Source organism: Streptomyces sp. NPDC030991, from assembly GCF_055571235.1.
Genome location: NZ_JBVIFR010000010.1, coordinates 17,924 through 75,594, shown reverse-complemented (window position 1 = coordinate 75,594; position 57,671 = coordinate 17,924). Strand labels below are relative to the sequence as shown.

The 57,671-nt window shown below is 72.5% G+C and carries 36 protein-coding genes and 1 pseudogene (1 of these 37 cut by a window edge); 29 read left to right on the top strand and 8 right to left on the bottom strand.

The window, feature by feature from the left end:
* The 8 genes from ACZ45E_RS20350 to rfbB all read left to right on the top strand — a co-directional run.
* A protein-coding gene (locus ACZ45E_RS20350; protein WP_468222419.1) for an activator-dependent family glycosyltransferase crosses the window boundary here: on the top strand, positions 1–804 show its 3' portion. The gene continues 465 nt to the left of window position 1, outside the view; only the last 804 of its 1,269 coding nucleotides appear in the window; the start codon falls outside the window, past its left edge; the stop codon is at positions 802–804.
* Between the two features lie 132 nt (positions 805–936).
* Positions 937–3,390, top strand: coding sequence for a beta-glucosidase (locus ACZ45E_RS20345; protein ID WP_468222417.1), 2,454 nt, complete (start codon positions 937–939; stop codon positions 3,388–3,390).
* A complete protein-coding gene (locus tag ACZ45E_RS20340; RefSeq protein ID WP_468222416.1) occupies positions 3,387–4,400 on the top strand; it encodes an aldo/keto reductase in 1,014 nt (337 codons plus the stop codon). The genes ACZ45E_RS20345 and ACZ45E_RS20340 overlap by 4 nt, the downstream gene beginning before the upstream one ends.
* A 62-nt stretch (positions 4,401–4,462) precedes the next feature.
* A complete protein-coding gene (locus ACZ45E_RS20335; RefSeq protein ID WP_468222414.1) occupies positions 4,463–5,287 on the top strand; it encodes a methyltransferase domain-containing protein in 825 nt (274 codons plus the stop codon).
* 12 nt (positions 5,288–5,299) lie between these two features.
* Positions 5,300–6,535, top strand: coding sequence for a class I SAM-dependent methyltransferase (locus ACZ45E_RS20330; RefSeq protein ID WP_468222412.1), 1,236 nt, complete (start codon positions 5,300–5,302; stop codon positions 6,533–6,535).
* A gap of 75 nt (positions 6,536–6,610) precedes the next feature.
* Positions 6,611–7,831 carry a cytochrome P450 family protein gene (locus ACZ45E_RS20325; protein WP_468222411.1) on the top strand — a complete coding sequence of 407 codons (1,221 nt, stop codon included), beginning with the start codon at positions 6,611–6,613 and terminating at the stop codon, positions 7,829–7,831.
* A complete protein-coding gene (locus tag ACZ45E_RS20320; RefSeq protein ID WP_468222410.1) occupies positions 7,828–8,613 on the top strand; it encodes a thioesterase II family protein in 786 nt (261 codons plus the stop codon). Before ACZ45E_RS20325 ends, ACZ45E_RS20320 begins: the two co-directional genes overlap by 4 nt.
* A gap of 14 nt (positions 8,614–8,627) precedes the next feature.
* Positions 8,628–9,614 (top strand): dTDP-glucose 4,6-dehydratase, encoded by a 987-nt coding sequence (gene rfbB / locus ACZ45E_RS20315; RefSeq protein ID WP_468222409.1) that lies wholly within the window; start codon positions 8,628–8,630, stop codon positions 9,612–9,614.
* A gap of 102 nt (positions 9,615–9,716) precedes the next feature.
* Here the strand turns inward: rfbB and ACZ45E_RS20310 are convergent, their stop codons facing one another.
* The 3 genes from ACZ45E_RS20310 to ACZ45E_RS20300 form a co-directional block, all read right to left on the bottom strand.
* Positions 9,717–11,384 (bottom strand): outer membrane protein assembly factor BamB family protein, encoded by a 1,668-nt coding sequence (locus tag ACZ45E_RS20310; protein ID WP_468222407.1) that lies wholly within the window; start codon positions 11,382–11,384, stop codon positions 9,717–9,719.
* An 89-nt stretch (positions 11,385–11,473) separates the two neighbouring features.
* Positions 11,474–13,096, bottom strand: coding sequence for an HAD-IIIC family phosphatase (locus ACZ45E_RS20305; RefSeq protein ID WP_468222406.1), 1,623 nt, complete (start codon positions 13,094–13,096; stop codon positions 11,474–11,476).
* Positions 13,093–13,353, bottom strand: a complete 261-nt coding sequence (locus tag ACZ45E_RS20300; protein ID WP_468222404.1) for an acyl carrier protein — start codon at positions 13,351–13,353, stop codon at positions 13,093–13,095. Before ACZ45E_RS20300 ends, ACZ45E_RS20305 begins: the two co-directional genes overlap by 4 nt.
* A gap of 193 nt (positions 13,354–13,546) precedes the next feature.
* Between ACZ45E_RS20300 and ACZ45E_RS20295 the strand changes: the two genes are divergently transcribed.
* A complete protein-coding gene (locus ACZ45E_RS20295) occupies positions 13,547–14,815 on the top strand; it encodes an MFS transporter (RefSeq protein WP_468222403.1) in 1,269 nt (422 codons plus the stop codon).
* Between the two features lie 155 nt (positions 14,816–14,970).
* Here ACZ45E_RS20295 and ACZ45E_RS20290 read toward each other — a convergent pair whose 3' ends face one another.
* The gene (locus ACZ45E_RS20290) at positions 14,971–16,464 is read right to left on the bottom strand and encodes an SDR family NAD(P)-dependent oxidoreductase (RefSeq protein WP_468222402.1); all 1,494 of its coding nucleotides are present in this window, start codon (positions 16,462–16,464) and stop codon (positions 14,971–14,973) included.
* A 156-nt stretch (positions 16,465–16,620) separates the two neighbouring features.
* On the opposite strand from ACZ45E_RS20290, the gene ACZ45E_RS20285 reads away from it, so the two are divergent.
* The 8 genes from ACZ45E_RS20285 to ACZ45E_RS20250 all read left to right on the top strand — a co-directional run bounded on the left by ACZ45E_RS20285 (position 16,621) and on the right by ACZ45E_RS20250 (position 40,661).
* Positions 16,621–21,444 carry a beta-ketoacyl synthase N-terminal-like domain-containing protein gene (locus ACZ45E_RS20285; RefSeq protein ID WP_468222400.1) on the top strand — a complete coding sequence of 1,608 codons (4,824 nt, stop codon included), beginning with the start codon at positions 16,621–16,623 and terminating at the stop codon, positions 21,442–21,444.
* Positions 21,441–22,289, top strand: coding sequence for a polyketide synthase dehydratase domain-containing protein (locus ACZ45E_RS20280; RefSeq protein WP_468222399.1), 849 nt, complete (start codon positions 21,441–21,443; stop codon positions 22,287–22,289). Before ACZ45E_RS20285 ends, ACZ45E_RS20280 begins: the two co-directional genes overlap by 4 nt.
* A 119-nt stretch (positions 22,290–22,408) precedes the next feature.
* Positions 22,409–28,000 carry a beta-ketoacyl synthase N-terminal-like domain-containing protein gene (locus ACZ45E_RS20275; protein ID WP_468222592.1) on the top strand — a complete coding sequence of 1,864 codons (5,592 nt, stop codon included), beginning with the start codon at positions 22,409–22,411 and terminating at the stop codon, positions 27,998–28,000.
* Between the two features lie 11 nt (positions 28,001–28,011).
* Positions 28,012–28,893: an ACP S-malonyltransferase gene (locus ACZ45E_RS20270; RefSeq protein WP_468222397.1), complete on the top strand. Its 882-nt coding sequence runs from the start codon at positions 28,012–28,014 to the stop codon at positions 28,891–28,893.
* A 5-nt stretch (positions 28,894–28,898) separates the two neighbouring features.
* The gene (locus tag ACZ45E_RS20265; protein ID WP_468222396.1) at positions 28,899–30,209 is read left to right on the top strand and encodes an FAD-dependent oxidoreductase; all 1,311 of its coding nucleotides are present in this window, start codon (positions 28,899–28,901) and stop codon (positions 30,207–30,209) included.
* 52 nt (positions 30,210–30,261) lie between these two features.
* On the top strand, positions 30,262–37,215 hold the full coding sequence (locus ACZ45E_RS20260; RefSeq protein WP_468222395.1) for an SDR family NAD(P)-dependent oxidoreductase: 6,954 nt from the start codon (positions 30,262–30,264) through the stop codon (positions 37,213–37,215).
* A gap of 45 nt (positions 37,216–37,260) precedes the next feature.
* A complete protein-coding gene (locus tag ACZ45E_RS20255; RefSeq protein ID WP_468222393.1) occupies positions 37,261–40,044 on the top strand; it encodes an alpha/beta fold hydrolase in 2,784 nt (927 codons plus the stop codon).
* A gap of 62 nt (positions 40,045–40,106) precedes the next feature.
* The gene (locus ACZ45E_RS20250; RefSeq protein WP_468222392.1) at positions 40,107–40,661 is read left to right on the top strand and encodes a hydrolase; all 555 of its coding nucleotides are present in this window, start codon (positions 40,107–40,109) and stop codon (positions 40,659–40,661) included.
* Between the two features lie 22 nt (positions 40,662–40,683).
* Here ACZ45E_RS20250 and ACZ45E_RS20245 read toward each other — a convergent pair whose 3' ends face one another.
* The gene (locus ACZ45E_RS20245; protein WP_468222390.1) at positions 40,684–42,399 is read right to left on the bottom strand and encodes an ABC-F family ATP-binding cassette domain-containing protein; all 1,716 of its coding nucleotides are present in this window, start codon (positions 42,397–42,399) and stop codon (positions 40,684–40,686) included.
* The gene (abc-f, locus tag ACZ45E_RS20240; RefSeq protein ID WP_468222389.1) at positions 42,392–44,029 is read right to left on the bottom strand and encodes a ribosomal protection-like ABC-F family protein; all 1,638 of its coding nucleotides are present in this window, start codon (positions 44,027–44,029) and stop codon (positions 42,392–42,394) included. Before abc-f ends, ACZ45E_RS20245 begins: the two co-directional genes overlap by 8 nt.
* 405 nt (positions 44,030–44,434) lie before the next feature.
* On the opposite strand from abc-f, the gene pqqA reads away from it, so the two are divergent.
* From pqqA to ACZ45E_RS20205, 7 genes are all read left to right on the top strand, one after another.
* Complete coding sequence (gene pqqA / locus ACZ45E_RS20235; RefSeq protein WP_468222388.1) at positions 44,435–44,542, top strand: pyrroloquinoline quinone precursor peptide PqqA; 108 nt, start codon at positions 44,435–44,437, stop codon at positions 44,540–44,542.
* 33 nt (positions 44,543–44,575) lie between these two features.
* Positions 44,576–45,298 carry a pyrroloquinoline-quinone synthase PqqC gene (pqqC, locus tag ACZ45E_RS20230; protein WP_468222386.1) on the top strand — a complete coding sequence of 241 codons (723 nt, stop codon included), beginning with the start codon at positions 44,576–44,578 and terminating at the stop codon, positions 45,296–45,298.
* Positions 45,295–45,567, top strand: coding sequence for a pyrroloquinoline quinone biosynthesis peptide chaperone PqqD (pqqD, locus tag ACZ45E_RS20225; protein WP_468222385.1), 273 nt, complete (start codon positions 45,295–45,297; stop codon positions 45,565–45,567). The genes pqqC and pqqD overlap by 4 nt, the downstream gene beginning before the upstream one ends.
* Positions 45,560–46,654, top strand: coding sequence for a pyrroloquinoline quinone biosynthesis protein PqqE (pqqE, locus tag ACZ45E_RS20220; RefSeq protein ID WP_468222384.1), 1,095 nt, complete (start codon positions 45,560–45,562; stop codon positions 46,652–46,654). Before pqqD ends, pqqE begins: the two co-directional genes overlap by 8 nt.
* Positions 46,651–47,547, top strand: a complete 897-nt coding sequence (gene pqqB / locus ACZ45E_RS20215) for a pyrroloquinoline quinone biosynthesis protein PqqB (RefSeq protein ID WP_468222383.1) — start codon at positions 46,651–46,653, stop codon at positions 47,545–47,547. The genes pqqE and pqqB overlap by 4 nt, the downstream gene beginning before the upstream one ends.
* A 192-nt stretch (positions 47,548–47,739) precedes the next feature.
* Positions 47,740–48,714 carry a ParB/RepB/Spo0J family partition protein gene (locus ACZ45E_RS20210; protein ID WP_468222381.1) on the top strand — a complete coding sequence of 325 codons (975 nt, stop codon included), beginning with the start codon at positions 47,740–47,742 and terminating at the stop codon, positions 48,712–48,714.
* Between the two features lie 40 nt (positions 48,715–48,754).
* The gene (locus ACZ45E_RS20205; protein ID WP_468222380.1) at positions 48,755–50,035 is read left to right on the top strand and encodes an SGNH/GDSL hydrolase family protein; all 1,281 of its coding nucleotides are present in this window, start codon (positions 48,755–48,757) and stop codon (positions 50,033–50,035) included.
* Positions 50,036–50,142: 107 nt separating this feature from the next.
* On the opposite strand, the gene ACZ45E_RS20200 is transcribed toward ACZ45E_RS20205, so the two are convergent.
* On the bottom strand, positions 50,143–50,889 hold the full coding sequence (locus ACZ45E_RS20200) for a GbsR/MarR family transcriptional regulator (protein ID WP_468222379.1): 747 nt from the start codon (positions 50,887–50,889) through the stop codon (positions 50,143–50,145).
* A 243-nt stretch (positions 50,890–51,132) separates the two neighbouring features.
* On the opposite strand from ACZ45E_RS20200, the gene ACZ45E_RS20195 reads away from it, so the two are divergent.
* The 3 genes from ACZ45E_RS20195 to ACZ45E_RS20185 are packed head-to-tail and all read left to right on the top strand — an operon-like array spanning position 51,133 to position 53,609.
* Positions 51,133–51,801, top strand: a complete 669-nt coding sequence (locus tag ACZ45E_RS20195) for a DUF4097 family beta strand repeat-containing protein (protein ID WP_468222377.1) — start codon at positions 51,133–51,135, stop codon at positions 51,799–51,801.
* A 15-nt stretch (positions 51,802–51,816) separates the two neighbouring features.
* A complete protein-coding gene (locus tag ACZ45E_RS20190; RefSeq protein ID WP_468222375.1) occupies positions 51,817–52,836 on the top strand; it encodes an ATP-binding cassette domain-containing protein in 1,020 nt (339 codons plus the stop codon).
* Entirely contained in the window at positions 52,833–53,609 is a 777-nt protein-coding gene (locus ACZ45E_RS20185; RefSeq protein WP_468222374.1) for an ABC transporter permease, read from the top strand. The genes ACZ45E_RS20190 and ACZ45E_RS20185 overlap by 4 nt, the downstream gene beginning before the upstream one ends.
* Positions 53,610–53,725: 116 nt before the next feature.
* Here the strand turns inward: ACZ45E_RS20185 and ACZ45E_RS20180 are convergent, their stop codons facing one another.
* Positions 53,726–55,210, bottom strand: a complete 1,485-nt coding sequence (locus tag ACZ45E_RS20180; protein WP_468222373.1) for an esterase/lipase family protein — start codon at positions 55,208–55,210, stop codon at positions 53,726–53,728.
* 20 nt (positions 55,211–55,230) lie between these two features.
* On the opposite strand from ACZ45E_RS20180, the gene ACZ45E_RS20175 reads away from it, so the two are divergent.
* Both ACZ45E_RS20175 and ACZ45E_RS20170 read left to right on the top strand, forming a co-directional pair.
* Positions 55,231–57,372 (top strand): hypothetical protein, encoded by a 2,142-nt coding sequence (locus ACZ45E_RS20175; RefSeq protein WP_468222372.1) that lies wholly within the window; start codon positions 55,231–55,233, stop codon positions 57,370–57,372.
* Between the two features lie 11 nt (positions 57,373–57,383).
* A pseudogene (locus ACZ45E_RS20170) lies at positions 57,384–57,671 on the top strand (TerD family protein); the annotation flags it as partial.

The following is a 57,671-nucleotide window of genomic DNA, read 5'->3' as shown; positions in this document are numbered from 1 at the left end:
GACATCACCACGAAGTCCCGCCGCGCCTTCCTGGACCTGCTCGGCCGGCAGGAGCCCGAACACCGCGAGGACCCCTTCGCCGAGTGGATCGAGTGGACCCTCGGCCGCCACGGGGTGCGCCCGGGGCCCGAGTTCGACGAGGAGATGGCCGTCGGCCAGTGGACCATCGACCCGGTGCCGCCCAGCATGCGCCTCGACCTGGGCCTGCCGACCGTGGGCATGCGCTACGTCGACTACAACGGCCCCGCCGTCGTACCGGACTGGCTGCAGAAGCCGCCGGCCGGGCGCCGGGTGTGCCTCACGCTCGGCGTCGGCGGCCGCGACAGCGGCGTGGAGGCCATCGCCACCGACGAGATGCTGGAGGCCGTCGCCGACATCGACGCCGAGTTCGTCGCCACGCTCGACGCCCACCAGCTGGAATCGGTCGCACGCGTCCCCGACAACGTCCGCACCGTCGACTTCGTGCCGATGCACGCCCTGCTGCCCACCTGCGACGCGATCGCCCACCACGGCGGCCCCGGCACCTGGCACACCGCGGCGGTCCACGGCGTGCCCCAGGTGCTGCTGCCCCACGGATGGGACACGGACGAACGGGGCCGGCTCGCCGCGGAGGCGGGCATGGCCGTGTCCCTGCCGGTCGGGGAGCTGACCGTCGACCGGTTCCGGGAAAGTGTCGTCCGTGTTCTGGAGGACCCCGCATTCCGTGACGGCGCCGCGAAGGTACGCGACGAGATCCTGTCCGAACCGGCGCCGACCGAAGTCGTCCGGGTGCTGGAGCGGATGACCGCGGAGCACCGGGCGTGAAGCGCCTTCGTAACTCGCTAGTGCGCAGCTTGAGTTGGGGACGAGGCGCCTTGTCGGGCGCACGATGATCTCGCTAGCGTCGCCGCCGTCGCACTTTCTTGGCTACGGAGACGCCATGTCGGGGAGAGGGAAATGAAACGACGAATATGGGTGCCCTCCGTATTTCTGACGGTTCTGGCACTGCTGAATCTGGGCGCCTCACCGGCGTCGTCCAGCCGTACGGAAAGCCGGGTCGACCGGCTCGTCGGGCAGATGACACTGGACGAGAAGCTCTCGTTCGTGCACTGGGACTACTCCACCACGGACCCGACGGCGCTGGTCTATCTGCCGGGCGTGCCCCGCCTGGGCATCCCGGAGATACGCGCCACCGATGGGCCCGCGGGCGCGACGATCCACCGGCCGTCGATCGCGATGCCCGCCCCCGTCAGCCTCGCCTCCTCCTTCGACGAGGGGCTCGCCAAGAAGTACGGACAGGTCCTGGGCCGTGAGGGCCGCGCGTTCGGGGTGGACGTGATCTACGCCCCGATGGTCAACAGCATCCGGGTGCCGCAGGCCGGGCGGAACTTCGAGACGTTCAGCGAGGACCCGCTCCTCACCGGGCGCACGGCCGCCGCCGAGGTCAAGGGCATCCAGAGCCAGGGCCTGATGGCGACGGTCAAGCACTACGCCGCCAACACCCAGGAGAACAACCGCATGGGTGTCGACGTCAAGGTGGACGAACGCACCTTGCAGGAGACGGAGATCCCCGGCTTCGAGGCCGCCGTCAAGGCCGGCGCCGCCTCGGTGATGTGCGCCTACCCCAAGGTCAACGGCGAACCGGCCTGCGGCAACGGGCACCTCCTGAACGACATCCTCCGCGAGCAGCTGGACTTCCAGGGCTGGGTCACCTCCGACTGGCTGGCCACCCAGAGCACGGACGCCATCACCAAGGGGCTCGACCAGGAACTGGGCATCGACTCGACGGCCGCCATCCCGCCCGGCGGCGAGGTCCCCGGCGGCAAGTACTTCGGTGACACGCTCAAGAAGGCCGTCACCGACGGCACCGTGCCCGTGGCCGTCCTCGACCGCGCGGTGGGCCGGATCGTCGGACAGATGGAGCGCATCGGCCTCCTCGCCGAGAACCCGGCGCCGCGGCCCGAACGCGATGTCGCGGGCGGCACCGCGGTGGCCGAGAAGGTCGCCGAGTCCGGCGCCGTCCTGCTGCGCAACCAGGACGGGATCCTGCCGCTCGACGCGGCCACGACCGACGACCTCGCGGTGATCGGCCCGACGGCCAAGGACCCCAAGGTGACCGGCCTCGGCAGCTCCTACATCGTCCCCGACATGGCGACGCCGCCGCTGGAGACCATCACCGGCAAGCTCGGCGCCGGCGCGCACGTCTCCTACGCCGAGGGCGAGATCCTGGAGGGCGAGCCGATCCCGGCGTCCGCCCTGGAACCCGACTTCACCGCGGGCACCGTTCTTGACCCCGCCGAGAGCGGTGTCATCTACGACGGCAAGCTGACGGTGGACAAGGACGGCCTGTACCGCATCGCCGCCCGCGTCACCGGCGGCAACGGCGCCATCCAGATCGACGACGGCGCCCCGATCAGCGTCGGCGAGGTGTTCGGCAAGCTCACCAGCGTCCCGCTGGAGCTGACCGCCGGCACGCACACCGTCAAGATCAGCGGTGGCGCGGTCGTCGGCAAGCCGATGACCCTCGACCTGCGCTGGGTGACCCCGGCCACGGCGCGGGCGGCGATCGACCAGGCCGTCGCCACCGCCCGTACGGCCTCGACCGCCGTGGTCTTCGCCTACGACGACGGCGCGGAGGGCAGCGACCGCGCTTCCCTCTCCCTGCCCGGCCGCCAGGACGAGCTGATCAAGGCCGTCACGGCCGTCAACCCCCGCACGATCGTCGTTCTGAACACCGGGTCGTCCCTCACGATGCCCTGGCTCGACGGGACCCGGGCCGTGCTCGACATGTGGTACCCGGGACAGGCCGGCGCGCAGGCCACCGCCGACCTGCTGTTCGGCGACGCCGAACCGGGCGGCCGGCTCACCCAGACCTTCCCCGCCTCCGAGCGGGCGACCCCGGTCGCGGGCGACCCCGAGCGCTACCCCGGCGTCGACAACGTCGTGCGGCAGACCGAAGGCATCTACACCGGCTACCGGTGGTACGACCACGAGGGCGTCGAACCGCTCTTCCCGTTCGGCCACGGCCTGTCCTACACGTCCTTCGCCTACGAGAACCAGACCGTGCGGCGCACCGCCGACGGCCTCGACGTCGACGTGACGGTGCGCAACACCGGCGATCGGGCGGGCAGCGACGTGGTCCAGGTCTACCTCGGCCCCAGCCCCGAACTCCCGCTCGACCAGGCGGAGAAGGCGCTGGCCGGCTACCAGAAGGTCGGACTGAAGGCCGGCGAGTCCCGCCGCGTCCGCATCCACGTGGCCGAACGCGCCCTCCAGTACTGGGACACGGCCGCGGACGGCTGGAAACTCGCCGGCGGCGAGCGCCGCGTCCTCGTCGCCTCCTCCTCGGACGACGTCCGGCTCGCCGCGAGCGTCCGGGCCGACCGCCCTGCCAAGGGGAAGCGGCGGTGACAGGCGGCGACGGCCAGGACCCGCAGCCGTACGTCCGGCTCGGCCGCCTCGCCACCCGGGTGAGCCGGCTGTGGCTCGGCACCGTCAACTTCAGCGGCCGCGTCGACGACGACGACGCCCTGAGGCTGATGGACGAGGCGCTCGACCGCGGCATCAACTGCCTGGACACCGCCGACATCTACGGCTGGCGGGTGCACAAGGGACACACCGAGGAACTGGTCGGCCGCTGGCTCGCCCAGGGCGGCGGCCGCCGGGACCGCACCGTGCTCGCCACCAAGGTCGGCGGCGAGATGAGCGAGCGGGTCAACGACGGCGGCCTCTCCGCCCGGCACATCGTCACCGCCTGCGAAGAGTCCCTGCGCCGCCTCGGCGTGGAGCGCATCGACCTGTACCAGATGCACCACATCGACCGCGCCGCGCCCTGGGACGAGGTGTGGCAGGCCATGGACCACCTGGTGAGCAGCGGCAAGGTCTGCTACGTCGGCTCCTCCAACTTCGCTGGCTGGCACATCAGCGAGGCGCAGGCGAGCGCCCACCGCCGCAACTCGCTCGGCCTCGCCTCCGAGCAGTGCCTCTACAACCTGGCGGCCCGCCACGCCGAACTGGAGGTCCTGCCGGCCGCCCGCCACCACGGCCTGGCGACCCTCGCCTGGTCACCGCTGCACGGCGGCCTCCTCAGCGGCGTACTCGCCAAACTGGACTCCGGCACCGCCGTCAAGTCCGCGCAGGGACGCGCCCAGTCGCTCCTGCCCTCGCTGCGCCCCGCCGTCGAGGAGTACGAGGCGTACTGCCGCCGCATCGGCCACCACCCCGCGGAGGTCGGCCTCTCCTGGGTGCTCTCCCGGCCGGGCGTCACCGGCGCCGTCATCGGACCGCGCACCGTCGAGCACCTCGACTCGGCGCTGCGCGCCACCCGCCTGCGCCTCGACGACGACCAGCTCGCCGCGCTCGACCGGATCTTCCCGCCGGTCGGCCGGGGCGGCCCGGGGCCCGAGGCCTGGGCCGCCTGACGCCCACCACCGGTTCCCATCACCACGACCAAGACGCGACCACGAAACGAAGGACGGACCGTATGACTTCCGGAGCGCAGGCGAACGTGGACAAGGCCGAGGAGACGGTCGAGGAGAAGGTCGTCGACTTCTACGACAACTTCACCGAGACGTTCAGGGACATCTGGGGCGACAACCTGCACGTCGGCTACTGGCACGACGACGCCGACGACGCTCCCATCGAGAAGGCCACCGACCAGCTCACCGACCAGCTGATCGCGCGCCTCGCACCCCGGGCCGGGCAGCGCATCCTGGACGTGGGCTGCGGCGTCGGACAGCCGGCCTTCCGGCTCGCCGGCGCGGCCGACGTCGAGGTCGTCGGCGTCTCCATCAGCTCGTACCAGGTCGGCCGGGCCGGCGAGCGGGCGCGCGAGCGGGGCCTCGCGGACCGGGTCGGCTTCCAGCACGCCGACGCGGCCGAACTCCCCTTCCCCGACGCCTCGTTCGACGGCGCCTGGGCCTTCGAGTCGCTGATCCACATGCCGGACAAGGAGAAGGTCCTGCGCGAGATCAAGCGCGTGCTGCGCCCGGGTTCGACCCTCGTCCTCGCCGACATGTTCAGCCAGCCCGACACCGAGCTGACGTTCCAGGACATCATCACCAGCCCGCAGATGGACGACTACCGGGACGTCATCGGCCGGGCCGGACTCGTCGTCAGGGAGTTCACCGACATCACGGCCAACACCCTCGCCCCCCAGGCGGTCCGCGACGACATCGCCGCCGCCCTGCTGGCACGCAAGGACGACGTCATCCGGATGACCGGCCCCGAGGAGTTCGAGCGGATGGTGGACGGCGTGCGCGTCCCCACGTCGTACGGCTACCTCCTCGCCACGGTCACCACGGACTGAAACGGGCAGACGATGATCATCACTCAGTGCCGCGTCTGCGGCAATCGCGAACTGCTTCCGGTGCTCGACCTGGGCGACCAGGCGCTGACCTGCGTCTTCCCCAAGAGCCCCGACGAGAAGGTGCCCTCGGTCCCGCTGGAGCTGGTGAAGTGCTCGCCGGCCGGCTGCGGCCTGCTGCAACTGCGGCACACCCCCGACCTCGCGCTGATGTACGGCGAGGGCTACGGCTACCGCCCGGGCATCCGGCCGTTCATGGTCGAGCACCTGCGCGGCAAGGCCGTCGCCGCCGCCGAACTGACCGGCCTCACGGCGGGCGACATCGTCGTCGACATCGGCAGCAACGACGGCACGCTGCTGCACCAGTACCCCGTCGAGGGGCTGCGCCTGGTCGGCATCGACCCCTCGGGCGAGAAGTTCCGCGAGCACTACCCGCCCGCCGAACTCGTCGCCGAGTTCTTCACCCGCGACGCCTTCACCGACCGCTACGGCAAGCAGCGTGCCAAGGTCGTCACGACGACCGGCATGTTCTACGACCTCCCGGACCCGCTGCGGTTCATGCGGGACATCCACGCCATCCTCGACGACGACGGCGTCTGGATGACCGAGCAGAGCTATATGCCGGCCATGCTCGACGCCAACGCCTACGACGTCGTGTGCCACGAACACCTGGAGTACTACGGGTTCCAGCAGATCGAGTGGATGGCCGAGCAGGTGGGCTTCACCGTGCTGAAGGCCGAGGTCACCGACGTCTACGGCGGCAGCCTCTACGTCACCCTCGCCAAGAACCCCGGCCGCCACCCCCGCGACGAGGGCTCCCTGGTCGCGCTGCGCGAGCGCGAGGCCGCGGCGGGCCTGGACACCATGGCCCCCTACGAGGCGTTCGCCCGCCGGGTGCGCCAGCAGCGCGCCGATCTGCGGGGGTTCCTCGACGACTCCCGCGCGGCCGGCCTGCTCACCCTCGGGTACGGCGCGTCGACCAAGGGCAACGTGACCCTGCAGTACTGCGGCATCGGCCCCGATGACCTGCCCTGCATCGGCGAGGTCAGCGAGGAGAAGGCCGGCCGCTTCACCCCCGGCACCGGCATCCCGATCGTCTCCGAGGAGGAGGCCAGGTCCCGCCGCCCCGACCAGCTCCTCGTCCTGCCCTGGATCCACCGCGACGGCTTCGTCGAGCGCGAGCAGGCGTACCTGAAGGGCGGCGGCAAGCTCGTCTTCCCCATGCCCACGCTCACCACCGTGACCGCCTGAGCGGGCACCCGCCACGCCGTCGCCCACCTCTCCGGTCACACCTTTGGTCACACCTACGAGGGAGAAGGACCCCCCGTGTCGATCGACACCACGACCGCCGTCCCCAGCCTGGACAGCGACCTCTTCCACATCGACCAGTACGAGACCTACGCCGCGCTGCGCGAGCAGGGCCCGGTCAGCAAGGTCAGCTTCATCGGCCGGGAGGCGTACCTGATCACCCGTCACGCCGAGGCCAAGGCCGCCCTCGGTGACCTGCGGCTGAGCAACGACCAGAAGAAGCAGCCGCCCGAGGTGGAGCTGCCGACCTTCCACGGCATCCCCGAGGACGTGCGGCCCTACTTCGCCAACAACATGGGCAGCAACGACCCGCCGGCCCACACCCGGCTGCGGGGGCTCGTCTCCCGGGAGTTCACCGCGCGCCGCGTGGAGTCGATGCGCACCCGCATCGAGGAGCTCGCCGAGCACCTGCTCGACGGCCTCACCGGAGAGGACGAGGCCGACCTCGTCCAGCGCTACGCCTACCCGCTGCCGATCACCGTGATCAGCGAGCTGCTCGGCGTCGAGGAGCGCTACCAGGGCGACTTCGGCCGCTGGAGCAACGAGTTCCTGGTCATCGACGCCGACCACGTCGAGCAGCGCGAGCACGCGGCCCGCGCCCTGGTCGGCTTCATCCTCGACCTGATCGACCGCCGCCGCGCCGACCCCGGCCCCGACCTCCTCTCGGCCCTGATCGGCGTGCACGAGGAGGACCAGGACCGGCTCAGCGACGACGAACTCGCCTCCGTGGTCCTGATCCTGCTCATCGCGGGCTTCGAGACCTCCGTCAGCCTCATCTCCATGGCCACCTACCTGCTCCTCACCCACCCCGAGGAACTCGCCACGGTCCGCCGCGACCCGGCGGCCCTGCCGAACGCCGTGGACGAGGCCCTGCGCTTCCTCGGCCCCGCCGAGATCACCACGCGCGGCTCGCTGGAGGACGTCGAGATCGGCGGGGTCCACATCCCCGCGCACAGCACCGTGCTCATCGCGGGCGCCGCCGCCAACCGGGACCCCCGCAAGTTCCCCGACCCCGAGCGGTTCGACGTCACCCGCGACACCACCGGGCACCTGTCCTTCGGCCACGGCATCCACTTCTGCGTCGGCGGCCCGCTGGCCCGCCTGGAGGGCGAGATCGCGCTCCGTGCCCTGCTGCGACGCTTCCCCCGCCTCGCCCTGGCGATCGAGCCGCGGCAGGTGAGCTGGCGCCGGTCCTTCCTGCGCGGCATCGACAGCCTCCCCGTGAGGCTGGGCCGGTGATCTCGCGTGCCCCCCTGGCCGAGACCTGGCTGCGGCGGTTCGGACCGCCCGCCGAGGCGGCGCTGCGGCTCGTCTGCTTTCCGCACGCCGGGGGTGGCGCGAGCAGCTTCCACGCATTCGCCCGCGCCCTGGACCCGCGGGTCGAGGTGGTGGCGGTGCAGTACCCGGGGCGGCAGGACCGGCGGCACGAACCGCCGCTGTCACGGCTGAGCGAGCTGGCCGACCGGATCGCCGAGGCCCTGCTCCAGGCGCCCGAGGGTCCGCCGTACGCCCTGTTCGGCCACAGCTTCGGGGCGCTCGTCGGCTACGAGACGGCCCGGCGCCTGGACCGGGCCGGCGCCACCCCGCACCGGCTGTTCGTCTCCGCCCGCTGCGCGCCCACGGCAGGCGAGGGCCCGACCGACCGGCTGGCCGACGACGCCGCGCTGCTGGCCGAGGTCCGCGGGCTCGGCGGCGGGGACGCGCTCGACGACCCCGAGGTGCAGGCCCTGGCGCTGCCCGCGCTGCGCGCCGACTACCGGGCCCTGCGCTCCTACACCTGGCAGGACGGGCCCGGCCTGCGCTGCCCGGTCACCGCCATGGCCGGTACCGACGACCCCCTGTGCGCGCCCGGCCGGATGCCGGACTGGCTGCGCCTCTCGGTCGTCCCCGGGCGTACGCGGGTCTTCACCGGGGGCCACTTCTATCTTCAGGACCGCGTCACCGAGGTGGCCCGGGCCGTCCTGGCGGATCTCGGACTCCGGGCGCCGCACGCCGCCGCGGCCCACGCGACCGCCATGTGAGAAAGGGAAGTCCCGTGCGACTGCTCGTCACCGGCGCCGCCGGATTCATCGGGTCCACCTATGTGCGCCACGCGCTCGCCGGAGCGTACGGCGACCCGGGCGACGTACGGATCACGGCCCTGGACAAACTGACCTACGCGGGCAACACCGCCAACCTCGCCGACGTACGGGACCATCCGGGCCTGACGTTCGTGCGGGGCGACATCTGCGACGCGGCGCTCCTCGCCGATCTGCTGCCGGGCCACGACGCGGTGGTGAACTTCGCCGCGGAGAGCCACGTGGACCGCTCCATCGCCGGCGCGTACGACTTCGTACGCACCAACGTGCTCGGCACCCAGGCCCTGTTGTCGGCGGCGCGGGCCGCCCGGGTGCCCCGGTTCGTGCACATCTCCACCGACGAGGTGTACGGGTCGATCGAGACGGGCTCCTGGACCGAGGAGTGCGCCCTGATGGCGAACTCGCCCTACGCCGCGTCGAAGGCCGGCGCCGACATCCTGGCGCGTTCCTTCGCCCGCACGTACGGGATGGACGTGAGCGTGACCCGGTGCAGCAACAACTACGGCCCCCACCAGTACCCCGAGAAGCTCATCCCGCTCTTCGTGACCAACCTGCTGGAGGGGAGGCAGGTCCCGCTGTACGGCGACGGCCTGTGCGTCCGCGACTGGCTGCACGTCGACGACCACTGCCGCGGCGTCCAGCTGGTCCTGGAGAAGGGCAGGCCCGGCGAGGCGTACAACATCGGCGGCGGCGAGGAGCTGACCAACCTCGCCCTCACCCGCCGGCTGCTTGAGGCGTGCGGGGCCGGGCCCGAACGGATCGTCCACGTGTCCGACCGGCCCGGCCACGACCGCCGTTACTCCGTCGACGACCGCAAGCTCCGCGAGCTCGGGTACGCCCCGCGCGTCCCCTTCCGCGACGGCCTGGCCCGGACGATCGACTGGTACCGCGACAACCCGCAGTGGTGGAAGCCGCTGCGCGGCGAGCTGACCGCGGTCGCCTGAGCAACCGGCGACGCGGGAACGGCCCGGGCAGCTCCTGCCCGGGCCGTTCCTCATGGGCGCGTCCTCATGGGCGTTGTCCTCATGGGCGCGGCGGACGGCGCCTCAGCGGCCGCCGGGGGTGAAGCGGTAGAGCTTGTTGTTGTGGCCGCTCAGACCCTCGCCCACGTTGGAGATGTAGTAGCCCGAACCCCAGTACACGCTGCCGTCGACCACGGCCGCGCCGCCGAAGACGGAACCGCCGCTGGCGAAGTCCCAGAGGATCTTGCCGGTCCTCTCGTCCAGGGCGTACATGTTGGTGCCGCTGGGCGCCGAGGAGCCCGCGTACATGACGCCGTTGGCGTGGGTGATGAAGGAGTCGTCGAGCCACTGGCCCTCCTTGCCCTGCGGGTCGGCCGTCTGCCACTCGATCTCGCCGGTGGCCGCGTCGACCGCCGCGAAGAACCCGCTGTTGACCGTGGACCTGGTGCCGTCGGCGGCCGTGATGGTCCAGGGCAGGTGATCACCGTTGCCGATGCCGACGTAGATGCGCTTGCCGTCGGTGGCACTGCCCCACTGGATACCGCCCAGCGCACCGCCGGGGCCGACCTGCGTCTGCCACACCACCTTGCCGGTGGCCGGTTCGAGGGCGTAGTAGACGCCGCTCTTCTGGCCTATGCCGAGCAGGTCCTTCGGCTTGCCGTCGATCACGGTGGTGTAGAGGTTCGGGGCGGAGCCGAAGTCGAAGTCCGGGGCCTGGTTCTGCATGTACATCATCCAGGTGTCGGCCGTCAGCGTGTGATGGGCCCACTTGATCTTGCCTGTCCTCAGGTCGAGGGCGAGCACGCTGTCGAAGTGGTCGTCCTCGGAGGGCGGGGTGCAGTCGGTCTGCTTCGGGTTGAGGCAGACGCCGGGCGGCGAGGTGTAGTTGTTGCCCGTGCCCACGTACACCAGGCCGGTCTTGTGGTCGACCACGGGCTGGCTGCCCCACACGGAGGCGCCGGTGTAGCCCTTCGGGATGGTGTGGGTCTTCCACAGGATCTTGCCGCTGCGGGCGTCGATCGCCAGGAGCGCGCCGCGGAACTGCGGCTCGTCGTGCAGGGTCGACGCCTTCGAGGACGTCCCCACGTAGACGACCCCGTTGTCCACGGTGGGGGAGGAGGTGATGACCGTCGTCGGGTCGTCGTCGACCTTGGTCATCCACTTCTTGTCGCCGGTCCCGGCGTCGACGGAGATGAGGTACGCGCTCTTGAGCGCCGTCGTCGTCAGCGTGCCGGTGCCGATGTAGAGGTTGCCCTTCCAGTAGGCGGGGCTGGTCCGGGACATGTGCCCCTCGACGCCGTCGTACCCGGCGACGCTGCGCGACCACACCTCCTTGCCGCTGTCGGCGTCGATGGCCCACAGCTTGCCGCCCCAGTCGGGCACGTACACCGTGCCGCCCACGACGGTGGGGGTGGCGGAGACATCACCGTCGGTGGTGAAGGTCCACTTCGGCGCCAACTTGCCCACGTTGTGGCGGCCGATGGTCCGCTCGGTGGCGGCGTGCCGGGTGTTGTGGTTGTTCTGGCCCGCGCTGACCCACTCGGGCTTCACGGGGACGCTCCGGGCCTGGGAGGACGCGGAGGACGCAGCGGACGCGGAGGACGCGGAGGACGCGGTGCTCAGGGCGGGAGCGCCGGTCTCGGCGGAGGCGACGGTGGCCAGCATGAGGGCGGCGCAGCCGGCCGCCGCGACGGACAGCCGTCCCCACAGCCTTCGGACGCGTGCGGACCGTCGTCCCGTACTGGGTTTCATGGAGTTGTTCCCTCGTTCCTGTGGGTGAGTGGATGGGTGCATGGGGGTGCATGGGGATGTGTGGTCAGGGGGAGGAGGCGGGGGTGCGATTACGGAGCGGCCACCGCGGGCGCGTCGGTCCAGTCGGCGACCCGCAGATCGACGGCACCGGCCTCGTCCCCCGCGTCGATCGCGCGGCCTGAGATCTCCTTCAGGAACTGCCGTGCGGGCGCGTTGCGCGCGGTGGGCCGGTAGGGCAGCCGCAGGGTGCGGCAGCCGGCCGCCGCGGCCTCGGCGCCGAGCATCCGCAGCATCCGGGTCTCCACCCGGCGGTTGAGGACCCGGCAGCTGAGCAGGAACACCGGGACGTCCAGCACGTCGCCGTCGGCCCGGGCGAGCACCAGCCCGACGGTGCCGTAGTCGCCGAAGACGTCGCTGACCCGTACGGTCCAGCCCCGGCCGCCTTCGTCCAGCAGCCGGCGCAGCTCCGGCACCGTGAAGGAGGTGCCCGCCAGCGTGAACTGCGTCGTGCGGGAGGTCAGTTGGGCGGCCCGGTCGAGTGCGGAGTCGGTCAGCTGCGCCATCGAGACCTCGATGGCGCAGCGGTCCAGGAACTCCTCGTAGTCCGTGAGGGACCGCTCCAGGGCGCGCCGCTCCGGTTCGGCCTCGTACCAGTCGGCCCGCAGCCGGTCCTCGTCGGTCACCGTGAGCTGGTCGAAGGCGGTCTCGCGGGCCAGCTGACGCGGCGCGGCGTCGGCGTCCCTGCTCAGCTCCACCACGGCGACCTCGGGCAGCGCCGCCCGCACCGAGGCGCACTCCACGGCGTCGTCGTCCACGAAGACGAACGAGTTCAGCGCGAGCCCCAGCTCATGGGAGAGCTCCCGCAGGTACCGGGCCTTGGGCTGCCAGCCGATCCGGTGCGCGGTGACGTCCTTCATCGTGAGGACCATGCCGGGGTTCTGTGCGAACACGGCCCGGACGTCGGCCTCCTCGTTGCGGCTGCACAGGCAGAGCAGCTTGCCCTGGGCGCGCTGGCCGAGCATGAACTCCTGGACCGCGCGGCGCCCCGGGCCGATCTCGACCCCGAGCGGCCCGTCCTCGCCGCAGACACCGGCCCACAGCGTGTTGTCGCAGTCGAGCACCACGACCTTGCGCGGCTTGTTCCACGTGGTCGCGGCCAGCCGCACCAGCCGGTCGGCGAGCGCCTCGAAGTACGCGTCGGTGTAGGGGAGATGGGCGATGCGGTCGGCGTACTCGTCGTGCGTCTCCGGCACGTCGTACTGGCTCGGCAGGTCGTCGAGGTCCACGAGATGCAGGCCCGGCAGCGGGGCGACGGCCTCGCCGATCCGCCGCGCGGCGGCCTCGGTCCAGCGCGCCCGGGCGGGGTCGGCGAGGGCGCCGGGCGACGGCGGGGCCAGGGCCACCAGCCAGGTCGCGGCGGAGCGGCCCGGGACGGTGGACAGCACCGAGAGCAGCTCGTCCAGGATCCGGTCGCCGGCCGACGGGTCCGCGGCGCCGCGGAAGAGATCCTCGGCGCGCAGCAGCAGCACGTTCACCCCGGCGTGCGAGAGGAGCACACCGGCGGGGTCCAGCAGCGGCTCCACCACCTGCCCGTACGGCGCCGCCGACACCTCGCGTCCGCTCTCCCGCAGCCGCCGCGCCATGGCGTCCCTGAGCCCGTCCGAGGTGAAGGTCGCGGCGAGGGCGATGCCCGGGGTCCTCTCCTCGCTCATACGGCCCGACCGTCCAGGTGCGCGCGGACGGTGGCGGCGAGTTCGGCGGCGGTCGTGTCGTTGCCGAGCGCGTGCACCGGCAGCTCCACGTCGAGTTCGCGCCAGAGCCGCGACAGCACGCGCACGGCCCGCATCGAGTCCCCGCCCAGCGCGGCGAAGGGGACATCCGGGTCGACCGCGTCCAGCCCCAGGATCCCGCGGAACACTTCGAGGACCGTGCTTTCCACGGATATGGCCTTCAGTTCATTCGCTTCCATCTGGAGAACACCCTCGTTTCAGCCGTGCACCGGCCAACGCATATGGCGGAAAAGGTTCTGGAGGAAGCGTGCTCCCGGCCGGTCAGGCGCCACTCAAGCGCCACTCAAGTCCGTGCGCTGAAAGGGGAGTTGATACGTTACGATACCGCCCGCGGTTGTTGCGCCCCCCACCGATCTACCGGGAGAAACACCCATGCGCAAAAGCGGGTTGGCCAGTCTCGTCCCTCTTTACTTCATCATCCTGATCGACAACCTGAGCGTCAGCCTCATCATTCCGGTGCTGATTCCCATCGCCTACGACGCCGATATCGGCATCATGGGCAGCGGCGGCACCAGTACCCGTGACCTGTTCTACGGAGTCGCCATCGGCAGCTATTCGCTGGCGATGTTCTTCGGCGCCCCGCTGCTCGGCTCGCTCTCCGACCACTTCCGCCGCAAGAAGACACTGATGCTGTGTCTGCTGGGCCTCGCCCTCAGCTACGCGCTGACCATCTGGGGGCTGGCGCGCCAGGACGTCGTCCTGTTCGTCGCCGCGCGCGTGGTCGGCGGCCTGTTCTCCGGCAGCCTGCCCGTCGCCCAGGCCGCGATCCTCGACGTCACGCCGAAGGAACGCCGCGTGAACTCCATCGGCCTGATCATGTTCTGCGTCTCGTCCGGATACGTGGTGGGCCCGCTCATCGGCGGCTACCTCAGCGACTCCACCCTGGTCTCCTGGTTCAGCCTGCGGACCCCGTTCGTCTTCGTGGCCGTCGTCACGCTGCTGAACCTCCTGGTGCTGCTGATCTCCTTCCGCGAGGCGCCGGCCACCCGGCCGGCCGGGCGCATGACCTTCCCGAACCCGGTCAAGCACCTCATGGAGTCCTTCACCTTCCCCGGGGTCAGGGTGCTCTCCGTGGCCCTGCTCCTCATGTCCCTCGGCTGGACGGCCTTCTTCCAGTTCATCGGGTTGTACCTGACGGCGAACGAAGGCTTCGACCAGCGTGAGGTCACCAACCTCATCTCGGTGGTCGGCGTGGGTCTCGCGGCCTCCTTCCTCTCCTTGGTGCCGCTCTCGATGAAGTACCTCAAGCCGCAGCTCGCGGTCGCCGGGGCGCTGGCCGGGATGACCGTGTGCGTCGCCGGCACCGCGCTGACCGGCTCACGGATCGTGCTCTACGCCCTGTGCCTGATCGGGGCGGCCACCTACGGCATCTCCTACAGCGGGCTTGTCGGCATGATGTCCGCGGCCGTGGACGACAGCCACCAGGGTTCCGTCATGGGCACGGCCGGCGCCATCGCGGCGCTCTCCGCGGGCCTGTCCGGCGTCGTCTTCGGCATCATCGACGGCTCCAGCGCGGTGCCCATCTTCTCCGCGGCGGTCTTCGTGCTCCTCGGCTTCCTGCTGTTCGCAGCGGTGCGGCCGGGCGCCACCGCCGCCCAGGAGGAGCCACGGGAGAGCGCCGACAGGACCTCCGCCGCCTGAGTCCCGTCGCCGCCTGAGAGCCGTCGCCTGAGACCGGCCGCCTGGGACCGGCCGCCTGGGACCGGTCGCCTGGGACCGGCCGCTGCCCGGGTCCCGCCCGGACCCGGCCCGGACCCGGCCCGGACCCGGCCGGACCTGGGCGACCCGGCCCGGTCTCAGCCTCGGCCGAGGGGCACCGGGCCCGTGGCCTCCTCGCCGATCAGGTGCGGCACCCCGGCGGCCGGGGCGGGCTCCAACAGGTGGCGCACCAGCCGCGCCGCCACCGGCTCCACAGGGCCTGCCGTCTCCCGGGCGCCGGGCGAGTTCGTCTGCTCGGTCCGCAGCATGCCCGGCCGCGCGAGGTGGAACGCCACCCCGGGCCGGTGCCGGGCGGCCCAGCGGACCAGGCCCTCCACGGCGGACTTCGCCGCGACGTAATGCGGCCAGTCGCGCGGCGGTTCGTCCAGGCCGGCCGAGGAGATCACCAGGCACCGGCCCCGGCCCGGCTCCAGCAGCGGGAGCAGCCCGGTCAGCGGCGCCCCGACCAGCCGCAGCGATGCGGACAGGAACGCGTCCATCCGTTCCAGGTCGCCCGCGGCCAGGCCGAGGGTGCGCAGCGGCGGGGCCGCGCTGCACACCAGGAAGCCGAGCCGGCCGTGCTCACGCTCGACACGGGCGCCGAGCTCGGCGCTCCAGCGCGGGTCCGAGGCGTCGCCGGGCGCGGGACGCAGCCGTCCCGGCAGCCCCTCGGCCTCGGCGGTCAGGGTTTCCGGCAGCGCGTCCCGGCTTCCGACGTAGACCTCGCAGCCCTGTGACGCCAGGGCCAGCGACAGGGCCGCCCCGAGCCCCCGGCTGCCGCCGACGACCACGGCCGAGGCGCCCTCCAGCCGGGTCGAAGGACTCAAGTGCGCCGCCAGCGCGGCCGAACCGGCCGGGGGAGCGGGCACGCGGACCATCGCCTCGATCTCGGCCTCGGCGACGACCGCGCCGTCCGCCATGACCTCCCCGGCGATCGACACCAGCCCGAAGCGCCGGTCGGTGTGGACGACGCGCGCGCGGTACGACAGGCGCACCGGCCCGCTCGCCGCGACCGGCGGGAACCGCAGCGCCACCCGGCCCAGCAGGCAGTTCTCCCCCGGCAGGGACATGCCGGCCACATAGCTCGACCACAGCAGGCAGGCCAGCGGCGCCGGCCCGAGCAGCCGCGCGGCGGCCGGGAACCGCTCGCGCAGCGCCTCGATCCCCTCCGGGCCGTAGTCGCCGCAGACCTCGGTGCCCGGCGGCAGATCCGCGATGGTGTGCAGGGGCGCCACGGTGGCCGGCGGCACGGGCAGCGGCGCCAGGTCCGGCGGCGTACCGGGGCGGACCCGTACGGTCAGGCAGGCGCGGTCCCCGTCGAGCAGCCGGTGCCCGGACCCGGCCCCGCCCACGGGCTCCGCCCGGTACCGCACGCCGGGGAAGACCGGGTTGCCGAAGTCCGCCTCGACGGCCGTCACCCCCGCCCCGCCGTCCGGCGCGGACTCCTCCAGCGTCGCCAGGGCCGCGAGGACGCCGTGGGCGACGGTCCGGCCGAAGGGCGTACGGCGGGCGTGGCCGGGCGAGCAGTGCAGCGCGTTCCGGTCGCCGCTGACCCGCGCGAACAGCGCCACGTCGTCTTCCGAGAGCAACACGGGTGTACCTCCGGCGGTGGCCAATTGCGATTCGGCAGCAGTTGAACACCCCACGGGGGCCGCTGTCCTGCGGGGTCGACCGCGATTCGAGTGGAGATGGACGGGGGCCGTGTACCAATGACTCGGGTGTCCTGGGCGGTGGAAAGGTCTGAGTGCATGACGGAGCGTCAGGCGAGTCCCTACGAGCGCTTTCAGTGGAACAGGCATCAGCAGAATCCCGATGACCCGGGACTCACCGTCAGTTATGTGTACGCGCTGACCGGGGACGTCGACACCGGCCGTCTCGACGCCGCACTGCGCACCGTGGTCTCCACCGCGTTCCCCCGGCTTCTCGACTACTTCACCGAGATCGGCGGGGAACTGGTGGCGAAAAGCCGCCCCGTGCCGCGACAGGTGCTGCGGCAGTGCGAGCGCAGGGACGACCTCCTCGATCCCGGCGGTATCGACCCCACCGGCCAGGAACTCTTCCGCTTCCGCCACTGGCGCGAGGCGGACGAACGGCTGCTGCTCCGACTCGACTTCAGCCATGTCGTCTTCGACGGCGGCTGCTACGCCCCGTTCCTCACCGCCCTGGCCACCTGCTGGCAGGGCGGGACGCCGGCCCTGGAGAAGTCGTTCGCCACGGCGCCCCGGTCCGACGCCGCCCAGGACGCTGCCTTCTGGCGGTCCACGCTCGCGGGCCGCCGACTGCACCAGCCGCTGCCCTTCGCCGCCGCGGCCCACGGCGGCGGCCGCCGGATCGCGGTCAAGGAGACCATCAGCGGCGAACAGGCCGAGGACATCCAGCGGTTCCTGCGCCACCACGAACTGAGCCCGCTCCAGTTCGTCGTGGGCGTGACCGGCGCCCTCGTGCACGCCTACGGCGACGACGACCGCGACATCGTGGTGGCCCACACCGTGGACACGCGCACGTACGGGGCTCCCTACGGCTGCCACACCAACCTGCTGCCGCTCTGGCTGGACGTCGCGGCACAGCCGACCGCGCTGTCGCTGTTCGAGCAGGTACGGACGCAGCGCGAGGACCTCCGTGACCACCAGGGCTTCCCCGTCGCCGATCTGCTCGCGCTGGCCGCGGCCGAGCAGGGGCTCGCCGCTGACCGGGGCGGCAGCGTCCTCAACCTCGTGGTGAATTCCTCCTCCGCGATGCTGCCGACCGCGCTGCCCGAACTGGCGGGCGTGGACGCCTCCTGGATCCGCAAGCCCGACACCGGCAGCACCAGCGAGCTGAGCGTCAACTTCAGCTCCGACGCGCAGGGCCTCCACCTCTCCTTCGACTCCTCCACGCGCGTGCTGTCGCCCGAGGCGCTGTCGGCGCTGGCGACCAACTTCCTGCGCCTGGCCCGGTTCATGACGGCCGAGCCGCACCGCCCGCCCGCCGAGTGCGACCTGTCGCGCCCGCTGGAACCGGTGGCCGAGGGCGCCGTCAGGACCACCCCGGCCGGGCAGGGCCTCGGCGCGGCCCTCGCCGAGGCGGCGGAGGCGGACCGGGACCGGGTGGCGGTCGTGGACGACCACCGCTCGCTCACCTACGGCGAACTGCTGGACGCCGCCCACCGGCTCGGCGACTCCCTGGCCCCCGGCGACACCCGGCCGGTCGGCGTCCTCATGGAGCGGTCGGCCGCGATCCCCGTCGCGTACCTGACCGCGCTGACCCTGCGCCGCACGTTCGTACCGCTCGACCCCCACCTCCCGGACAGCCGGCTCACCTACATGGCCGAGACCGCCGGAGTGGGTGTCGTCCTGGTGGACGCGGCGACCCGGGACCGGGCGGCCCGCCTGTTCCCCGGCACACCCACGCGGGAGGTGGACGGCGCGCCGCCCGCCTCCCCGCCCCCGCCCAGGGCCCGGCCCGCGGGCCCGGCCGACGCCGGGCGCACCGCGTACGTCCTGTTCACCTCCGGCTCGACCGGCACCCCCAAGGGCGTCGCGGTGAGCGAGGGCAACCTCGTCAACTTCCTGCACTCCGTGCGCGAGGACCCCGGGATGGGCCCCGACGACCGCATCGTGGCCCTGACCCCGATCGGCTTCGACATCTCGCTCCTGGAGATCCTGCTGCCGCTGCTGTGCGGCGCCACCGTCCAGGTGCTCTCCGAGGAGGCCAGGACCAGCGCGACCCTGCTCGCCGAGCGCATCGACGGCAGCGGCGCGACCGTCGTCCAGGCCACCCCGTCCACCTGGCGCATCCTGCGGTCGGCCGGCTGGCGGGCCCGGCGCCCCATGACCCTGCTGTGCGGCGGCGAGGCCCTGGACGCCGACCTCGCGCGGTACCTGCTGAGCCAGAGCGCGGCCGTCTACAACATGTACGGCCCGACCGAGGCGACCATCTGGGCGAGCTGGCAGCGCGTCACCGACGCCGGCCACATCCACCTGGGCGAGCCCGCCCTGGGCACCCGGTACTACGTGGTGGACGCCGACGGGCGGTCCGTGGCCCCCGGCATGCACGGCGAACTGATGATCGCCGGTGACTGCGTGGCCCTGGGATACCTGAACGCCCCGGCGACCGCCTTCGGGACGCTGCCCGACGGCACGCCCTCGTACCTGACCGGCGACCTGGTCCGCCACGACGGCGCGGCACGGCTCACCTACGTCTCCCGCAAGGACGGCCAGCGCAAGGTCAACGGCCACCGGATCGAACTCGGCGAGGTGGCGGCCGCGGTGGCCGCCCAGGCCCCGGCCGCGACCGTGGTCGCCGTCGTGCGCCCGGAGCCCGAACCGCACCTGCGCTGCTTCGTGTGGCTGCCCGCCGGCGAGCCCTTCGACGCCGCCGCGGTGCACGAGCGGTGCCGGGAGACCCTGCCGTACTACATGGTCCCGCAGGGCGTGCACCGGCTGACCGCGATACCCCTGACGGCCAACGGCAAGACCGACGTCAAGAAGCTCGGCGAGGCCCCCCTGTCCACGCTCGGCCTCCATCCGCAGGACGAGACACCCGCGCCGGCGGCCGACGCGCGGCCCGCCGCGGCGGAGACCGGCGGCGCGGACGGGCAGGACCTCCTCACCGAGCTGCGGCGGCTCGTCGCCGGCGAACTGGGCCTGCCGGAACCGGACACCGACCGGCCGCTCGGCTACCAGGGCGTCACCTCGCTCGGCTACAACCTGCTCGCCGCACGGATCAGCGAGCGGTACGGGATCGTCGTCCGCGCGCACGACTTCTACCGCATGAACACCCTGCGCAGCGTCGCCGAGACCGTCGAGCGGCTCACCGAGGGCCGGGCCGGGCGCGTCGGCGGGCCCGCGAAACGGCAGGACACCCGGCCGGCCCCGGCCCCGGCCCCGACGGCGCGGCCCGGCTCCGACGACGGCCGCCTGGCCATCGTCGGCCTCGCCGCGGTACTGCCCGGCGGCCCGGACCCCGAGACGTTCTGGCAGACCCTGCTCGACGGCAGGGACTGCGTCGGGCCGGCCGCCGCAGAGCGCGAACTGCCCGGCGAGTTCGCCGGGTTCCTCCCCGGGATCAAGGGGTTCGACGCCCGGTTCTTCTCCATCTCGCCCCGGGAAGCGAGCTGGATGGACCCGCGCCAGCGGCTGCTGCTGCAGTCCGTGTGGCACACGATCGAGGACGCCGGGTACGCCCCCTCCGAGCTGAACGGCTCGCGCACCGGCTGCTACCTGGCGGCCACCGGCAACGACTACGCCCTGCTCCAGGCCAGGGCCGACGCGCGGCAGATCCCGTACTCACTGGTGGGGCACTCCATGAGCCTCATCGCGAACCGCGTCTCCTCCTGGTTCGACTGGCACGGCCCCTCCACGGTCCTCGACACCGCCTGCTCGGGCTCCCTGGTGGCGCTCGTCCGGGCCTGCCGCGACCTGCGCGCCGGGGTCTGCGACGCGGCCGTGGTCGGCGGCGTCAACCTCATCCTCGACACACAGATCAACGAGGGCCTGCACGCGGCGCGGTTCCTCTCCCCCGACCACCGCTGCGCGACCTTCGACGCCGCGGCCAACGGCTACGTACGCGGGGAGGGTTACGGCACCTTCCTGGTCAAGCGCCTGGCGGACGCCCTCGCCGACGGCGACGACATCCGCGCGGTCGTCGAGAGCGTGGCCGAGAACCACGGCGGCCGCGCCAACTCCCTCACCGCCCCGAACCCCAACGCCCAGTACAGCCTCCTCCTGGACGCCTACACACCCGAACTCGCCGCCCGCACCGGCTACATCGAGACCCACGGGACGGGCACGGTGCTGGGGGACGCCATCGAGCTCGACGCGCTGAAACGGGCCTGGGAGCAGCTGGTGCCGGGCGGCGCCGGGCGCCCCGTCCGGCTCGGCGCGGTCAAGTCCCAGATCGGGCACCTGGAACCCGCGGCCGGGGTCGCCTCCGTGACCAAGGTGATCAAGGCGTTCGAGCACCGGACCCTGCCGGCCAACCTGCACTTCCAGGAACTCAACCCCGGCATCGACCTGACGGGCACCCCCTTCGAGGTACTGCGGAAGACCGTCCCGTGGGACGACGACGGCGCACACGTGGCCGGGATCAGCTCCTTCGGCTTCGGCGGCAGCAACGCGCACGTCGTGCTCTCCGCGCCACCGGCCCCCGCCGCCCGCCGCGCCACCCCCGCACAGACCCGCCTCGTACCGCTGTCGGCGCGCACCCCGCGGGCGCTGAACCGCCTGACGGCCCGGCTGCTCGACCACATCGAGCGCCGCGGGCCGCTGTCCGACGCGGACCTGCGCGACCTCTCGTACACCCTGTGCAGGCGCGAGCCGCTCGCGTACCGCCTGGCGTGGTGCCCGGCCTCCGGCGACGAGCTGCTGCGCGCGCTGCGCGCGGCGGGCGAGCCGGTCCAGACGCAGCCGTGCGCACGGGGACGAGGCGCGGACCGGCCCACGCCCGAGTCGGCCCGCGAGGCGTACCTGTCCGGGCAGCCGGTCGACTGGCAGGCGCTGTTCGCGCCGCACACACCGCAACGGCTGCGGCTGCCCGGCTACCCGTTCGACGAGACGGATCTCTGGTTCACCGACGAGGGGCGGACGCCATGACGACCGAAGCCGACCAGCGGGCCCGCCGCACCGGCGCGGAGCCCATCCGGCTGCTCCCGGCCGACGGCCCCGGCACCTTCCGGGCGCACCTCGACCGTGACCACACCTACCTGAGAGAACACCTGGTCGGCGGCGGCCGTGTGCTGCCCGGCGTCGCCTGTCTGGAGATGGCCCTGCGCGGCGCCGCACTGCTCCACCCCGGCGCGACGGTGTTCGCCGTCAGGGACGCCGCCTGGCTGCGGCCGATCTCCGGTGAACAGCCGCTGGACGGACTCGTCGTGGCCTTCCGCTCCGCGCCCGGCGCTGCCTCGGTGGACTACACCGTCACCAATGGGGGCGCGCTCTGCGCCCTGGGCACGCTCCTCCTCGAGAAGGACGGGACGGCCGAGAAGCTGGACCTGACCCCCGTGGTGGGGCTGGAGGTGCGCGACGAGATCTGCGCGAACACCACATCCCATTTCACCCGGCGGGAACTCTACGGAGAATTCTCGGACATGGGCATCGACTACGGTCCTTATTTCCGTCGCAATACCTATGTGCAGCGGTACGGACAGCGGTCCCTGGCCTGGCTCTCGCACAACGACGGAGTGCCGATGGGGGTGGTGAACCTCCTCGACTGTTCCTTCCAGTCGGGCCTCGCCATCTCCATCGGAGAGCACCGTGACAGCTTGATGCCCTTCTCTATGGGGCATATGATCTTTCACGCTCCGGCGCGATTTCCCGCCGACTCGGCTTTCGTCCTGACAGAGAAACTCTCGCCCTTCAGGACCAATTTCACGGTGTACGACGAGGATTACGGACCGCTTCTCTCGGTTGTCGACCTCGGTGTGAAACCCGCTCTTTGAACCCGGCGTCCTAGACATAGGGGATTTTGTTGAGTCGCAACGAATGGCGAAGCGGAAATTCCGCGTCCGGTACAGCGTGCCCCGATGCCTCGCTGGTCCGCCGTGCCGCCGTGGACTCGATGGTGTTCGCGCCGCGCTGGACGCACGGCCGCCTCGACCCGGCGGGCGCCGCCGGGGGAGGCCCGCGCACCTTCCTGGTGCCGCCGGGACAGGCCCGCCTGCACCAGGAACTGACGGAGCGTTTCCCACGGGACACAGTGGTGCGCCTGGACGGCCCGGCGGTGGCCGCACTCGCCGCCGCGCCCGCCGCCGGCGAACACCTGGTGTTCGTCAGCCGCACCTCATGGGCCGACGGGATCCACGACGCCGACCTCACGTCCTTCCTCGGCCTCGTCCACGCCCTCGACCGATGGCCGCGGGTCCGCCTCGACGTCTTCACCGACAAGGCGGTGCACAGCCCGCTGTTCACCGCCGCCACCCACCCGGTGGACGGGGTGTTCGTCGGTCTGGCCCAGGCCCTGGCCAAGGAGCGGCCCGACTGGTCGGTGCGCTGCTTCTGCCTCGCGGACCTCACCGCGACATCGCTGGCCGAGGCCCTCGACCGGCCGCTGCCGACCGTCGCGGGCTCACCCGTGTGCCTGCGCGGCGACGAGTACGCCGTCGCCTCGATGGCACCGGCCTCCCTCGCGGGATGGCCCGACCGGTCGGCGTTCAGGACCGGCGGCACCTACGTCATCCTCGGCGGCACCGGCGGACTCGGGGGCCTGCTCGCCGAGTACCTGGCCACCGAGTACCGGGCCGAGGTGGTCGTCATCGGCCGCCGCTCGCCCGACGACTTCGCCCGGCAAGCCGACCGGCTACGGGAGTCGGGGGCCCGCGCGGTCCACTACCACCAGGTGGACCTGGCCGACGGACCGGCGCTCAGGAGCGCGCTCGACGCCCACGAGGTCATCAACGGCGTCGTCCACTCGGCGCTCGTGCTCCAGGACGCCACCCTCGCCACCATGAGCGAGCGGGTGCTCACCGACGTCCTGCGCCCGAAGCTGCACGGCACCCGCCACCTGGTGGACGCGCTGCGCGGCCGGCACCTCGACTTCTGCCTCTTCTTCTCCTCGGTACAGGCGCACATCGCCAGCGCGGGACAGGGCAACTACGCCGCCGCGTGCGTCGCCAAGGACGCCTGCGCGGACCTCCTCCACCAGGCCCTGCTGATCGACGCCAAGGTCGTCAACTGGGGTTACTGGGGCGAGATCGGGGTCGTCGCGAAGCCGGAGTACCGGGAGCGGATGCAAGGGCTCGGGATCGGCTCGATCGAACCGGCCGAAGGACTGGCGGTCATCGAGCGGTTCCTCGCGGCCGACGACCGACGGATCACCTGCGTGAAAGGAACGGAAGAGGCGTTGGAGCGCATGGGAATCACGCCGCACAAGCCCGCAGCCCCCGCGGCACCGCCCGCAGGCCCCGCGGGAGTCCTCGACGACGTGGTGCCGCCGTTGCGCGACGACGACGCCGATGTCGCCCGCAACCGGGACCTCTCCGCACACCTGGAGGCGTACACCCGGTGGCGGCTGCGTCAGGTGCCGTTGCCGGCGACCGTGATCGCCAAGTACCGGCTGCTGACGGACGCGATCGGCGCGATGCCGCAGGCCAGCTCCCTGCCGCGGGCCGAACTCCTGCGGGCGTACCCGGAGCTGACCGGCCACATCGCACTGCTCGACCGGTGCCTGGACCACCTGCCCGACGTGCTGAGCGGCGCCACCGACGCGGTGGAGGTCCTCTTCCCCGACGGCTCCTTCGACCTCGTCGCCCCCGTCTACCAGAGCAACCCCATCGCCGACTACTTCAACCGGGTCTGCGCCCAGGTGGTGACCAACTACCAGCGCCGTACGGCCGGCCGGCCGCTGCGCGTCCTGGAGATCGGCGCCGGGACCGGCAGCACCACCAAGTTCGTGCTGCCGCTCCTCGACCCGAGCGACGTGAGCTACCACTTCACCGACCTGTCCTACGCGTTCCTGCACAAGGCCCGCGACGCCTTCGGCAGCGACCACCCGTACCTGACCTACGAGATCTGCAACATCGAGGACCCGCCCGAGGAGTACACCGACTCCTTCGACATCGTCGTGGCCACCAACGTGCTGCACGCGACGTCGAACGTCCCCGGCACCCTTCGCAACGTCCGCAAGGTGCTGCGGGAGGGCGGCATCCTCGTCCTCAACGAGATCACCACCCGGCAGGACTACGCCACGCTCACCTTCGGGCTCACCGACGGCTGGTGGCTCAGCAACGACCCGTACCGCATCGAGCACAGCCCCCTGCTCAGCAGCGACCAGTGGCAACTGCTCATGCACGAGGCCGGTTTCGGCGCCGTACGGACCCACGGCGGCGAGGGGCAACAGGTCCTGGTCGCACTGGCCGGAGCCCCGGACACCCCGGACACCCCGGGCACCCCTGACGCCCCGCGCACCGCGGCCCCCGTCGCCGAAGCCCCCGAAGCCGTGCCGGTCACCGGCGACGACGGCGTGCGGGGTCGGGTGGAGTCGTTCGTGCGTGAGGTGATCGCGGGGACGATGCGGCTGGAGGTGTCGGAGGTCGAGCTGGACCGGCCGTTCCGGGACATGGGGATCGATTCGCTGATCTCGATGGAGTTGTTGAAGCCGTTGCGTGAGCGGGTGGGGTATGTGCCCGCGACGGTGTGGTTCGAGTACCCGACGGTGGCGCGCCTGGTGGAGTACCTGGTCACCGAGCACGCGGAGACAGTGACGGAGGCGTTCCCCGCCCCTGCCGCCCCGGTCGCCGCCACCCCGGTCGCGGAAGCCGTAGTAGTAGCCGGTGACGGCGACGGTGATGTGCGGGGTCGGGTGGAGTCGTTCGTGCGTGAGGTGATCGCGGGGACGATGCGGCTGGAGGTGTCGGAGGTCGAGCTGGACCGGCCGTTCCGGGACATGGGGATCGATTCGCTGATCTCGATGGAGTTGTTGAAGCCGTTGCGTGAGCGGGTGGGGTATGTGCCCGCGACGGTGTGGTTCGAGTATCCGACGGTGGCGCGGCTGGTGGAGTACCTGGTCACCGAGCACGCGGAGACGGTGACGGAGGCGTTCCCCGCCCCCGCCCCTCCGGTCGCCCCCGCCCCGGTGACGGAGACCGCCCCGGTCACGGAGCCCGCCGCGGAGACCCCCGCAGCCCCCGAGCCGCGCGAGCGGCGGGAAGCTCCGGCCCCGCAACTCGCCCGGCCCGACGGCGAGTTCACCCCCCGCCCCGGCGACATAGCCATCGTCGGCATCTCCGCACGGCTGCCCGGGGCGGCGAACGCCGACGCGTTCTGGGACAACCTGTTCGAGGGCCTGGACAGCACGTCCACCGTGCCCCCGGAGCGCTTCGGCACCCGCCTCGCCGAGGGCCCCGAGGCCGTCTCGTACACCGAACGCGGCGCCTTCATCGACGACATCGACGCGTTCGACCACACCTTCTTCAGCATCACGCCCCGCGAAGCGGCGCGCATGGACCCCCAGGAACGCCTCGTCCTGGAACAGACCTACCTCGCGATCCTGGACTCCGGACACAGCCGCGCCCAGCTCGCCGGCAGCGACACGGGCGTGTTCGTCGGCGTCATGAACGGCGGCTACGCCTGGCACACCCCCACCGAGCCGGGCGCCGAACCGCCCACCTCCACCTTCTGGTCGATGGCCAACCGGGCCTCGTACCACTTCGACTGGCACGGCCCCAGCATGGCCGTCGACACCGCCTGCTCGGCGTCCCTGACCGCGCTGCACCTGGCCTGCCAGTCGCTGCGCACGGGCGAGTGCGACCGCGCCGTCGTCAACGGCGTCAACCTCATCACGCACCCCCGCCAGTACCAGCTGCTGTGCGGCCTGGAGATGCTGTCGCGCACCGGGGAGTGCCGGCCGTTCGGCGCCGGGGCCGACGGCTTCGTCGACGGCGAGGGCGTCATCAGCCTGGTGCTCAGGCCCGCCGAGGACGCCCTGCGCGACGGCGACCGCGTGTACGCCGTCATCAGCGGCTCCGCGGTCAACGCCGGCGGCCGCGCCAACGGATACACCGCGCCCAACCCCGAGGCCCAGTACGCCCTCATCACCAAGGCACTCGCGGCGGCCGGCACCTCCCCCGAAGAGGTGGGCTACGTCGAGGCGCACGGCACCGGCACGGCCCTGGGCGACCCCATCGAACTGCGGGCCCTGACCAAGGCGTACGCCGCGGCCGGCACCCAGCGGATCCGGCTCGGATCGGTGAAATCCAACATCGGCCACCTCGAGTCCGCGGCCGGCCTCAGCGGCGTGCTCAAGGCCGTGCTCCAGATGCGCCACGGCTCCCTGGTGCCCTCGCTGCACGCGGAGCGCACCAACCCGCACCTGGACTTCGATGACACCCCGTTCAAGCTCAGCACCCGGCGCGAGCGCTGGCCCGCCGAGCTCCCCCTGGTCTCCGCCGTCAGCTCCTTCGGCGCGGGCGGCGCCAACGCCCACGTGGTGCTGCGCGGGGTACCCGGACGGACCGCGCCCGCAGGCCGCCCGCGACGCGACAGCTACGTCATCCCGCTCTCCCACCACACCGGCGCCGGACTCCAGCTGGCCATGGACGAGCTCGCGCAGTGGCTGCGCGGACGCCGCGTCGACATGGACGCCCTGGCCCACACGCTCGCCTGCCGCCGCGACAGCCACCCGCACCGCGTGGCCATCGTCTGCCGCGACCAGGACGAACTCGTCCGCGGACTCGAACAGGACCTGAACCGCCGCCCCGCGCCCCGGGCCACCACGGCCGGCACGGTGGAGGAGCTGTCCGCCCGCACCGCCCAGGACATCGCCGCCCTCTACGAGTCCGGCGGCTCCCCGGACTGGGAGAGGTACTACCCGAGGACCGGCCCCGCGGAGCTGCCCGCCTACCCGTTCCTGCGCCACCGCCACTGGATCGAGTCCGCCGAGTCCGGCTTCCACTCCCTGGCCCCGCTGGTCTCCGCCCACCGCATCGACGGCGTCCCCATGGCGCCCGCGGCCTGGACGCTCGCGGTCCTCGCCGAGCGGGCCGGGGACCGCGCCCTCCACAACGTGCTGTGGCAGAAGCCGATCCCCGACCCCGGGGCCGTCGAGCTCCGCGAGCACGGCAGCGAGCTGACCCTCGTCGACCGCGCCACCGGCGCCACGCAATGCACCGCAGAGGTGGCGGCGACCGCCCCCGTCGGCAGCGCGCCCGTGCTGCCCGCCGGGGCCCGCAGGCAGCACCGGCGGGAGATCTACGACACCTTCCGGCGACTCGGCTACGACTACGGCGAACCGCTGCGCGGCGTGCGGTGGGCCGAGGTCGGGCCCGGCGCGGTGCGGGCCTTCCTCCACGTGGACCGCGACTGGGGGTACGGCCTGTCGCCCGCGCTGCTCGACTGCGGGATGCAGCTGTCCATCCTGCTGGCGGCCGAAGAGGAGTCGGGCGGTCCCGTGTTCGTCCCCTACCACCTGGGACGGCTCACTGTCGTCAGGGCGGTGCGCGACGAGGCGGTGTACTGCCACTGCGTGGCCCGGCCCGGCGGCTCGCAACGGACGCGCACGTACGACTTCTACTTCACCGACGAGCGCGGCGACGTCCTGGTCGCCCTGGAGGAAGTGGTGTCCGTGGCCATCGACGGCGCCGGACCGGCAGCCCGGGCCCCCGAGCCCGCGCCAGCGCCTGCACCCGCGCCCTTCACCGTCGTCGAGCTGAACTGACGGGGGCGGCGATGGCCATCGACGTCCTGATGTTCCCCGGGCAGGGCTCCCAGCGCCTGGGCATGGGCAGGGAGGTGTTCGACGCCTACCCCCACCTGTGCGACAGGGCCGACGACATCGTCGGCTACTCCCTGCGCGAACTCTGCCTGGAGGACCCGCACGCCCTGCTCAACGAGACCTCGTACACGCAGCAGGCGATCTACTTCGTCAGCTGCCTCATGTACCTGGAGCGCACCGAACGGCACGGCGACGAGCCGGTGCGGTGCGTGACGGGCCACAGCCTCGGGCTGTACCCGGCGCTCTTCGCGGCCGGTGTCCTCGACCTCTTCGAGGGGCTGGAGATCGTCTCCGAGCGCGGCGCCCTCATGCAGGAGGCCCGGGGCGGGGCGATGATCGCGGTCCTCGGACCGCAGGCGCACGACATCGACGAAGACCTCGCCCGGCTGGAGTTCTTCGACGTGGACGTGGCCAACTACAACAGCCCGGAACAGGTCGTCCTCAGCGCGGCCAAGCCGCGTCTGGACGAACTGGTGCCGCGCCTGGAGGAGATCGGCCACCGCTGTGTGTGGCTGCCGGTCAGCGGGGCCTTCCACTCCCGGCACATGGAGCAGGCCCGCCGCGCGTTCGCGCGGTTCCTGCGCGACCGGGAGTTCGCGCCGCCCACCAAGACCGTCGTCTCCACGACGAGCGGCCGGACGCTGGGCGCCGAGCACCTGCTGGAGGAGATGGTCTTCCAGCTGGTGAAACCGGTGCGGTGGTGGCAGACCGCGACGTACCTGGCCCGTACGGGACACCGGACCTTCGAGGAGATCGGTCCCGGCACGGTGCTGACCAAATTGAGCGCACAGATCCTCGGCGACGAATCCGCGCCGCAGGCCGAGCCCAGGAAGTGATGACCGTGGAATCAGCAAACAGCAGGATCGCCGTGATCGGTGGCGGCGGCTCCGGCGCCGTCGCGGCCTGGCAGTTGTCCCGGCAGTACGACGTCACACTCTTCGAGGCGGGTGAGTACCTGGGCGGCCACGCCTACAGCCACCCGGTCGAGACCGACCAGGGCACCCTCCACGTCGACATGGGCGTGGAGCACTTCAACGAGAAGCTCTCACCCAACCTGTTCCGGGTCCTGACCGACTTCGGCATCGGCACCTACGTCGCCCCGTCCTCGGTGCACGTGGACTTCCCCGGCGATCGGCAGACCTGGAACAACCTCGACTTCCTCGGCCGGCTGCGCGAGGACCTGCACGAGGAGTTCGACCGCTTCCACCTGGAGATGAACCAGCTGCCCACCTCGGGCGACGACTCGTACAAGACCATGAGCATCGGCGAGTACCTGGACAAGAACGGGTACTCCAAGAGCTTCAAGTACCAGGCGATGAACCCCATCCTGAGCATCTACTCGGGCTGCCACGCGCCGTCCCTCGACTACAACCTCATGTACGTCGCGCTGTCGTTCAGCATGAACCTGCTCTCCTTCTTCGCCCCCGGCTACTGGCGCAAGGCGCAGGGCGGCATCCACAGCTACCTGGCCAGGATCGAGAGCGAGCTGGGCGACCGCATCCGGCTGAACACGCCCGTCGAGTCCGTCACCCCCACGGAGTCGGGGGCGACCGTGGTGGCCGGCGGCCAGGAGCACCGGTTCGACCAGGTCGTCTTCGCCACGCACGCGGACGTGACGCTGTCGCTGCTGCGCACCTCCGACCCGCAGTACCAGGAGCTGCTCGGCGACTTCGCGTACGTACCCGTCGAGAGCGTCCTGCACCAGGACGAGAGCTGGCTCAGCTCCGTAGGACGCGACGCCTACTGCCAGTTCCGGATGCCGGACGACTTCGAACTCGACCGGGCCGAGGAGCAGATGGGCAGCCTCACCCGCAACTGCAACGTGCTCCACCCCTACCGCGACGTCGAGGAGCCCATCCTCATCACGTTCGACCCGCAGGAGGAGGTCGACCCCGACCAGGTCATCGTCCGGCGCAAGTGGAAGCTGCCCCAGCTGCGCCCGGCGGACGTGGGCCGCAAGAAGCAGCTGAGCCGGATCCAGGGCCGCGACCGCCTGTGGTTCTGCGGCACCGACACCAGCGTCACAGGACACGAGGGGGCGATCGTCTCCGGCATGGTCATCGCCGACCGGCTGGGCGTCGCCTACCCCTTCCCGGACGATGCGCTCGCCGTCGGCCAGTTCCGCGGCATCAAGGAATTCATGGGTGTATGAGCGGACACCTCCCGGCCTGTCGCGACCTCACTCTCTCTCACGGGGATGACCCATGGAATCGCTAGCCCCTCGGTACACCGACCTCGCCGCCCCGGACGTGTCCGGCGAGCCGGCCGGCACCACTGTGGTGGTCACCGACCGGGAGGACATCGCGGCGGCGGCCCGCGCCCTCGGCGCCGAGTGCTGGTACGCCGACCCCACCACCCAGGGCGAGGAGCGGCTCGGGCAGGAGCTGCGGCGGCACACCGCCCGGGCCACCACCCTGGTGGTGGCCTGGGGTGCCGGGTCGGCCGGCGGCGCCCCTGACGACGGCGCGGCCGGGTACGCCGCGGCGGTGCGCCACGCCCACGCCGGGCTCGCGCTGCTCCAGGCCGTACGCGCGTCGGGGCGGCGCATCCACCTCGTCACGCTCTCCCGCGCCGACGACGCGCTGCCCGCGCTGCTCGACGGCATGGCCCGCACCGCCGCGCTGGAATGCCCGCTCGTCCACACGGAGGTCACGTACGAAGGGCCCGTCACCGGGGAGCGGCTGCGCGGGTGGATCGCGGCCGGCGCCGCCCGTCCGGGGGCGCGGCTGCGGGCCGAGGGCGAGCGGATCACGCGTCTGGAGCACACGCCGCTGCCGCTGCCGCCGGCGCGTCCCGCCGAGGTGATCGGGGCCGGCGACCGCGTCGTGGTCATCGGCGGCGCAGGGGGCGTCGGACGCCGGCTGTGCCAATACCTGAGCGGCCGCTGCGGCGCCGAGGTGTTCGTCCTGGGCCGCGGCACCCCCGACGAGCGGGTGCGGGAGGCGCTGAAGGAAGCGGGGGTGCGCAGCTACCTCGGCGCCCCGGCCCACGAGTTCGCCGCGCTCGACGGCGCCCTGCGCTACCTCCACGACCAGTTCGGACCGGTCAAGGCGGTGTTCAACCTCGCCGGGGTGCTCGACGACTGCCTGCTCTTCAACCTGACCCCCGACCGGCTGGAGAACGTCCTGCGGCCGAAGGTGGCCACCGCCCTCAACCTGGCGGCCGTGACCGGTCCGCACCGGCCCGCCACGGTCGTCCACTTCAGTTCGCTGACGAGCATCACCGGCAACGTCGGCCAAGCCGCCTACGGAGCCGCCAACGCCTTCCTCGACCGGCTGACCGCGCTCCGGCCCGACTGGCACAGTGTCAACTGGGGCCTGTGGGACACCGACGGCATGCGGATGCCGGACGACGACTCCGGGCTGCGCGCGATGTCCCCCGAGCGGGCCTGCGACGCGCTGATGTCCGCACTCGCCACCGGAACACGCCAACTGGCCCTCTACGAAGGCCGGCTGAGCCTCGACGCCGACCACGCACCGGCGCCGGCGCCGAGGGCAACGCCGGTCGCCGGGGGCGCCGCCGACAGCGGGGACCTGCCCGCCCGCACCACCCGGTGGCTGCGCGACCTCGTCGTCCGGCACAGCGGCCTGCGGCACCTGCGCGACGACGACAACCTGCTGGACCGGGGCCTGGACAGCGTCGGCAGCATCCGCGTCAGCAGGGACATCGAGAGCCGCCTGGGCATCACGGGCTCGTCCCGGCTGAGCCGTGCGGTCCTCTTCGAGTACCCGACGGTCGCGGCGCTCGGCGCGTACCTCGTCGAGAACTTCCGCACCGAGCTGGAAACCTCCGTCGCCCCCGAACAGCCGGCCACCCCGGAGCCGACCGCGACGACCCCCCAGGTGGCACCCGTACCGGACCGGTCCACGCCCGCCGCCCCGGAAAAAACCGCCGCCCCGGAGAAGACCCCCGCCCCGGAGGAGGCCCCCGGCGCGGACGCCTACCGCCCCGACGACATCGCCATCATCGGGATGGCAGGGGAGTTCCCCGGCGGCGCCGACACCGAGGCGTACTGGCAGGCGCTGCTGCGGGGCGACGACGCGGTGCGGGTCATCCCCGGCGACCGCTGGGACTGGCGCGACAACCACTCCTTCGCGCCGGACGAGCCGGGCACCTCCTACGGCCGCCACGGCGGATTCCTCGACCACGCCCTCGACTTCGACCCCGTCTTCTTCAACATCGCGCCCCTGGAGGCGCGGTACATGGACCCGCAGGAACGCCGCTTCCTCCAGTGCGTCCACCACGCGCTGGAGGACTCCGGGTACTTCGCCCGGCCCACCGACGACGTGGGCGTCTTCGTGGCCGCCATGTTCGCCCACTACCAGGACCTCACCGCCCCCGACCGGGTGATCGGCAGTTCGTTCGCCGCCCTGGCCAACCGGGTCTCCTACGCCTTCGACCTGCACGGCCCCAGCATCGCCCTGGACACCATGTGCTCCGGCGGGCTCACCGCCCTGCACCTGGCCGTCCGCAGCATCCGCGCCGGGGACTGCGCGCTGGCCGTCGCCGGCGGCGTGAACCTCATGACCCACCCGGGCAAGTACCGCCTGCTGTCCGAGGGCAAGTTCCTCAGCCCCACCGGCCACTGCCAGGCCTTCGGAGTGGAGGCGGACGGTTACGTCCCCGGCGAGGGCACCGTCGCCGTGGTCCTCAAGCAGCTCTCCGACGCGGTGCGCGACGGGGACCGGGTGCACGCCGTCATCCGGGCGACAGCGGTCAACGCCGGCGGCAGAACAGCCGGTTTCACCGTGCCGTCCGAGCGCGCCCAGCACCGCGTGATCGCCTCGGCCCTGGCCAGGGCGGAGATCGAACCGTCCGCGGTGACCTACGTCGAGGCCCACGGCACCGGCACCCGGCTCGGCGACCCGATCGAGGTGCGCGCCCTGCGCCAGGCGTACGGCGGACCCGAACACGGCCGCGCCCACCTGGGCTCGGCGAAGAGCAACATCGGCCACCTCGAATCCGCCGCCGCGATGGCCGGGCTCGTCAAGGTCGTCAAACAGCTCGCCCACCGCACGCTGGCCCCCACCCTCCACTGCGCACTCGAAAACCCCGACCTGCACCTCGACGACTCGCGCTTCACCCTGGTCAAAGAGGCACTCCCGTGGGCCAAGGGCAGCGCGCCCACCCGCTTCGCCGGACTCAGCGCGTTCGGCGCCGGCGGCTCCAACGGGCACGCGATCATCCAGGAGTTCGTGGCCCCCCGCCCCGAGACCCCGGACTTCCCGGCCTACTTCATCCCGCTCTCCGGACGGGACGAGGCCGCCCTGCGCCGCCGCACGGACGACCTGCTCGCGGCGGTGGACGACGCGCCGGGGACGCCGTCGTACCTGTACGGGCTGAGCTACACCCTGTGCTGCGCCCGCCGGCACCACCGGGCCCGGCGCGGCTACTGGGTGACCAGTACCCGCGAGCTGGCCGACGCGCTGCGGAACCCGGACCGCACCCCGCCCGCCGCCCCGCCGGCCGACGGCCCCTGGGCCGCCGCGGCATCGGCGTACCTCGACGGCGACACCCTCGACTTCACGGAGCTGTTCCCGGTCCGCATGCTGGTCGACGCCCCGCTCTACCCCTTCGCCGACGAGCGGTACGTGGCCGACGCGCTCGACCACACGAGCGGGCCCGCCCGAGCGGCCCTCGCCGCACCGGCGTCGGCCGCCGCACCGGCTTCCCGCGCCGCGGCTGCCGACGCCGGTGAACTGCTGCTCACCCCCGTGTGGCGGACAAGCCCGGCGGACGGCCCCGCCGATGCCCCGGTACCGTGCGTCCTCGTCCTCACCGGCCGCGACCGTGACGACCGGCTCCCCGACCCGCCCGCCGGGACCCGGCTGATCCGGGTCGGCCCCGGTGACGCGCTGGTCGTCGAGGCCGACCGGATCGAACTGCCCGAAGGCGACGGCGCCGCCGCCCGGCGCGTCCTGACACACCTCACCGGCGAACTGGCCCTGGACCACCTGTACTGGCTCGACCTGCGGCGCGAGGTGCCGGTGGCGGCGGAACTGTCGTTCGCCCAGGCCCTCCAGGGCTGCCGCACCCCGTCCACGATCCTCGGCGTCACCCACGAGGACGACCCGGCCGAGGTGCGCGCCAGGGCCGGGTTCCTGCACGGGCTCGCGGAGGAGAACCCGCACATCCGCACCGTCCAGGTGCGCCGCTCCGGCCCGGGCGACGCGTTCGCCGACGGCTGGGGCCCGCTCCTCCACGAGCTGCGCGCCGCCCGCCGCCCGTTCACCGAGGTCCGCCGGTCGCCCGAGGAACGCCAGACACGGGAGCTGACCGAACTCGGCCTCGCCGCCGGCGTGCGGCTGCGCACCCGGGGGACGTACCTGCTCACCGGCGGCCTGGGGAAGGTCGGCCGGGCCGTCGCCGAGCTCCTCACCGAGCGGTACGAGGCCACGGTGATCGCCGTCGGCCGCTCCGCGCCGGACGCCGCGCAGCGGCAGTGGCTCGCCACGCGGCCCGGACTCCACTACGAGCAGGCGGACATCGCCTCCGCCGCCCGGACCCGGGAACTGGTCGAGACGATCCGCGAACGCTTCGGCGGACTCGACGGTGTCATCCACTCCGCGGGCGTCGTCAAGGACGCCCTGGTGCAGAACAAGACGGTGCGGGACGCGGAGGCCGTACTCGCCCCGAAGGTGCGGGGCACGCTGAACCTGGACCGGTACACCGCCGGGCTGCGGCTGGACTTCTTCTGCGTCTTCTCCTCCATCTCCAGCGTCATGGGCAACACCGGGCAGAGCGACTACATCGCCGCCAACCGCTTCCTCGACGAGTTCGCGGCCGAGCGCGCCCGGCGCGTGGCGGCCGGTGAACGCAGCGGCCTGAGCCTGTCGCTCAACTGGCCGCTGTGGCTGGACGCCGAGGACGAGCGGCGCGAGCAGTACCAGGCGCTCGCCACCTTCCTGCGCACCCAGTTCGGGATGGAGCCGCTCTCCTCGCGGCGCGGCGCGGAGCTCTTCCTCGACCTGCTCGACCGTGTGCCGGACACCTGCCACCAGGTCGTGCCGTGCGTCGGCGACGCGGAGCGGATGCGGCGTCGGCTGCTGCCCGGCGCTCCGGCCACGCCGACCGCGCTTGACGCGCCGTCGCGGGAGCCGTCCCCGGCCGCCGGCGCGACGCTGGAGGACATCGGGGGCCAGTTGGTGGAGATGGTGCGCGCGCAGACAGGACTGCGCCCGGAGGACATCCCCGTCGACCGCACGTGGGGCGATCTCGGCTACGACTCGGTGATGCTCCAACAGCTGGCCCGTGACCTGGGCCCGCGGTTCGGTGTGGAGACCCCGCCCAACGCGCTCTTCAAGTACAGCAGCGTCACCACGCTGAGCACCTACCTGCGGGACCAGGGCGTACCGGCCCGGGAGCAGCAGCAACAGGAACAGGAACAGGAACAGGAGCGGGTGCAGGCGCCGACCGTGGCGCGTGCGGCGGCCCCCGCCGCACCGGAGCCGGGCCCCGGACGCGGCAAGTACGCCGTGATCGGGATGAGCGGCATCATGCCCGGCGGCGAGGATCTGGCGGACTTCTGGCAGCTGCTCGTCGAGAACGGGAGCGCGATCCGCGCGGTCGACCGGTGGAAGGGCCGCGACAAGCGGTACTTCGCGGGCACCATCGACGCGTTCGACGCGTTCGACCACTCCTTCTTCGGGGTCTCCGCCCGCGAAGCGATGCTCATGGACCCGCAGCACCGGATCTTCCTGCAGAGCGCCTACAACGCCCTGCTCGACGCCGGATACGCGCCCGGAACCCTGCGGGACGTGGGCGTCTTCGCGGGCGTGCAGTTCAGTGAGTACCAGACGGCGCTGCAACACAGCGAGGACCGGGACCACCCGTACACGGTCACGGGCAACGCGCACGCCATGCTCGCCAACCGCGTCTCCCACCTGCTCGACTTCACCGGCCCGAGCCAGACCGTCGACACCGCCTGTTCGAGTGGTCTGGTGGCGTTGAACCGGGGCGTGCTCTCGCTCGCCGCGGGGGAGTGCGACGTGGCCCTCGTGGGCGCCGTCAGCGTGCTCGTCGACCCGGCCGCGACCGACGCCGCGAGCAAACTGGGCGTCCTCTCCCCGGACTTCCGCTGCGCCACCTTCGACAAGGACGCCAACGGCTACGTACGGGCGGAGGGCGTCGGCTGCGTGGTGCTCAAGCGGCTGGAGGACGCCCGGCGGGACGGCGACGCCGTGCTCGCGGTCGTCGAGGCGGTGGCCGAGAATCACGACGGCCGCTCCAACTCGCTGACCGCCCCCAACCCGCAGGCGCAGGTCGCCCTGCTGACCCGGGCCTACACGCCGGAGCTCGCCGCCCGCGTCTCCCACATCGAGGCGCACGGCACCGGCACCAACCTGGGCGACCCCATCGAGATCGGCGCACTGCGGACCGCGTTCGAGACCCTGGCCCCTGACCGTGAGCCGGGCAGCATCACGCTCGGCGCGGTGAAGACCAACGTGGGCCACCTGGAGCCGGCCGCGGGGATGGCCGGGCTGCTCAAGCTGCTGCTGTGCCTGCGCCACCGGCGCCTGCCGGCCAACGTCAACTTCAAGGAGCGCAACCCGCTGGTGGAGCTGGCCGGTTCGCCGTTCCGGCTGCTGCTGGAGAACGAGGGGTGGCAGCGGGGCGCCCCGCTGGTGGCCGGTGTCAGCTCCTTCGGGTTCGGCGGCTCCAACGCGCACGTGGTCCTCTCCGAGGCGCCCGCCGCACCGCCGTCCCGCGGGGTGTCGCGGTCGCAGTGGCTGATCACGCTCAGCGCCCGCTCCCGCGGTTCGCTGGTGCGGATGCGGGACGGCCTCCTCGACTGGCTGCGCGGCGACGAGGGCGGGAGCGCGGAGCTCGCGGACATCGCCCACACCCTCGCGGCGGGACGTGACCACTTCGAGTACCGCCTCGCCTGGATCGTGTCCGACACCGCGGAGCTGCGGCAGCGGCTGGCGCAGGCGCGCCCCGAGGACGTGCCCAAGTGCCGCCTCCAGCGGCTGACCACACACGAGGTGACGCTGCCGCGGGCGGCGGACCCCGGCCACCGCGCGGCGCTGGAGGAACTGCGGGACCGCTATGTGCAGGGGGAGGAATTCGCATGGGAAACGATGTTCGACGACGGGCAGTTCAGCCGGCTGCATCTGCCGGGCTACGCCTTCGAACAGAACCGGTTCTGGTTCGAGTGACCGGTACCGGCAGGGCAACGGCGCGCCACGGAAGCGGGAGTGGGCATGGACGAGCTGCTTGAGGACGACACCCCGGTCGTGGTCGGCATGGCCTGCCGGTTCGCCGGCAGCGACGGCCTGGAGGAGTACTGGGAACGCCTGCGGCTCGGCCGCAGCGCCCTGGGTACCACCCCGCGCTGGGCGGGGGAGGAGGACGGCGCGGACTTCGTCGGCGGATTCCTGGACGGCCACCAGGACTTCGACGCGCGGTTCTTCCGTATCTCCCCGGCCGAGGCGCAGTGCATGGACCCGCAGCAGCGGATCCTGCTCCAGTCGGTGCAGCACGCCGTCGACGACAGCTACCTGACCCCCGCGGACCTGCGCGATCTGGACTGCGGCGTCTTCGTCGCCGGGCTGCCGGGCGACTACCGCTCGCTGGTGGCCCGGCGCAGCGACATCGTCTACGGCACCCACAGCTTCCTCGGCAACGCGCCGTCCACGCTGTCGGGCCGCATCTCCTACTTCTACGACATCACCGGCCCGTCGATCACGCTGGACAGCGCGTGCTCCTCGTCGCTGGCGGCTCTGCACGAGGCGGTGCTCAACGTCCGCGCCGGACAGTGCCGTGCGGCGGTCGTCGGCGCCGTGTCGGTCTTCAGCACCCCGGAGGTGCTGCGGTTCGCCCAGCGTTCCCGGATGAGCTCCCCCGAGGGCGCGTCGCTGCCCTTCACCGACGCCGCCGACGGATTCGTCCCGGCCGAGGGCGCCGCGTCGCTCGTCGTCATGCGCCACGACGAGGCGAGGGCCCGGGGGCTGCGGATCTACGGTGCGGTCCAGGCGACCGGCACCAACCACAACGGCACCACCAACGGCCTGATGGCGCCGGGCTCGCAGCCGCAGGCCCGGCTGATCGCGGGCCTCTACGAGCGTGCGGGCATCGACGCGTCGCGGATCGCGTACCTGGAGACGCACGGCACCGGGACACCGCTCGGCGACCCCATCGAGCTGGAGGGGCTGCGGTCCGCCTTCCGCAGGGCCGGCGGCGGGGGCTGCCAGCTCGGCGCCGTCAAGCCGCTCATCGGGCACACCCTGGTCGCCTCCGGCCTGGCGAGCGTCATCAAGGCGCTGCTCGCCTTCCACCACGGGACGATCCCGCCGGTCGCCGCCACCGACGAGGCCGTCTCCTACCTCGACGTCACCCCGTTCGAGGTCACCCGGGAGCCGCTGCCGTGGCCCGAGGACAAGCCGCTCTGCGCCGTCAGCGCCTTCGGCTTCACCGGCTCCAACGGCCACGTGGTCCTGCGCAGGCTGCCCGACGGACCCGCCGACGAGGACGCGGTCTCCCGCCGCCCCGGGCGCGCGCTCCCCTTCTGCCTGTCGGCCGCCTCGCACGACAGCCTCACCGCGCTCGCGACACGCACCCGCGACCTGGTCGCCGAGCTCCCCGGGAACCGGCTCTGGGACCTGTCCCAGCTACTGCTGCGCCGCCCGCGCCACCCGCACGAGCGAGTGGTCGTGGCCCGCACCCGGGACGAACTGCTGCACGCGCTCGACGCGCCGCAGGACCACGGCGAAGGCGGCCGGGCCCCCCGGTCCGCGGACATCGACCGGCTCGACGACACCCTGCGCGACCTGGTCGTCCTGTGGCGGACGCAGGACACCACCGGCGCTCTCGCCCGGCGCCTCGACACACCGGCCGACCTGGCGCGGATCGCGCTGCCCGCGTACCCCTTCGACCAGCGGCGGCACTGGGTGCTCGAAGAGGCCGCCGCACCACCACGACCAGAACCCGTACCAGAACCAGAACCGGAAGGGGGACCGGAACCCGTGCACGACGGACTGGAGGGTCTCGTCGAGGAGCTGTGCGACCGACTGTCGGCCCTGCTGGGCTTCGAGGAGGGTGCGGGCGACGTCGTACCCGGCACACGGATCGTCACGCTCGGCCTGGACTCGCTCTCGGCCGTCCAGTTGCTGAGCCCGTACCAGAAGGCTGGGAGCGCCATCAAGGCGCACGATCTCTTCCGCCACGAGACGGTGGCCGACCTGGCCGCCGCCATCGGCGGCCGTCCCGCCGTACCGAAGGAGGAGCCCGCGGGCCCGGCGCGCCGGGCCCGCCAGGCACCGCCCCTGACCCAGTGGACCCAGTACGGCGACACCGGCCGGCCCACCCTGCTGCTCCCGCCGCTCAACTGCGACGAGCGGGCGTGGACCCAGCAGATCCCGGCGCTGCTGCGGGAGGGACGCAAGATCTACGTCCCGGAGTACCCGGGGCACAAGGGCACCGCCTTCGACGAGGAGCGGTTCTCCTTCGAGGCGCTCGCGGACGAGGTGGCCGACTTCCTGCTGGACACCGTCGAAGGCCCGGCCGACCTGGTCGGCTGGTCCCTGGGCGGCTGCGTCTCGACCCTGACCGCCCTGCGCCACCCGGAGCGCGTCGCCTCGCTGACCCTCGTCAGCTGCGCGCCCCGCTACGGCGAGGACGCCTTCGAACGCACCCTGGACCTGCGGGAGGAACTGCGGCTCCACCGCGGCCTGCTGGAGGCGGTGTTCGGCGAGGGCGCGGACCTGGCCGGCAAGTTCAGCACGAACGCCTCCATGGACGTCCTGCGCTGCTACTACACCGCCCTGACCGCCTTCGACATCGTCGACCGGCTCCCCGAGCTCACCACGGACTGCCTCGTGGTCCGCGGGCTCGGCGACTGCGTCCTCGACGAGGCGGCGGTCGCGCGGTACTCCAGGATCCCCGGGGTGCGGCTGCGCGAGTTCGAGGACCACGGGCACTACGTACCGCTCACCGCGGCGCGCGACTTCAACAGGACGCTGACGGAGTTCTGGGCCGAACGGGGCTGACCCGCGACGCCGTACGACCTCCGGACGCTCGACACCACACGGAAATGGATGGGTTGCGGAACATGCTGGTAAGCGCGGACAAGGCGGCGGTCGTCCTCTTCGACATGCAGTTGGAGCTCGTCCCACTGCTGCTGGAGGGCACCCAGTTGCTGCACAACACCTGCTGGACGGCGGAGGTGGCGCGGGAGTTCGACCTTCCCGTGCTGCTGACCGAGCACAAGAAGCTGGGCGGGCTCTCCCTGTCGCTGCACGAGGCGGCCGAGGGCGCGACCCGGCTGGAGAAGGAGCACTTCGACCTGTTGCGCGAGAAGCCCATCGCCCAGTACGTGGCCGACTGCGACCGGGAGCAGTACGTCCTGGCCGGCGCGGAGACCCACGTGGTCGTCCTCCAGTCGGCGCTGAGCCTGCTGGAGCAGGGCAAGACGGTCTTCGTCCTGGCCGACACCGTCTCCGCCCGCAACCAGGCGGACCACGAACTGGGCCTCGAACGGCTGCGCCGGTTCGGGGCGCACCTGATCACCCGGGAGATGTTCTTCTTCGAGCTGATCCGCAACTCCGAGGACACCCGCTACCTCGACCTGGCCAAGAAGTACCTGGACGGCCGGTACATCCGGTAGGACGTGCCGGCCGTCCAGCGCGTCAGGCCGGCCGGACCAGCCGCCCCCCGGACAGCTCCAGGAGGCGGTCGCGGTGGCGCTCGCGCAGGGCCCGGTCGTGGGTGACGGTCACGACCGGGCCGGTGAAGCGCTCCACCGCCGCCAGCAACTGCTCGACAAGGACCAGGCTGAGGTGGTTGGTGGGCTCGTCGAGCAGCAGCAGCTGCGGCCGCCCGGCGAAGAGCAGCGCGAGGTCGAGACGGCGCCACTGGCCGATGGAGAGCCGGTTCGCCGGCGTGCCGAAGTCCTCGGCGCCGAACAGACCGAACCGGGTCAACTCCGCCGCCGCGTCCTCGGTGTGGATCGCGCGCCGCGCGGCGAACGCGTCGAGGAGCGTGCGCTTCTCCGCCCGGAAGTCGCTGTCCTGCGGCAGATGACCGATGCGCAGCCCCGGCGCCCGCACCACCTCCCCGGTGTCCGGGGCACGCTCGCCCACGAGGACCGACAGCAGCGTCGACTTGCCCGCGCCGTTCGGACCGCTGATCACGTACCGGCTGCCGTCGGACAGTTCCAGATCCGCGTCCCGCAGCACCTGGCCGACGCCGACACCGGTGGCCCGCAGCAGCACGTGCCCGGCCTGCTCCTGGACCTCGTCCGCCGCCTCCGCCTCCGCGTCCTGCGGGGGAGCGAAGTCGAGGGGCTCGGGCGGCCGCGGCACCGCCTCGTCGAGGAGACGCCGCAGATGCAGCTGGGCGGCGCGGCCCGTGCGGGCGACGGCCCGTTCGGCGCCGCTGCCCGCCGCGTCGTAGGACAGCTTGTCGTTGTCGGCGCGGCCGCTGTAGACGCGCCCGCCGGTGGCGGCTCGCTGCACCCGCCGCCGGGCCTCGGCCAGCTCCTTGCTCCACTCGTGGTACCGCTGCCACCAGCGCGCCCGCGCCGCGGCGCGTTCGTCGAGGTAGTCGCGGTAGCCGCCGCCGTAGCGGACGGTGGCGCCGCGCGGGCCGTCCAGGTCGACGATGGCGGTGACGGCCGCGTCCAGCAGCGCCCGGTCGTGCGAGGCGATCAGGCACGGGCCCCGGTAGGCGGTGAGCCACTGGACGAGCCAGTCCACCGCCCGGTCGTCGAGGTGGTTGGTGGGCTCGTCGAGCAGCAGCCCGGCCGGCTCGTCGAGGACCAGCGCCGCCAGCGCGAGGCGGGCCCGCTCGCCGCCCGACAGGGTCCGCACGGCGCGGCCCCGGTCGAGCCCTGACAGGCCGAAGACGTCCAGCACCTCGCCGACGCGGGCGCCGAGCTCCCAGCCGCCGCGCCGCTCGAACTCCTCCTGGAGACGGCCGTACTCCTCCAGCACGGCGCCGAGATCGCCCGCGTCGGACGACATCCGCTCCTCCGCGCCACGCATCCGCGCGGAGAGCTCGTCGAACTGCGCGGTCGCCCGGGCCAGTACGTCCTCGATGGTGAAGCCGGCCGGGAAGTCGGGCTGTTGGGGCAGGAACCCGACCCGGCCCGTCACCGCGCGCACCACCTCGCCGCGCTGCGGCGCCAGGTCGCCGGCGAAGGCGCGCAGCAGGGTGGACTTGCCCCGCCCGTTCTCGCCGATCAGGCCCACCCGCTCGCCGTGGGAGACCTTGAGCGACACGTCGTGCAGCACCACGCGGTCGCCGAGGACGCAGTGCAGGTTCTCGGCGAGCAGGTGCGCCGAGCGGTGGTCGGCGGAGAGGATGTCCTGCCCGCCGGGCAGGTCCGTGGAGCCGTCACTCATCGTCGGGGGCCCCCGTCTCCTGCAGCCGCCCGTCCGCCATCCGCAGCCAGCGGTCGACCCCGATCTCCTTGACGAACCGTTCGTCGTGGCTGACCACGACGAAGGCGCCCTCGTACGAGTTGAGGGCCCCTTCCAACTGCTCGACGCTGTCGAGGTCGAGGTTGTTGGTGGGCTCGTCGAGCAGCAGCAGTTGCGGCGCCGGCTCGGCGCCCAGGACACAGGCCAGGGTGGCGCGCAGCCGCTCACCGCCCGACAGCGCGCCGACCGGCAGGTGCGCCGCGGCCCCGCGGAAGAGGAACCGGGCCAGCAGCGTCAGCCGCTCCGCCTCCGGTTTGTGCGGCGCGTAGTCGGCCATGCACTGCGCGACGGTGCGGTCGAGCGGCAGCGTGTCGAGACGCTGGGAGAGATAGGCGATACGGCCGTCCGCCCGCTTGAACTCCCCGACGGTGGACTCCAGTTCACCGCTGATCACGCGCAGCAGGGTGGATTTGCCGACGCCGTTGCGGCCGGTCAGCGCGATCCGCTCCGGCCCGCGGATGGTGAGGCTGACGCCGTCGTCCGCGAAGAGGTCCCGCTCGCCGTAGCGGACGTTGATCCCCTCGCCGAGGAAGACGGTCCGCCCCGCCGGAACGTTGGTGTCGGGCAGCTCCAGGCTGATCCTGCGGTCGTCCCGCAGCGTACGGCTCGCCTCGTCCAGCCGGTTCCTGGCGTCGGCGAGGCGCTGGCCGTGTGTGTCGTTGGACTTGGCCGCCGACTCCTGGGCGCGCCGCTTCAGCGTGCCCGCGGCCATCTTGGAGATGCTGCCCTTCGCCGCGGCGCGGGCGCCGACCCCGGCCCGGCGCGCCGCCCGCTCCCGGGCCTGCTGCATCTCCCGCTTCTCCCGCTTGACCTGCTGCTCGGCGCTGCGGATGTTCTTCTCCGCGGTCTCCTGCTCGGCGCGCACGGCCTCTTCGTAGTCGGTGTAGTTGCCGCCGTACAGGCGCATGTCGCCCGCGTCGAGTTCGGCGATGCAGTCCATGCGGTCGAGCAGCGCCCGGTCGTGGCTGACCACGAGCAGGCAGCCGTTCCAGCTCTCCAGGACCTGGTAGAGCCGGTGGCGGGCGTCCAGGTCGAGGTTGTTGGTGGGTTCGTCGAGCAGCAGTACGTCGGGGTGCTTGAGCAGCTGGGTCGCGAGGCCGAGGGAGACGACCTGGCCGCCGCTGAGGGCGTGCAGCCGCTGGGTCAGCGGGACGCCGTCCAGGCCGAGCCGGTCGAGCTGGGCCCGGCTGCGTTCCTCGATGTCCCAGTCGTCGCCGACCGTGGCGAAGCGCTCCTCGGCCACGTCGCCGTTGGCGATGGCGTCCAGCGCCTCGATGACCGGGGCGATGCCGAGCACCTCGGCCACGGTCAGGTCACCGGTGAGCGGCAGGCTCTGGGGGAGGTGACCGAGCAGGCCCTTGACGGTCACGGACCCGCGGTTGGGGCTCAGTTCACCCGCGATCAGCTTGAGCAGGGTGGACTTGCCCGCACCGTTCGGTGCGACCAGACCGGTGTGGCCGTCCCCCACGGTCCAGGAGAGGTCCTGGAAGACGGGGGTGCCGTCGGGCCAGGAGAAGGAGAGGTTCGAGCAGACGATGCTGGCGTCGGACATATGCGCATGCCTCGCAGATGATGCGGGCGCACCACAGTGCGCCCAAGGGGGGTGGTGGTCAGAGCACGTGGGGGTACGGCCACGCGGCCGTGCACGCTTCGCGCACGGCGGTGGCAGTCGACATCCGGGTATCACCCGGAGATGTCGTCGTCACCCGCGATCACCACGGCTGCCTCTCCTTCGTGTACACCATCCGCGTTTCACGGTACCAGAAGAGGAAGTTGCCGCCAGTTGATCCGGGGCGCCGGGCAACTGCCGCCGGGGCCAAGGACGTTCACGCTCTTCCACCGGAAGACAAATCCTTGAGCCGGACACCAGCACCGGACATTGCCGTCCCTTCACGCACATCGTTAGTGTCGCCCTCGCTCATTCGGAAGAAAACTGTTCTGTGAAAAGGAGCGTCGCATGCGAATCGCCGACAAGGAAGTCCGTACCAAGACGGCATGGCACCGTCCCGACTTCGTTTCCTTCGACACCGGCATGGAAGTCACCGCCTACTTCAGCCGCGACTGACCCGCTGCCGCAGGAAAGGACGCAGGCATATCGATGTCCGTGACGCATGAGGCAGCCGCTCCCTGGAGCGAGGCCGAATTCCGGCAGGAACTCCACGCGCTGGAGTCGTCGTACTGGGACCGGCACCCCTTCCACCGGCGGATGCACGAGGGCCGGCTGGACAAGGACGAACTGCGGCTCTGGGCGGCCAACCGCTGGTACTACCAGCGCTGCCTGCCCCAGAAGGACGCCGCGATCGTGGCCAACTGCCCGCTGCCCGGCGTACGGCGGCAGTGGCTGTCCAGGATCGTCTACCACGACGGGACGGACGCCTCCTCGGGCGGTGCGGAGAAATGGCTGCGTCTGGGCGAAGCCGTGGGCCTGCGCGAGGACGAGGTGCTCGACGAGCACCTCGTCCTTCCTGGCACGCGCTTCGCCGTCGACGCCTACGTGGACTTCGCCCGCCGCCGCCCCTGGCTGGAGGCCGCCGCGTCCGGGCTGACCGAGCTCTTCTCCCCGGGCCTGCTCGCCCACCGCCTCGGCCGGCTCCGGGAGCACTATCCGTGGATCGCGGAAGAGGGGTTCGAGTACTTCACCGCACGCATCGAGGTGGTCGGAGCCGAGGGCCGCTCCCTGCTTGACCTGGTGGCACGGCACGCCGTCACCCGGGAACAGCAGGAGGCCTGCGTCCGCGCACTGGCGTTCAAGTGCCAGGTGCTGACCGCGGTGCTGGACGCGCTCGACTACCACACCGGAAACGGAGCCCCGCGCCCATGACACCCCTGCCCGAGCCCACCGTGCCGCGCCTGCGGCCCGGAGTCCGGCTGACCAGTGATCCGGCCCGCGGCGAGCTGGCCCTGCTGCCCGAGCGCGTCGTGGTCCTCAACGACACGGCGGCGGCGGTGCTCACCCACTGCGACGGCACCTCCACCGTCGCCCGGATCGTCGAGCGCCTCGCCGAGGAGTACGACGGCGTGCGCACCGAGGACGTCTGCGAGCTGCTCCAGCGCCTCGCGGAGCGCCGGGTGGTGGACCTGGATGCCTGAGCCGGCCGTCCGCGCGCCGCTGGGCATGCTCATCGAGCTGACCCACCGCTGCCCCCTGCACTGCCCCTACTGCTCCAACCCGCTCGAACTCGTGCGCCGCTCCGAGGAGCTGACCCGCGAGCAGTGGCTGGACGTCCTCACCCAGGCCCGCGAACTCGGCGTCGTGCAGATGCACTTCTCCGGCGGTGAGCCGCTGGCCCGTCCCGACCTGCCGGACCTGGTCGGCCACGCCCGGCAGCTCGGCGCCTACGTCAACCTCGTCACCAGCGGCGTCGGCCTCACCGCCGACCGCGCCCTGGACCTCGCGCGGCGCGGCGTCGACCACGTACAGCTCTCCCTCCAGGACGCCGACGCGCGGCTCGGCGACCAGGTCGCCGGGGCCCGGGTGCACGCCGCCAAACTGAAGGCCGCGGAAGCCGTCACGGCCGCTGGGCTCCCGCTCACCGTCAACGTCGTCCTGCACCGCCGGAACATCGACCGCGTCGAGCGGATCGTGGACCTCGCCGTCGAGCTGGGCGCCGACCGGATCGAGCTGGCCAACACCCAGTACTACGGCTGGGGGCTGCGCAACCGCGCCGCGCTGATGCCCACTGCCGGCCAGCTCGCCGCCGCGCGCGACGCCGTGCGGCGCGCCCGGCAGAAGCACGCGGGCGGCCCCGAACTGGTCTACGTGGCGGCCGACTACTACGACGACCGGCCCAAACCGTGCATGGACGGCTGGGGCAGCACCCAGCTGACCGTCACCCCCGCGGGCGACGTGCTGCCGTGCCCCGCGGCGTACGCCATCACCACCCTGCCGACGGAGAACGTGCTGCGCCGCCCGCTCGCGGAGATCTGGTACGACTCCAGGGCGTTCAACGCCTACCGCGGCACCGGCTGGATGCGGGACCCGTGCCGCACCTGCCCGGAGCGCCACACCGACCACGGCGGCTGCCGCTGCCAGGCGTTCCAGCTCACCGGCGACGCCGCGGCCACGGACCCGGCCTGCGGACTCTCGCCGCACCGCCCGGTGGTCGACGCGGCGCTCGCGGAGGTCACCGACGGGCCGCCGCCGGAGTTCGTGGCCCGCATACCGGTGGCGCCATGAAGGTGATCCTGCTCGGCACCGCCGCAGGCGGCGGCTTCCCGCAGTGGAACTGCGCCTGCGCGCTGTGCGCCCGCTGCCACCGGGGAGAGCTGCCCGCGCGCTCCCAGGAGTCCGTCGCCGTCAGCGGCGACGGCCGCGACTGGTGGCTGCTCAACGCCTCCCCCGACATCCGCACCCAGCTCCTCGCCGCGCCCGCCCTCGCGCCCGGCCCCGGCCCGCGCGACACCCCCGTGCGCGGCGTGCTGCTCACCGACGCCGAGGTCGACCACGCCCTCGGGCTGACCATCCTGCGCGGCGGCACCGGCCTGACCGTGCACGCCGCGCCCCCGGTACGCGACGCGCTCACCGCTGACCTGCCGCTGCGCGGCCTGCTGGACCGCTACGCGCCGTGGGAGTGGCGGGACAGCACCGTCCCGGGCGGCTCCGCCCTGACCGGCGGACTCACCGTCACCGCGCACCCCGTCGGCTCCAAGGCCCCCAAGTACGTCAGCGACCCGGCCCCGGACGCGCCCTGGGTGGTCGCCTACCGCATCGCCGACGCGGCGACCGGCGGGGCGCTGCTGTACGCCCCGTGCCTGGCCGCCTGGCCGGACGGGTTCGACGCCCTGCTGGACTCGGTCTCCTGCGCGCTGCTGGACGGCACCTTCTACAGCGCCGACGAGCTGGGCGCCGCCGTCCGCTCCCAGGACGCCGGGCAGCCCCTGATGGGACACCTGCCGGTGGCAGGACCCGGCGGCAGCCTCGCCGCGCTCGCCCGCCACCGGGGCCCACGCCGGATCTACACCCACCTCAACAACACCAACCCCCTCCTCGATCCCGCCTCCGCCGAGACGGCCGCGGCGCGGAAGGCCGGCGTGGAAGTGCTGGCGGACGGCAGCGAATTCCAGCTGTGAGAAAGGGAGTTTCGCCAGCGGTTCTCAAGCGACGCTCAAGAATCTCTCCAGCGTTTTTCGAGCGTTCTTCGAGTTCTTCTCCGCCGGTTCTGGATCTCCTTTCCATGGCGCCGGTCGCTGACGGCGGCCGGAACTGTGTAGCGTGCGGAACCCAGATCGGTGGCCATGGAAATGAAATGTGGGGGAGGCCGCGTGAGTTACCCGACCGATTCCCGTGCACCCCTTTTCGAGGCAGCTCTCGGCCAGGACGCCGAACCCGTACCGATCGCCTCGCTCGTACCCGGCTACTCCCCACGCCTGCGCGGGGAGGACGCCGCACACGTCGCACGGCTGGCGGAGCTCGACGAGCCGCTGCCGCCGATCCTCGTGGAGCGGGCCACGATGCGGGTGATCGACGGCATGCACCGCGTCATGGCGGCCCGCGCGAAGGGCCGTACGACCATCGAGGCCCGGTTCTTCGCCGGTGCGGCCGAGGAGGCGTTCCTCCTCGCGGTCCGCGCCAACACGGCGCACGGGCTGCCCCTCTCCCGGGACGACCGCAGGGCCGCGGCGGAGCGCATCCTCGCCCAGTGCCCGCACCTGTCGGACCGGGCCGTGGCCCGCACCGCGGGGATCGGCGCGAGGACGGTGGCGGCGCTGCGCTCCGCCTCGGCCGCGACGCCGCCGCACCCGCGCTCCCGCAGGGGCCGGGACGGCAAGGTCCGGCCGCTCGATGGCGCGGCGGGCCGCCGCAAGGCCGCCGAACTCCTGGCGGAGCGCCCCCACTCCTCGCTGCGTGCGGTGGCCCGGCAGGCCGGTATCTCACCGGCGACGGTCAGCGACGTCCGGAGACGACTGGCCTCGGGCCGCCCGCCCGTAACAGGACGGGACACGCCGCGGGAGAGCCCGGCCGGGGCGAGCGCGAGCGTGGTCCGGCCGCTCCGCCCGGCCGAGCCGGCCGACGCCTCGCCGATGGACAAGCTGCTGCGCGACCCCTCGTTACGGCACAAGGAGAGCGGCCGCCAACTGCTGCGCCTGCTGCAACGCAACGCCCTGGAGCCACGGGAGTTGCTGCTGCTGGCCGATGTGGTGCCCGCGCACTGCACGGACCTGGTGGCCGATCTGGCGAGGAAGTACGCGGGCATGTGGGCGCAGTTCGCGCGCGAGGTCGGCGACGACTCCGACTGACCATGCCCGGCCCACCCCCCAGGAAAGGAACGAACGCCCCATGCGCAGACACCTATCCGCGCTGCTGACCCTGCCCCTCACGGTTCTCGCCGCCACGCTCGCCCCGGCGCCCGCCGCCCACGGCGCCGCCCACCCCTTCGTCGGCACCTGGGCGGCCTCGCCCACCACCGTGCCCGCCACCGACTCCACGGTGTACGAGGACCAGACGCTGCGGCAGAGGGTGCACCTGTCGGTCGCCGGGCACAGCGTCCGCGTGCGGTTCACCAACGAGTTCGGCACCGCGCCGCTGACGATCGGCGAGGCGCACGCCGCACGCCCCGCGCGCGGCGGCCCCGCCACCGCCGTCGACGCGGCCTCCGACCGGGAACTGAGCTTCGACGGCAGTGCGTCGACGACCCTCGCGCCGGGCACCCAGCGCTGGAGCGACCCGGTCGAGCTGCCCACCACCGCCGGCGGCGACCTCGTGATCAGCCTGTACCTGCCCGGGCGAACCCCGGCCGACACCGTGCACTCGGCCGCGTTCCGGAGCAACTTCGTCGCGGCCGGCGACGTCACGGGCGCACCCGACCTCACGCCGACCTCGACCATCACGGCGTGGCACTTCCTGTCGGGCGTCGCCGTCGACAGCGCCGCCGCAGCGGCGGACTCCGCACTGGTCACGCTCGGCGACTCCATCACCGACGGCGAACACACCGCCCTGGACGCCGACCACCGCTGGCCCGACCTGCTCGCCGAACGGCTGCGCGCGGACGGCCGCACGGCGGCGACGGGGGTGGTGAACGCCGGCATCGCCGGCAACCGCCTGCTGCGCGACCCGAACCCGGTCCCGGGGTCGCCCGCCGAGGCCTTCGCCGGATACTTCGGCGAGAGCGGTCTGAAGAGGTTCGACCGGGACGTGCTGGGCCAGCCCGGCGCCCGCGCCGTCACCGTGCTCCTCGGCGTCAACGACCTCGGCTCGCCGGGGCTCGTCGCGCCCGTGTCCGAGGAGGTGACGGCGGCCGAACTCATCGACGGCCACGAGCAGTTGATCCGGCGCGCGCACCAGCACGGACTGCGGATCCTGGGCGCCACGATCCTGCCCTTCGAGGGCGACACCCTCGGCTACCACACCCCGGGGCGGGAGTCGGTCCGCCAGGCCGTCAACGACTGGATCCGCACGAGCGGCGCGTTCGACGGCGTCGTCGACTTCGACGCCGCGGTCCGCGACCCGGAGCGGCCCGGCAGGCTGCTCCCCGCGTACAACGGCGGGGACGGCCTGCACCCCAACGACGCCGGGATGGCCGCGATGGCCGGAGCGTTCCCGCTGGAACTGCTGCGCTGAACGCGGTGTCAGGGCCCAGGCGGGTCGGGGACCCAAAAGGCGCACCGGCGCGTCGGAGGATCGGTCGAGGGCGTCCGGGGCGCGGACGGAGGCCGGGTCCGGCGGGGTCAGGAAGCCGGGCCGGCGGCGCTCTCGGGGGCCGTTCCCGGTTTCGAGTGGAGGATGTCGCGAGCCTGGTCCGCGGCGCGGGCGATGCTCTCCGAGACGAAGTCGAGGAAGCGGGCGACGTTCTCGAGGCGGGTGGCGGCCGGGGTGCCGGAACCGAGGACGGATACGCCCTGGCGCGCGGTCTCGACGACCTGCGCGGTGGAGCGGGCGCTCACCATCATCGAGTGGTACCAGATGTCGTCGTCGACGATGTAGCGCTCGCGGCGGCGTTCGTCGCGCTGCCGGCGGACGAACCCCTGGGTGTCCAGGTAAGTGATGGCTTTGGAGACCGATGCCGGGCTGACCTGGAGGCGCTCGACGAGCTCGGCGGCGGTGAGGCTACCGGAGTCGGTGAGGGTGAGGCAGGCCATCACCCGGGACATCATCGGGGGCATGCCCGACTGCATGAGGACGGTGGTGAAGACCTCCTCGTACGCGCGCACGGCGTCCGCGTCGCGCCCGTAGGGCTGCGGCGACGCCTTGGGGGCCGCGGGCGTGGGCTGCCTGCGGCGGTGGGCCCGGTGTTCGGTGGCGCGGTGGGCGAGTTCGGCGCGGTAGGTGGTGGGGCCGCCGTTGCGCATCACCTCACGTGTGATCGTCGAGGTGGGCCGGTCGAGCCCTCTGGCGATCTCCGCGTAGGCGAGGCCGTCGGCCAGTCCCAGCGCGATCTGCCGACGTTCCTGCTGGGTGAGCCTGCCTCCCGGCATCGCGGTCTCCTTCATCCGTGGGGGGTTCCAGTATAGCGTTCAGTCCCAGTCCATTGCAACGCTTCGGACAGGGATCCGTTGCGTTATGCGGGAAACCGTTGCAACAACTTTCCTGCCTTTACCTGCGGTGTTTCCTCTTTTACGCAACAAGCGCCTTGCCGCAACCGTGAATGCAACGTAGCGTTTCTCTCATCGGAAAGAGCGGGCCGAAGGGGCGCGCGATCCACGCTGAAGGAGAGCACGATGCAGAAGTTCGCCACTTCCGCCCCCGTATCGGCCCTGGTCAACCTGCCCGCCGGCCGCCTGCAGTTCATCGCCGCGGACCGGACCGACACCACCGTCGAGGTCCTGCCCTCGAAGCCGTCCAGGTCCCGGGACGTGAAGGCCGCGGAGCAGGTCCGGGTCGCCTTCGACGACGGCGTCCTGCGGATCGAGGCCCCCGGGCCCACGAACCCCCTTCTCGGCACCTCCGGTTCGGTCGAGGTCACCGTCCAGCTGCCCACCGGCTCCCGGGTCGAGGCGCGGGCCGCCGCCGCCGAGTTCCGCGGCGTGGGCCGGCTCGGCGAGGTCGCCTTCGAGGGCGGCCACGGGCTGATCAAGATCGACGAGGCCGACAGCGTCCGCCTCGTCGGGATCGACGCCGACATCACCGTCGGCCGCCTGAACGGCCCCGGCGAGATCAGCACCCAGCAGGGCAATATCAACATCACCGAGGCCACCCGCGGCGCGCTCACCCTGAGCACGCAGATGGGCAACGTCACCGTCGGTGCCGCCCACGGCGTCTCCGCCGTCCTGGACGCCGGCACCACCCACGGCCGCCTCAACAACACCCTCAAGAACAACGACAGCACGCCCGACCTCACCATCCACGCCACCACCGCCCAGGGCGACATCACCGCCCGCAGCCTGTAAAGAAGGAGCCCTCTCATGACCGGCCTGGCCATCGCGGCGCACGGGTTGCGCAAGTCCTACGGTGACAAGACCGTCCTCGACGGTGTCGACCTGACCGTCCCGGAAGGCACGATCTTCTCCCTGCTCGGCCCGAACGGCGCGGGCAAGACCACCGCCGTCAAGATCCTCTCCACTCTGATCACTCCCGACCCCGGCTCCGGCGCCATCCACGTCGCCGGCCACGATCTGGCCACCGACGCGCAGGCCGCCCGCGCGGCGATCGGCGTCACCGGACAGTTCTCCGCCGTCGACGGACTGATCACCGGCGAGGAGAACATGCTCCTCATGGCGGACCTGCACCACCTTCCCAAGAGCGAGGGCCGGCGCGTCGCCGCCGAACTGCTCCACCGCTTCGACCTGGTGGAGGCCGCGGGCAAGCCCGCCTCCACCTACTCCGGCGGCATGAAGCGCCGCCTGGACATCGCCATGACGCTCGTCGGCAGCCCGCGGATCATCTTCCTCGACGAGCCGACCACCGGACTCGACCCGCGCAGCCGCCACAACATGTGGCAGATCATCCGCGAACTCGTCACCGACGGCGTCACCGTCTTCCTCACCACCCAGTACCTGGAGGAGGCCGACCAACTCGCCGACCGCATCGCGGTGCTGAACGACGGCAGGATCGCCGCCGAGGGCACCGCAGAGGAGCTCAAGCGGATCGTCCCGGGCGGGCACGTGCGGCTGCGCTTCTCCGACCCGGCCGCCTACCGCTCCGCCGCCGCGCTGCGCGACGCCGTCCGCAACGACGAGGAACTGGTCCTGTCCATCCCGAGCGACGGCAGCCAGCGCGAACTGCGCTCGCTCCTCGACCAGTTGGACACGGCGGGGATCGAGGCCGACGAGCTCACCGTGCACACGCCCGACCTGGACGACGTGTTCTTCGCCCTCACCGACGGCACCACCAACAGCACCACCGGCACCGAAAGCACCACCGGCACCGGCACCGGCACCTCCGGCATCACCGTCCCCGCCCAGCCCGAGGAGGCTGTCCGATGAGCTCTCTCTCCCTCGCCGTACGCGACTCGTCCACGATGCTGCGCCGCAACCTCCTGCACGCCCGGCGCTACCCCTCGCTCACCCTGAACCTGCTGCTCACCCCGGTGATGCTGCTCCTGCTCTTCGTCTACATCTTCGGGGACACCATGAGCGGCGGCGCCGGCCGCTCCGCCTACATCGCGTACATCGTGCCCGGCATCCTGCTCATGACCATCGGCTCCACCGTCATCGGCACCGCGGTCTCGGTCTCCACCGACATGAACGAGGGCATCATCGCCCGCTTCCGGACGATGGCCATCCACCGCAGCTCCATCCTCTTCGGCCACGTCGTCGGCAGCGTCGTGCAGACCCTGCTCAGCCTGGTCCTCGTCGGCGCCATCGGCGTCGCCATGGGGTTCCGCTCCACCGACGCCACCGTCCTGGAATGGCTCGCCGCCTTCGGACTGCTCGCCCTCTTCACCCTCGCTTTCACCTGGATCGCGGTCGGCATGGGCCTCGGCAGCCCCAACGCCGAAGCCGCGAGCAACAACGCCATGCCGCTGATCCTGCTGCCCCTCATCTCCAGCGCCTTCGTCCCGCTGGACTCCATGCCCGGCTGGTTCCAGCCGATCGCCGAGTACCAGCCCTTCACCCCCGCCATCGAGACCCTGCGCGGACTGCTCCTCGGCACCGAGATCGGCAACAACTGGTGGATCGCGCTGATCTGGTGCGTGGGCCTGACCGCCCTGGGCTACCGCTGGTCCAAGGCCCAGTTCAACGCCGACCCCAAGTAACAGCCCCGAGCAACCGGTCCCAAGCAAGCGGCCCCAAGCAACCGGCCTCATAGAGACGCCGAGGGCGGCGTACCCCGACATCCACGTCGGAGTACGCCGCCCTTCCGCACGCCGCGCTACCCTTCGGCCTCCACCGCCGCCCCCGGCTCACCGACCAGCACCAACTGGCTGATGGTGTACCGGTCGTACGTGTGCAGTGCGACCCGGTACAGGCCCGGCACCTCGGCGGTGATCGTGGCCGTGGGGCGGCCGTCCTCCATGCGCACCGGGACCGGACGCTCCGCGCCCGTCTCGGTGTCGGTGAGGGTGCAGGTCAGCCCCTGCGCGGAGTCGATGTTCCCGGCCGTCGCCCGCCAGGGGACGCCCGCCTCGGCCAGGTCGGGGACGATGAGCCCGCAGCCCGGTTCGCCCAGCGGGGGACCGGACGGCAGGTCCTCCAGCAGGATGTCGGCGACCGCGTCCAGCGCGCTGTCGGCGCGGGCGAGGTCACCGTGCTGGACGGGGACCGTCGAGAGGTGCCCGGACAGGTTCGCGGCGTCCCGGTAGACCGTGCCGTCGCCGTGCGTCGCGAAGAACCGGACGCGGTCGTCGCGGCCGCGGATGAGGGTGCCGTCACTGTTGGGCCGCGGACCCTCCTCGTACGCCGTGACCTGGCCGGACGCCAGCGACAGGCTCTGCCAGGTGGGCTGCCGGGTGCCGACGACCGCGCGGTGGTCGGGCAGCCGGACATGCTGCTGGCGGGCGTGGAAGGCGAGGGAGTCACGGGCCAGGTCGGGGTGGCCGCCGAGCGCGGTGACGTCACCGGCGTCGAGGCGCAGCACGTCGTCCCCGGTGCGCAGGCAGCGGTAGAGCGGCAGCAGATCGTGCAGGCCCGGCATGGTCGCGCAGAGTTCGCGCAGCCGGGCGTGGGGGAGGGGCACCGGGGCGCCGCGGCCGCTGTTGAGGATGACGGCGGCCTTCACGGAACCGTAGAACGGCGTGCCCAGCGTGATGACGGTACGGGTGTCGGCGGCCAGGTCGTCGCAGTGGGTCCCGTCCAGGGCGCTGCGCGTGACCAGGCCACCCATCGAGTGGGCGATGAAGACCAGCTCGGCCGGGCGCCGGTCGGCCCGGTGCTCCACGGCGGCCAGATGGGAGGGGTGGGCGCGCCAGGCGGTGAGGTGCTCACGGGCCCGCTCGGCGAGCAGCTTGCCGTTCGTGGCGACCGGCAGCCGCCAGTCGTAGGGGAAGGGCAGCACGGCGGCCGGGTCGGCGACGTACTCCCGCACGGTGTCGATCAGATCGGTGTACGGCTCCTGGCCGCGCAGATACGGCGTCCACGTGCCGTGCCGCAGGAGCTGGGTCGCCTCGACGCGGCCGGTCCTGCCGGCGAGTTCGTCCTCGGTCAGGTGCAGCTGGGCCAGACCGTCACGCCGGGTCCATGCTCTGAGCAGCCAACGGGCCCCCGAAAGACCCCACAGGACGTCACCGGTGGCGGTGGAGCGCAGCTCGCTTCCCATGATGCCGGGAACGATGACGACCGCGTCCTGCGTCACATGGGGTGACACCTCTTGCTCTGCTGGGGCGGGCCGGTCCGCGCCGACCTGTCGCTGAGGGCTCATGGACGGGAACAATAGGGAAGATGAGCGAGCGACGGGGGCCGGTCGTGGCTGTTGCTGCTGAACCGGACGGGTTGCAGTGGCCGCGGGGCCCGCTGGAGACGGGCCCGCGCGGGCTGCTGGTCGGCCTGGTCGTCCCGGACGGCGATCCGGGCTTCGACGAGGCGCTCGAACAGCAGCTCGCGGCAGTGGAGTTGTGGTGGCCGCGCGCCGGCGGCGAGTTCGACTGGCGGCTGTCGGGGAACCCGGACGGTACGCCGCTGTCGACGCGGCACGAGGTCGAGACGTACCTTGCCAGGAGCGGACTGCGTGACGCGGATGCCGCGACGCCCCTCATCCTCTTCGTCAGCGCGCACGGCCTCGCCGCCAAGTCCACCCGTCATTACCTGCGCCTGCCGGACACCGCCGACGAACGCCTGCTGGCCACCGCCGTGCCCACCTCCGCCCTCGCCTACGCGGCCCTGGACTCGCACGCCCGGGACGTCCTGGTCATCCTCAACATGTGCGAGTCCGCGGCCGTGCAGAGCGAACTCGTCGTCCTCCAGGACGACTTGGCGCCCGCCCGCAAGGAAGAGGCCCGCCTCAACGTGCTGGCCACCACCGAGCGGGGCCGCACGGTCCTCGGCCTCGAACTGGCCCGGGTGCTCTCCCGCGCCCACCTCCTGGCCACCACCAGCGAGCAGATCGCCCACCCGCACCTGACGATGAGCGAGTTCACGCAGCTGCTCAACCGCGCCGCGAAACTCATCGAGAAGGAGCGGCCCGTACGCCGCGGCGCCCGGCGGGCCCACGCCCGCGTCAACATCCCCCAGCCCCTGCTGACCCAGTGGCAGCACGAGCGCTCCCCTGCCCTGCCCAACCCCGGCTACGAGCCCGCCCCGCGCGTCGCCAAGGACGAGGTCAGCGATGTCGCGGCGACCTTCGACGAGCTGGAGTACTGGCTGGAGAAGGCGAGCGGGCGCCTCGACAAGGCCGACGGCGGCTGGTACTTCTCCGGGCGCACCAAACCCAACCGGCTGCTGGTCGAGTTCCTCCAGCGCCCCCGCGGCACCATGATCGTCACGGGGAGCGCGGGCACCGGGAAATCCGCCCTGCTGGGCCGCCTGGTGACGCTCGGCGACCCCGTCTTCCGCGGCGAGGAGCGCTACAAGACCGCCCTCGACGGGCCGCCCGAGACGATCCCGCCGCCCGGTGCGATCAGCGCCGCCGTCTCGGCCCGCAACCACACCGCCCTGAGCGCGCTGCGCCGACTCGGGCACGCGCTCGGCTGCCGGCCCGCCGCCGACGCCGACGAACTCGGCGACTGGCAGGGCGCGTTGGAGGAGTTCCTGGCCAGCCCCGGACCGCCCGTCACGGTCGTCGTGGACAGCCTCGACGAGGCGTACGACCCGACGCACTTCATCACCACCGCCCTGGCCCCGTTCGTCGGCGCCACCCGCACCGAGCGCCGCACGGCGGGCGGCGTGCCCGCACCCGCCGGGCGGGGGCCCGCCGCCCGGCGCCGCGGAGTGCGGCTCATCCTCGGCGTCCGCAGCGCACGCCCCACCGCGCACGACGGCGCGCCCCGGCCGGGCGCGGACGACCTGCTCGCCGAACTCACCGAGCGTTTCCCGCACGCCCGCACCCTGCGCTGCGACACCGACCCCGGCGAGGACATCGACGCCTACGTCCGTGTCCTGCTCCGCGACCAGGAACAGTGGAACGCCGCGACCGTCTCCCGGGCCGCCCGCGTCGTCGGCGCCCGCGCGGCGGGCTCCTTCCTCCACGCCCGGCTGGCCGTGGAACAGCTCAGGGCCGCCGGGCCGGGCCTGCTCGCCGACCGGGACTGGCTGCACCGCGTCGGCGAGGGCATCACCGGGCTGCTGCTCACCGACATCGAACTCGCCGTCGCCGCGGGCAGCGGCCTGACCGCCACGGAGGCCGTCGGTCTGCTCCGCGCGAGCGCCTTCGCGCTGGGGCGCGGGGTCGCATGGGGGGACGTGTGGCCCGCGCTGACCCACGCCGTGCTTCAAGTGCCCCTGCGCGACCCCGACGAGAAGATCCGGCAGCTACTGAAAAGCCGCCTGGCCGGGTATCTCACCTCTGACCACGAGGACGACCGCGTGGTCTACCGCCCCGCCCACGAACAACTGGCCCAGATCCTCCGCCGCTGGCCGGCCCCCTGAAAGGCCCCCCTGTGCCGCACCGCCCCACCCCCGCCCCCGGCCACGCGCGCACGCCCCGGCATGCGGCGCCGAAGCCCGTCGCGCAGGCGCACCACGACCCGGTACGCACGGCAGGGCGGGCCCCCGCGCGGCCCGGGCCCGGCGGCGGCCGCACCCCCGCTGGTGCCCCCGGCCTCGGCCACCCGTGCACGGCCCGGCGTACGGCGCCGAAGCCCGTCGCGCAGGCGCACCACGACCCGGTACGCACGGCAGGGCGGGCCCCCGCGCGGCCCGGGCCCGGCGGCGGCCGCACCCCCGTA

Coding starts and splice junctions, on each gene's coding strand:
- ACZ45E_RS20330 (WP_468222412.1), top strand. CDS start 5,300: ATGATCATCACTCAGTGCCGCGTCTGCGGCAATCGCGAACTGCTTCCG.
- ACZ45E_RS20275 (WP_468222592.1), top strand. CDS start 22,409: ATGGTGTTCGCGCCGCGCTGGACGCACGGCCGCCTCGACCCGGCGGGC.
- abc-f (WP_468222389.1), bottom strand. CDS start 44,029: ATGTCCGACGCCAGCATCGTCTGCTCGAACCTCTCCTTCTCCTGGCCC.
- ACZ45E_RS20285 (WP_468222400.1), top strand. CDS start 16,621: ATGACGGAGCGTCAGGCGAGTCCCTACGAGCGCTTTCAGTGGAACAGG.
- ACZ45E_RS20205 (WP_468222380.1), top strand. CDS start 48,755: ATGCGCAGACACCTATCCGCGCTGCTGACCCTGCCCCTCACGGTTCTC.
- pqqD (WP_468222385.1), top strand. CDS start 45,295: ATGACACCCCTGCCCGAGCCCACCGTGCCGCGCCTGCGGCCCGGAGTC.
- ACZ45E_RS20245 (WP_468222390.1), bottom strand. CDS start 42,399: ATGAGTGACGGCTCCACGGACCTGCCCGGCGGGCAGGACATCCTCTCC.
- pqqB (WP_468222383.1), top strand. CDS start 46,651: ATGAAGGTGATCCTGCTCGGCACCGCCGCAGGCGGCGGCTTCCCGCAG.
- pqqC (WP_468222386.1), top strand. CDS start 44,576: ATGTCCGTGACGCATGAGGCAGCCGCTCCCTGGAGCGAGGCCGAATTC.
- ACZ45E_RS20295 (WP_468222403.1), top strand. CDS start 13,547: ATGCGCAAAAGCGGGTTGGCCAGTCTCGTCCCTCTTTACTTCATCATC.
- ACZ45E_RS20200 (WP_468222379.1), bottom strand. CDS start 50,889: ATGCCGGGAGGCAGGCTCACCCAGCAGGAACGTCGGCAGATCGCGCTG.
- ACZ45E_RS20250 (WP_468222392.1), top strand. CDS start 40,107: ATGCTGGTAAGCGCGGACAAGGCGGCGGTCGTCCTCTTCGACATGCAG.
- ACZ45E_RS20190 (WP_468222375.1), top strand. CDS start 51,817: ATGACCGGCCTGGCCATCGCGGCGCACGGGTTGCGCAAGTCCTACGGT.
- ACZ45E_RS20185 (WP_468222374.1), top strand. CDS start 52,833: ATGAGCTCTCTCTCCCTCGCCGTACGCGACTCGTCCACGATGCTGCGC.
- ACZ45E_RS20255 (WP_468222393.1), top strand. CDS start 37,261: ATGGACGAGCTGCTTGAGGACGACACCCCGGTCGTGGTCGGCATGGCC.
- ACZ45E_RS20260 (WP_468222395.1), top strand. CDS start 30,262: ATGGAATCGCTAGCCCCTCGGTACACCGACCTCGCCGCCCCGGACGTG.
- ACZ45E_RS20270 (WP_468222397.1), top strand. CDS start 28,012: ATGGCCATCGACGTCCTGATGTTCCCCGGGCAGGGCTCCCAGCGCCTG.
- ACZ45E_RS20195 (WP_468222377.1), top strand. CDS start 51,133: ATGCAGAAGTTCGCCACTTCCGCCCCCGTATCGGCCCTGGTCAACCTG.
- ACZ45E_RS20305 (WP_468222406.1), bottom strand. CDS start 13,096: ATGAGCGAGGAGAGGACCCCGGGCATCGCCCTCGCCGCGACCTTCACC.
- ACZ45E_RS20300 (WP_468222404.1), bottom strand. CDS start 13,353: ATGGAAGCGAATGAACTGAAGGCCATATCCGTGGAAAGCACGGTCCTC.
- ACZ45E_RS20280 (WP_468222399.1), top strand. CDS start 21,441: ATGACGACCGAAGCCGACCAGCGGGCCCGCCGCACCGGCGCGGAGCCC.
- pqqA (WP_468222388.1), top strand. CDS start 44,435: ATGCGAATCGCCGACAAGGAAGTCCGTACCAAGACGGCATGGCACCGT.
- ACZ45E_RS20175 (WP_468222372.1), top strand. CDS start 55,231: ATGAGCGAGCGACGGGGGCCGGTCGTGGCTGTTGCTGCTGAACCGGAC.
- pqqE (WP_468222384.1), top strand. CDS start 45,560: ATGCCTGAGCCGGCCGTCCGCGCGCCGCTGGGCATGCTCATCGAGCTG.
- ACZ45E_RS20310 (WP_468222407.1), bottom strand. CDS start 11,384: ATGAAACCCAGTACGGGACGACGGTCCGCACGCGTCCGAAGGCTGTGG.
- ACZ45E_RS20335 (WP_468222414.1), top strand. CDS start 4,463: ATGACTTCCGGAGCGCAGGCGAACGTGGACAAGGCCGAGGAGACGGTC.
- ACZ45E_RS20180 (WP_468222373.1), bottom strand. CDS start 55,210: ATGAGCCCTCAGCGACAGGTCGGCGCGGACCGGCCCGCCCCAGCAGAG.
- ACZ45E_RS20345 (WP_468222417.1), top strand. CDS start 937: ATGAAACGACGAATATGGGTGCCCTCCGTATTTCTGACGGTTCTGGCA.